The following is a 57,671-nucleotide window of genomic DNA, read 5'->3' on the forward strand; positions in this document are numbered from 1 at the left end:
GACGCGCCTCGGCAAAGCCGTGCAGCGCCGAACTCAGGCGCGCATGCGGCAAGGGATCGGGCAGGCGTCGACGCCAGTTGGGATGCACTTCGACGGTGCCCGGCAGGTTGGGTTGTTCGTCCAGGGCCAGCGCGTCTTCCACCGGCAACAAGGCCAGCGGCGAGACACTGGTGGCGGTGAAGCGCAATGCGCCCAGCAGCGGGTCGCGCGCACTGCTCAGGCCGGCAAGTTCGACAGCGGCATCCAGCCGTGCCACGTCCTTGTTGCGCGCGGCCGCATCGTCGCTGGCCTGCGCGGGCTGGATCAGTTCCAGCTTGCGCCGCCAGTCGATATCGCGGCCGGTGCGCCAGCCGGTGAGCGTGGGCAGATCGTGCGTGGTAGTGGTGGCGATCGCATCCGGCCGCCACAGCGCCGGCGAGACGAATGCGCCGTCGTCGTTGCGCGTGAACATCAACACATCGATGCCCATCACTCCACGCTGCGAGAGTTCTTCGCGGATACCCGGCGGCACCACGCCCAGGTCCTCGCCGATGACGATCGCCCGGTGCCGCCACGATTCCAGCGCCAGCAGGTTGAGCAGATCGTGCAGCGGATAAGCCAGATACGCACCTTCATTGGAGCTGGCGCCATCGGGGACCACCCATAGCCGCATCAGGCCCAGGATGTGGTCGATGCGGATGCCGCCGCGGTCGCGCAGCACCGCACGCAGCAGCGCGATATACGGCGCGTAGCCGCTGCGCCGCAGCGCCGTGGGCGAATACGCCCCGATGCCCCAATGCTGGCCATCGGCATTGAAGGCATCCGGCGGCGCGCCCAACACCAGCCCGCGCAATACGGTGTCGGCCGCCGCTGCGGCTTCGGCGCCGTTGGGGTCGAAGCCCACCGCCAGATCGGCGATCAAACCGATCTTCATGCCGCGCTCGTGCGCCTCGCGCTGCGCATCGGACCAGCTGCGCGCCGCCAGCCATTGCGTGAACACATGCAGCTGCGGATCGTTGTCGCCGAAATCCTGCGCAGCAAAGCGTGCAAAGCCCTCCAGCGCCGCGCCGCCTGCGTTGCGGAAGGCGACCAGATCGGCATGATCGGGCGAAACGCGCGTGTACAACTGGCGCAGCAATTCCCACTTGGCGTGCGCCGAGGCCTGCCAATCGATCAATGCAGCGTTATGCAAGCCATCGAAACGTTCGCGCAGGCCGGGCACCGCGTTGATCGCATCCAGCGCCAGTTCGCCCAGGATGCGCACCGGCGCGGCATGCAAGGGATCGAGAAAGCGCCGATCGCTGGGCGAATACGGGCTGTAGCCGCCGCTCACCGGGCGCGCGGCGTGCACCGGACTCAATGCCAGGGCGTCGGCGCCGGCCAAGGCCGCGTGCCGCAACCATTCCACCGTGCCGGCGGCATCGCCGATACCGCCGTCATCCAGGCTGCGTGCCGAATACACCTGCAGCGCCATGCCCCAGGCACGCGGCGATGGCTGGCCACAGGCATCGGCCACGCTGAAGCAACGTGGCGGCGCCACGGCCACCTGCTGGGTGATCGCGCCGATCTGCAGCGTCCAGTAACTGAAACGCTGCGGCGCGCGCACCTGCCCTTGCGCATCGGCACGCGCGTCTTCGCTGGCGCCGCTGTCGTCGCTCCAGCGGCCACTGGCGTGTGCCGCCACGCGCAACGGCAGCGTCTGGCCCACCTGCACCGTCAGCAGCGGCGCCGGCTCGTCGGCCTGCGCCTGGCAGCGGCGCAGGCTGTCGGCGCGCTGCGCCGCGGTGGCGGCCGGCAGTTCCAGCGCGCTGAGCACCGCATGCACCGATTGCTCGGAGACCTGCCGCGGCTGGTCGCTGGCATCCACCCAATCCACCATCACCCCGGCCGCGGCGGCCAGGGTGTTGAGATCATCCCCGCCCGGATCGCGCGTACTCATGCCTGCGCCTCGTGCCAGGCGATGAAGCCGTCGACCGGTAGTTCCCGCGCATCGGCAGCCACGTTTTCGACATGCGCCACGCGTCCGCGCAGCGGCGGCAACGGCACCGGCTGGGTGCCGACATTGAAGGCGATATGCCACAGCCCGCCCGGCAGCTCCCAGGTGGCGGCCACCGCGCCATCGGCAAGCACGCTGGCACGCACGGCGCGCGCCTGCGCCAGGCCCGGCACCAGCCACTGACGACGCACGTCCAGCAGCGCCGTGAACCAGCTTGCCCACTGCGCGCCGTCGCCATGCGCGGCATCGGCGATCGGCGCACGCGATGCCGCGAACGTGGCATGGCTGTTCGGATCGGGAATGGTGGCGCGCTGGGCCTCATCGGCAAACGCGGCGAAGTGCGCGAACTCCTTGCGGCGGCCTTCGCGCACCGCATCGTCCAACGGTGGGCCGAAGTCGGTGAAGAACAGGAACGGTTGCTTGGCGCCCCACGGTTCGCCCATGAAAAACAGCGGAATCATCGGCGTCAATGCGGTCAGCGCCAACGCCGCGCGCAAGCGTTGCGGCGACACCAGCACGCTCAGCCGCTCGCCGCGGGCGCGGTTGCCGATCTGGTCGTGATTCTGCGCAAACACCACGAATTTGTGCGGCGGCAAGGCGCCACTGGGTTCGCCCCGCACATGCCCGCGCGGGTCCGGCTCGCCCTGATAGGCGAACCCTTCGCCCAGCACGCGCGCCAGGTGCTCGGTCGGCTTGTCGGCGAACGCGGCGTAATAGCCTTCCTCTTCGCCAGTGAGCAGCACATGCAGCGCGTTATGGAAGTCGTCGTCCCACTGCGCGGTATAGCCACGCTGCAGTTGCGAGGCCTGATTGGCCTCGTTTTCCAGCACCAGATGCACATGCCGCCCGGCCGGCAGGCTGGCCTCGACGGTCTCGCGCAAGGTATCCAGGAACGCGTTGGGCGATATCGCATGCACCGCATCCAGGCGCAGGCCGTCGAAACCGTATTCGTGCAGCCACATCAGCGCGTTGTCGAGAAAATACCGCTGCACCGGCGGCTTGCGGAAATCGATCGCTGCGCCCCATGGGGTGGGCTTGTCCTCGTTGAAGAACGGCGCAGCATAGCTGTGCAGGTAATTGCCGTCCGGGCCGAAGTGGTTGTAGACCACGTCCAGCAACACCATCAGGCCATGCCCGTGCGCGGCATCGATCAGCGCCTTCAGTTCGTCCGGTGTGCCATACGCCTCCACCGGTGCATACGGCAGCACGCCGTCGTAGCCCCAGTTGTGCGCGCCGGGAAACGCGCTCAACGGCATCAGTTCGATGGCGGTGATGCCCATCGCCGCCAGCTGCGGCAGTTGCGCCTGCACACCGGCATAGCCGCCGCAGGTGCCGACATGCACTTCGTAGATCACTGCCTCGTCCCACGGCCGTCCCTGCCACTGGGCGTTTTGCCAGGCATAGCCGTCGGTTGGCTGTACCGCGCTGGGGCCGTGCACGCCTTCGGGCTGCCAGCGCGAGGCCGGGTCCGGGACCGGCTCAGCGCCGTCGACGCTATAGCGGTAACGCGCATTGGCAGCGCAGTCGATGACGGCGCTGAAAAAACCGTCCTGTCCCGCCTGCAGCGCGCGGCGCGCGCCGTCGTCGAAGACCACGTCCACGCTCTTGGCTGCTGGAGCCCAGAGCGCAAAGCGCACCTGTCCCTCACCCGCCGGCCAGGCGCCCCAGGCCGGTGTGATTGCATTGCGCTGGTTCATCGTTATTTCTCCGCTTGCAGATAGATCGTGGCCAGCGGCGGTAGGGTCAGGCGCAGACGTTGCGCATGCCCATGCATGCCCACCGGCTCGGTCGCCAGGCGACCGCTGTTACCGAGGTTGCTGCCGCCGTAATGGGCACTGTCGGTGTTGAGGATCTCGCGCCAGAGGCCAGCACGCGGCACCCCCACGTGATAGTCGTGATGCGGTTGCGGGGTGAGGTTGCTCACTGCCAGCAACGGTGCGCCGCCGGCAGGATCGTGGCGGACGAACGCCAGCACGCTGTTGCGCGCATCGTCGGCCACGCTCCAGTCGAAGCCGTCGGCGCGATGGCTGCCGCGATACAGCGCCGGCGTGCGGCGCAGTGCGGCGTTGAGATCGCCCACCAGTTGCTGCATGCCACGATGGCGCGCGCCGTCCAGCAGATGCCAGTCCAGCGACTGGTCGTGATTCCAGTCGGCCCATTGGCCGAACTCGGCGCCCATGAACAGCAGTTTGTCGCCCGGGTGCGCCCACATCAGCGCCAGGTAGGCGCGCAGGTTGGCGAAGCGGCGCCAGTCATCGCCCGGCATCTGCCCGAGCAGGCCCCCGGTGCCGTGCACCACTTCATCGTGCGAGAGCGGCAACACGAAGCGTTCGTCGAAGGCGTACACCAGCCCGAAGGTGAGCTGGCTATGGTGCTGCGCACGTTCGGCCGGATCGCGCTGCATGTAGCCCAGCGTGTCGTGCATCCAGCCCATGTTCCATTTGTGGGTGAAGCCCAGGCCGCCATCGCTGATCGCGGCGGTCACGCCCGGCCAGGCGGTGGATTCTTCGGCAATGGTGAGCACGCCGGGGAACTGGGTGGCGATTTCGCGGTTGAGCTGGCGCAGGAACGCGACCGCCTCCAGGTTCTCGCGGCCGCCATGCGCATTGGGCACCCACTCGCCTTCGGCGCGGCCGTAGTCGCGATACAGCATCGAGGCCACCGCATCCACGCGCAGGCCGTCGAGGTGGTAATGCTCGATCCATTCCAGCGCGCTGCCCAGCAGGTAAGCGGTCACTTCCGGCCGACCGTAGTTGTAGATCAGCGTATTCCAGTCGCGATGCATGCCTTCGCGCGGGTCGGCATGCTCGTACAGCGCGGCGCCGTCGAACTGGGCCAGGCCGTGCGCGTCATCGGGAAAGTGCGCGCTGACCCAATCCAGGATCACGCCGATCCCGGCGCGGTGACAGGCATCGACGAACTGCGCAAAGCCGTCCGGGCTGCCATGGCGCGCGGTGGGCGCATACAGGCCCAGCGGCTGATAGCCCCAGGAACCGCCGAACGGGTGTTCGGTGATCGGCAGCAATTCGATATGCGTGAAGCCGAGCTGCTGTACGTAAGGAATCAACTGCTCGGCCAGCGTTGGCCAGTCCAGCGGTTGGTTGTGTCCGTCGCGGCGCCAGGAGGCGGCATGCACCTCGTAGATCGACAGCGGCGCCGGCACGGCGCCGGGGTCGCGGTTGGCCATCCAGGCCGCATCGGTCCAGGCGAATGCGGCGGCGCTGGGCACCACCGAAGCGGTTGCCGGCGGCAATTCGGTTTGCCGGGCCACCGGGTCGGCCTTGAGCAGCACCCGCCCATCGGCTGCGGTGACGGCATATTTGTACCGGGCGCCGGCTTCCACGCGCGGCAGGAAGAGTTCCCAAAAGCCACCGATGCGCTGCCGCATCGGATGCCGCCGCACGTCCCAGCCGTTGAAGTCGCCAACCACCGCCACGCGTTGGGCATGGGGTGCCCACACCGCAAAGCGCACGCCCGGCACATCGCCACAGTGGACATGCTGCGCGCCCAGCGCACGACGCACGGCCTGGCCATCGCCGGCAGCGATCTGCAGCAACAGCGATTCGTCCAACGTGGCCGCGAACGCGTACGGGTCTTCGACCTCCTGCACCCTGTCTGGCCACACGATGCGCAGCCGGTACGGCCCATCGGCCGCCAGGATGCCTTCGAAGACGCCATCGATGGCGCTGGCCTGCATGCGCGCGAGCAGCTTGCCGCGCGGGTCGATCAAGCCCATCGCCTCGGCGCCCGGTGCCAACACGCGCACCTGACGGCGGCCATCGGCCAGCGGTTTCGGTCCAAGCACCGCAAAGGCATCGGCCGGCAAGCCGTTGGCCAGGGCTTGCAGGGTCTGCGACGTTTCTGAGATCCCTTCCGTGGTCATGCCGTCCGCTTCCGTGCGCTGCTCCTGCCCGCCCTGCCGTTCGCTCATGACACCGTCGCGAGCGCGGGCGCGGTTGCGGCGGTGTGTTCGTAGAGCGAGAGGTATTTCTTGCCTGCCACGTCCCAACCGCTGGGACGCAACATGGCCGCGCGCCGCATCGCAGACAGCAGGCTGGGCAGGCGGAAGGTGCGGAAGGCGCGCTCCAGGCAGCGGCGCAGCGCTTCGACGCTGGCGTGCTGGAACAGGAAGCCGGTCACGCCATCGTCCACGGTGTCGATCAGCCCGCCGGTCGCATGCGCGATTGGCAGGCAGCCGAAGCGCTGCGCATACATCTGGCTCAGGCCGCAGGGCTCGAAGCGCGAGGGCATCAGCAGGAAGTCGGCACCGGCGAACATGCGCCGCGCCAGGCCTTCCTCGAAGCCGATGAAGGCGCCCACCTGACCGGGATAGCGCCTGGTCAGCTCGGCCACCTGCCGTTCGATCTCCGGCTCGCCGCCGCCGATCACCGCGATCTGGCCGCCAGCGGCCACGATCTGCGGGGCCACCTCGCAAATCAGGTCCAGGCCTTTCTGATGCACCAGCCGCGACACCACCGCAAACAGCGGGCCGGTGCTCTCGCGCAGCCCGAATGCCTTGCGCACCTGCGCTGCATTGGCCTGCCGGCCCTGCCACTGGTTCACGCTGAAGTGCGAATCCAGGTATTCATCGGTGCGCGGATCCCAGCTGGCGTCGATGCCGTTGACGATGCCGGTGAGCGCGCCCTTGGCAGCGCGACCGGCCAACAGCCGGTCCAGGCCGCAGCCCTGTGCCGGGCCGGTGATCTGCTTGGCGTAGCTGACGCTGACCGTGTTGACGTGGTCGGCATTGACGATGCCGCCGCGCAGGAACGACATCTGCCCATAGAACTCCAGCTCGGCCACTCGCTCGGCAGGGATGCCCAGCGCGGCAGCCATCGAATACGGCACCAGGCCCTGGTAGGCCAGGTTATGGATGGTCAGCAGGCACGGCGTGGTGCCGCCGGACCAGCGCACATAGCCGGCCGCCAGCGCGCAGGGCCAGTCGTTGAGATGCAGCAGGCGCGGTTTCCAGCCCAGGCCGGCGTGGCCGGCCGCAATCTGCGCGGCGGCATGCGACAAGGTGGCAAAGCGGATCGCGTTGTCCTCGAACTCCGAACCGCTGGTGCTCACATAGGGCGAGCCGTCGCGTTCGAACAACTCCTTGGACAGCAGGATATAGATCGGCAGCCCGTCCGATTGCACGATGCGGCCGATGTCGCAGGCCGGCAGCGCGGCATGCGCCAACACGCGGCCCACGATCTCCACCTTGCCCGCACGCTCGAGCACGGCGCGGTAGCCAGGGATCAGCACACGTACGTCGTAGCGGTGGCGCAGCGCGCGCGGCAACGCGGCCGCCACATCGCCCAACCCGCCGGCCTTGATGAAGTCCGCCATTTCCGACACCACGAACAAGGCACCGCGCGTGTCTGCCAACGAGACCGGCAAGCGCTCGTGGTGACGGATGAAGCGGCCACGCGCATCGCGCGGGCGCCCGCTCTTTTTCAGAGTCGGGAGCAGCGTGCTGCGCTCTAAGCGTGCGGTAGTAGCGTGAAGCGGCATCATGGCAACCATCGAAACATCCGTCGTAATGTGGGTGGAGACGGAAAAACGGCGAAGCGAAAACCGCCGTCTGCCGATTCAGCCAGACGACTTGCTACGAGTGAGGAGCGTGGGCAACGCGCGTACTCCACGTCGCCCTTGCAGAGGAATCTACACCCCGACCAAATAAAATATGCGTGAACACGTGCTGACTTTTCTGCGACAGCCCACATTCCTTTACGCGCAGTTGCGCACGCCTCAAGGCATAAGCGCCACATTGCAGTGCGATGACATCCCCGTCTCGGTGCGTTGGCCGTGACATGCACCGAATGCGGGAACTTCCGGCCGCGTTCGCCCTCATCCGGGTAACCGGTTCATCAATGCCTTGTTTCGGGCCTGGCGACCATGCTTCGCGCCCGGCCTGCATGCCGTTGCCGCGCGCTACGGCCCGGCTTGCTCAAGCGCCCCCTCCATGGGCCGATATCGAGCGTTAGCACAAGACCTCTCGAGACCCTGGCGCATGGCAGACCAGCCCGAACACCCAAGCCGCCCCCGTGGCGGGCTGCGCCGCCTGTTGCCCTGGGGCGGCACGGACACCGCGCGCCCTGCCGCTGCCCTGCCGACGGTGATCAATGGCGAGCGCAGCGGTCATGGCCTGGCCGCGCACCAGCTGGTGCCGGCCAAGGCCAAGTCCGGCGCACACGATCCGGCCGCTGCCACTGCATTGCTGATACGGCTGTTCTCACATGCCGCGCATCCCGAAGCGCTGCTGCTCGCGTTCGCTGAAGGCATCGCCAGCCTGCATGGCGAGCTCGGCGACATGGGCGTGCGCCTGAGCGCGGCGTACGCGGCCGGCGATTGGCCCGGCTATGGCCGTGCCTTGCGCCAGCTCATCGACAAATACATCCGCACCATCGATATCGGCGATTCGCTGGCCGAAGGCCGCACGGAAGCCGAGCAGCTGCGCGATCTGCTGCGCCACGCGCTGGGCAATGCCCTGGCCACGCTGTTGCAACGCAGCCCGGAGCTGGCCGAAGAGGCGCAAACGCTGGCATCGGCGCTGCGCCACTGGCGCCCCGGACACGAGCTGATCACGCTGGAACAACGCCTGCGCGAACTCAGCCACCAGATCGGCCTGCGCGCCGAAGATGCCAGCGAACAACAGAACCTGTTACTGGGCCTGTTCGACCTATTGCTGGAGAACGTCGGCGAACTCCTGGACGATCGCAGCTGGTTGCAGGGCCAGATCTCGGTGGTGCGGCAACTGATTTCCGGCCCGCTGGATGTCAGTTCCATCGAACAGGCACGCGGCACCTTGCGCGAGGTGACCTACAAGCAGGGTCTGCTCAAGCAGGGCATCGCCGAGTCCAAGACCGCCATGCGCGAAATGATGGTGTCCTTCGTCGACCGGCTGGACGGCATGGCCACCAGCACCGGGCAATACCACGACCGCGTTGCCGGCTATTCGCAGGCGATCGGCGAGGCGCGCGGCATCCCCGACCTCAACCGGCTGCTGCAGGACCTGCTGCAGGACACCGCCGGCGTACAGGCACAGGCCCTGGCAGCGCGCGACGAACTGCTCGCGGCACGCCGGCAGGTGGAAGATTCCGAACAGCGCATCGCCTTGCTCGAACAGGAGCTCAAGGACGTCGCCGGCCTGGTGCGCGAAGACCAACTGACCGGCGCGCTCAACCGGCGCGGCTTCGAAGAATTGTTCCAGCGTGAAGCCGTGCGCACCCAGCGCAGTGGCCAGCCCCTATGCGTGGCAATGCTGGACCTGGACGACTTCCGCCGCCTCAACGAGACCCACGGCCACGCCGGCGGCGACGCCGCGCTGCGCCACACGGTGGAGGTGGCCAAGGCGGTGCTGCGCACCACCGATGCCATCGCCCGCTTCGGCGGCGAGGAATTCGTGCTGCTGCTGCCGGACTCGACCATCTTCGAAGCCAGCGCGGCAGTGATCCGCCTGCAACGCGCACTGTCGCAGCGCTCGCTGCTGCATGACGACGTGCGCGTGTTCATCAGCTTCAGCGCCGGCGTGGCGCTACGTGGGACCGACGAGACCCAGGACGAGGTCATCCGCCGCGCCGACCGCGCCATGTACGACGCCAAGGCGGCTGGCAAGAACCGGGTGATCAACGCCGATTAGCGGCGATCGTCGGCGAACGCACGGTGCACCCGGGCGATCGCTAAGCGGCGTGTACCGTGCTGGCTGGCCTGGCGCCGCGCCGTGCATCAATGCGCGGGCTTGGCTCCGCGCAGCTTCTGAAACAGCATCACCGCGCCGAGCACGAGCGCGCCGGCGACCACGCCCACCAGCATGTTGCCCAGCGCCTCGACCAGCCAGCCCATGCTGCCGGACGACTCGGCCAGATCCACCACCAGGTGATGCAGCGCCGGGATGTTGTGCACCAGGATGCCGCCGCCGACCAGGAACATCGCCAGCGTGCCGGCCACCGACAGGAACTTCATCAACCACGGCGCGGCCACCAGGATGCCGCGGCCCAGCGCCGCCAGCGCGGTGCCCTTCTTGGTCAGGTACAGGCCCAGGTCGTCCAGCTTCACGATCGCGGCGACCACGCCGTACACGCCGATGGTCATCGCCAGCGCAATGGCCACCAGCACCGCCACCTGCTGCCCGAAGGACACCTCCGAGACCACGCCCAGCGAGAGCACGATGATCTCTGCCGAAAGGATGAAATCGGTGCGGATCGCGCCCTTCACCTTGTCCTTTTCCAGCGCCACCACGTCCACGTTCTGGTCGGCCAGCGCGCGGGTGCGTTCGGCATGCCGCTGTGCTTCTTGCTCATCGTTGTGCAGAAACTTGTGCGCCAGCTTTTCCACGCCCTCGAAGCACAGGTAGGCGCCACCGATCATCATCAGCGGCATCACCAACGGGACGTTGTAGCCGCGCCCGCGCAGCCACGCTTCCAGCGCGCTGATCGCCAACGCCGCCGGCACCAGGATCATCTTGTTGACCAGCGAGCCCTTGGCTACCGCCCACACCACCGGCAATTCGCGGTCGGCCGTGACGCCGGTGACCTGCTGCGCATTGAGCGCCAGATCGTCGCCCAACACGCCTGCGGTCTTCTTGGCCGCAACCTTGGTCAGGATGGAAACGTCGTCCAGCAGTGTGGCGATGTCGTCGAGCAGGGTGAACAGGCTGGCACCGGCCATGCGCAAGGTCCTTCTGGGGTGGTCGCGAATTCTCGCCGATCCCGCACCCGCGTGGGGTGATGAGCGGCCATTGCGCGGTCGTTGCACGCTGTTGGCAGAGCGATGCAGGCACCGCAGCGCCTGCGCTTGCGGCCGTTCGTACTCGCCTTGGGCAGGTTTGCCTGCGGTGTGCGGGAGCGCGCGGATTCACTACGCGACGACCCGTCGCTGGCCACACTCGCCGCCTGCATGACGCCCCCGGAGATGGCCTTGAGTCACAACGACCCGCACCGCGCCCCGGCCGCAAGCCCGGCAGATCATGCCGTGGTTGGCGGCATGAGCCGGCGCACGCAGATCCTGCGCTTGTTGTTGCGCTATCGCGGCTCGGGCGTGTTCGCTGGCATGAACCTGGACCCGGCGGCCATCAACGAATACGAAGTGCCCGCAGAAGGCACCCCGGACCAGTTCGTCTCCGACCTGGAATCGCTCGGGCCCACCTTCGTCAAACTGGGCCAGATGCTGTCGACCCGGCCGGACATCGTGCCGCCGGAATTTGCCACCGCGCTGGAGCGCATGCAGGAGAACACCAGCTCGGTGCCGGTGGAGCGCATCCGCCAGATCATCGAGGAAGAGCTCGGGGTCTCGGTCAACAAGGCGTTCTCGTTCTTCGACCCGGTCCCGCTGGGCTGCGCCTCGCTGGCGCAGGTGCACCGCGCTGCGCTGCGCGACGGCACGCCGGTGGCGATCAAGGTGCAGAAGCCCGAAGTGGCCGCGCAGGTGCGTTCGGATCTGGACGTGCTCAAGAGCTTCGCCACTGCCGCCGACCGTCTCACCGGCATTGGCCGGCGTGTGCGCTTTGCCGACTGGCTGGGCGAATTCGGCAAGACCCTGCGCGCCGAGCTCAACTACGAAGACGAAGCCGAGACCCTGGCGCGCTTCGGCAAGCACCTCAAGCCGTTCCCCTTGCTGTGGGTGCCGCAACCGGTGTGGGACCTGAGCAGCCGCAAGGTGCTGACCATGCAGCTGGCCGAAGGCGTGCGCGTGGACAAGATCTCCGGTCTTCGCCGCACCGAACAGCCGATGGACGAGCTGGCCGCGGAACTGGTCAAGGGGTATCTGGACCAGATGTTCGTGCATGGCGAAATCCATGCCGACCCGCATCCGGGCAATTTGCGGGTGCTGCAGGACGGGCGTCTGGCCATCTTCGACCTGGGCATGGTGGCGCATGTGCCGCCGCGCCTGCGCGAGCGCCTGCTCAAGTTGCTGTTTGCCGCGGTCGATGGGCGCGGCGAGGAAGTGGCCGAAGAGACCATTGCGCTGAGCACGCGGCTGGAGGATTACGACGAAGAACGCTACCAGCGCGAAACCGGGCAGATGATCGCGCGCTACGCAGCGCACGATGCCACCTCCGAAGGCCGGGTGGTGCTGGATCTGGTGCGCATCGCCACCTCGACCGGATTGCGGACGCCGCCGGAGTTGAGCCTGCTCGGCAAGACCTTGCTGAATCTGGAAGGCGTGTGCCGCGCGTTGTCGCCCACGCTGGATACCCGCCGCATCGTCGAGCGCCATCTGCAGCACGTGATGCGCGCGCGCCTGAAGAAATCCCTGTCCGCGGCCAACCTGGCCAGCGAGGCGATGGAACTGCAGCACCTGGTGCGCGAAGGACCGCGCCGCATGTCCGAGATTCTGTCGCTGGCTGCGGAAAACCGCCTGCAGATGCGCGTCACCGGGCTGGAAGAATCGCACCTGATGGAAAGCCTGCAGAAGATCGCCAACCGCGTGGCGGCGGGCATCGTCACGGCTGCGCTGATCATGGCGTCGGCGCAGATGATGCGCATCGAAACCGGCTTGAAGCTATGGGGCTACCCGGCTATTGCGATGGTGCTGTTCCTGCTCGGGGTCGTGCTGGGGCTGGGCATCGTGGTCAGTGCGTTGCTGTTCGACCGCCGCGTGCGAGCGCGCGAAGAGCGTGGGCACCGCTAGCCGTTAGGGCTGGTTGCCGCAGGTGGGCGCCTTGGTGCCCTGCGGGCAGGCATTGGGTCTGCGTCAGTCACCAGCCTGCGAACAAGTGCCCCTGACAAGACCGCGCCGCACGCACCCGGCGGGCGCGGCCGGAACCGGCATGTGACGTGTAAGCGACGGTTGCTGCGCGCTGTCCACGTTCAGTGACGACTGCTTCTTATCGTGTCGACAGTCCGTTCAACCGCGCAGGCAGGTGTAAGCGATTGCGCGTCAGGCGTAGCGCCTGTGCTCTCCGCATTGAATGCGTGCGCGACACGCAGCGAACGGTGCAAAAAAGCGCCGGTTCCGTTCGTGCGTCTTGCATCGTGCTCGATGCAGCGGATTGCAGGCGTCCTGCGCACACCACGGTGTCCCCACCCCTGCTCGCTGCGTGCAGCAGCGCCGCAGCGAGCACAACCACTATCACGCGTGGGCGCAAGGCATCTGACGCCACCTGCGCTTCAGCATCTTCGCACTGGTTGGTGCGCACGGATGCGTCGCCGCTGTCCGGCGATGCTGGGCCGGAGGTCAGGCCGGATCTGTCTGCAACAAACATTTCAGTCAGCTTCGGCGCGGCATAGTCCGTCATCCGGGTGTCACATTGCAGGTGGCGCACAGGACATGGCGAGCAAGGCGTCCGGTACGCGCTCGCACCATTCCCCCACGGACGCTGCGCATGCATTGGATGTTGTTGGTTTCGTTGTTGCTATTGCTGTGGCTGTTGGTCGCCTCTCCGCGTCTGGCATGGCTCAAGGCTGGCCTGTTGTCGCTCTTTCTGCTGCTGCTCAGCGTCTGGGGATTGGTCGACCGGCTCAGCGGCGACGGTATCAATGCAGCCACGCTGTATCACCTGCGCGCCGACATGGATGGCGCCGGCGTCAGCGACTTTTCCGGCTATATCGCGGTTTTCGTCGGCATGCTGCTGCTCTCGCTGAGCCCGCTGTTGCTGGTGCGGGTACGCCGCTTCCAGCGTCCGCGTGGTGGCGGCGCCGTGTTCGCAGGCTTTGTGGGCATGTTGCTGGTCGGCATCGCCGCAAGCCCGCTGTATCGCGATGGCAAGCGCCTGTACTACCAGCTGCGCCCGGTCGATTACGCCACCGTGGTGCCGGAATACCAGGTGCCGCAGCAACCGCTGCACAAGCGCAAGAACATCGTCTGGATCTATGGCGAAAGCCTGGAGCGCACCTACTTCGACGAACAGGTGTTTCCGGGCCTGATGCCCAATTTGCGCGCGCTTGCGTCCGAAGCGGTGGACGTACGCAATCTCGCCTCCGCCGAAGGCAGCGGCTGGACCATCGCCGGCATGGTCGCCTCGATGTGTGGCGTGCCGCTCACCACCGCGCCGGGCGACGAGAACAGCATGGACCGCATGGGCATGTTCCTGCCCGAAGCGCGCTGCCTGGGCGATTACCTCAAGGATCAGGGCTACCGCAATCATTACGTGGGCGGTGCCGATGCCAGCTTCGCCGGCAAGGGCCGTTTCCTGTCCAGTCATGGCTTCGACGTGGTGCATGACGTGCACCATTTCCACGACCAGGGTGTCGCGCCAAAGCATTTTTCTGCATGGGGCGTGCACGACGATGTCCTGCTGGACGACGCCTGGGATACCTTCCAGACGCTGTCGCGTGCCGGCCAACCCTTCATGCTGACCACGCTGACCATGGACACCCACCATCCGGCCGGCCACCTGCCACTGGCGTGCAAGGGCCAGCAGTACGACAGCGCACTGGGCGATATCGGTCTGCTGCATGCAATCAAATGCAGCGACCGTTTGATCGGCGAACTCGTCGCACGCATCCGCAGCAGCCGGTATGGCAAAAACACCATCATCGTCATCGCCTCCGATCATCTGGCCATGCCCAACGACCTGAGCGACGTGCTGGCCAAGCAGAAACGCGAGAACCTGCTGTTGTTCCTGGGCAAGGACATCGCGCCACAACAGGTCCACACGCGCGCAGGCAGCACGCTCGATTCGGGCGCAACGCTGCTGCAGTTGCTGGAACCAGGCATGCGCACGCTGGGCTTTGGCCGCTCGTTGCTGGCCCGCGATGCCCCACCCAGTGCCAGCGCGGCCGCCAGCCGCGACAGCGGCAAGGACTATCCGCGCTACCTGGCCTACGCGCGCACGCTGTGGACCGGGCGCAGTACGCGCATGCTGCGCATCAATGGCAATGGCGATGTGGTGGTCGGCGTGCAACAGGTGCGCCCACCGGTGCTGCTGGAATACGACAAGGACACCAACCTGAAAACGGTGTACCTGGAAAACACTTCGCGTCAGTTCGACCGCACGCATTCCAAGGGCACGCTGGCCTATGTGGACCGCTGCACGGCATTCGAAGACGGCTCGGCCGATGGCCACTGGTGTGCGCTGGTGGTGGACCGCCACCAGAGCATGAAGCTGTATCGCGACCCGGACCTCACCCGCGGCATCGCCGTCGACGCGCCGCTGGAAGCCACCCAGCAGGGCCCGCGTCCGCGCGTGCGTCAGCCGATCATGCTCACCCAGGCTGCGCGCAAGACCGATGCCGGCCGCTACATGCTCGAGCTATACGCCAAGCGCCGGCCCACGCGCGCGTTCTGGGTGGAAGCGGTGTCCTCCGAACGTAAGGTCGTGCTGGCACAGCAATGGGTCGTGCCCGACGCCGCCGGGCGCATCCGCATGCCGGTGGGCCTGGAACATGCGGTGGAAGACCTGGAGATTCGTGCCTGGCTGGATTACACCGAAGACGTCAGCGTGGACGACCTGGCCTTGGTCAAGGACATCCCGGTGGCGGATCGCTCCTGATGTGCCGACATGCGTCCATCGATGGTCAGGCATGGTTGTGCAATCAGCGCAAGCCGACCGACTTGCCGCTGCGCAGCCCTCGTCGACCTCGCCAGCTCAGTCATCCGACGCAGGCGCACCATCTCCGGCCTCGCGTGCCACGGCGGCCCCTGCACGACTGAAGCGGATCTCCTGCGGCGACTGCAACGCAATGCCCACCGTCGCCATGCGCTGCAGCAGCGCGAAGAACAGCTGGCTGCGCACGCCATACGAATCGCGCGGACTGCTCACGTAGGCGAACGAGTTGAAATTGACGTGCCCGCCGGCCAGCGAATCGATGAACACCGATGGCGCCGGTTCGGCCAGCACCTTCTCGTGCTCGGCGAACAAGGCCAGCAACATGTCGCGCACCCTGGCCACGTCGGTTTCCAGCGGCACCGAGAACTGCAACTGCACACGGCCCATCGGATTGGACAGCGTCATGTTGCGCACGCTCTTGGTGATCAACTCCGAGTTGGGCACGATCAACGTGGAGCGGTCGCCCACCTGGATTTCGGTCGCTCGCACGCTGATCTTGCGCACGTCGCCTTCCTGATCGCCGATACGCACCCAATCGCCGATCTTGACCGGCCGCTCGGCCAGCAAGATCAACCCGGACACGAAGTTCTGCGTAATCGCCTGCAGACCAAAACCAATGCCCACCGACAGTGCGCTCAACACCAGCGCCAACCGCTTCAAATCCAGACCCAGCGCCGTGAGCCCCCACACCACCACGATCAACCAGCCCAGATAGCGCGCCACCGTGCTGATCGAATTCCGCGCTCCCGCGTCCAGTTCGGTCTTGGGCAGATAGGTGTTGAGCAGCCACTTCTGCACCACATGGACCAGACCCATGCCGAGCAGGAACACACACAGCGCCCTGGCCACGTCGCCGGGCGTGATGACAAGTTCCTTGCCAATTGCAATACCGTGCGAAACGTTTTCCAACCAGCCGGTCACTGCGGCGAGGTTGGCGCCGTACGGCGTCACCAGCGCGGCAATGCCTAGTAGCACCAGCAGCACGCGTACTGCCGCAGAGATCAGTAACCCTACCTGCACCAACCGCCCGCTGCCGACATTCAGTGCATGCGACAGCGCTCGGCTGAAACGGCTCTCCGGCTTGAACACCCAGGTCGTCAGGTCGTCGGCAAACATCACCAGTAGCGCGAGCACGCTGCACACCAGGGTGATCCAGATGATCTGCTGCTCGACGAACAGTGCCAGATTGATGTAGCCGAACAAGGCCGCCACTAACGCGAAGATCACCGCCAGATGGCCCAGCAGACGGATCAGCACGATGTAACCGCCGCCACGCGACACCACCGGCGGTGGTGCGCTGCTGTCCGCATCGGCCGCGCCCACGTTTGCGGCATGAGCGCGCAACGACAGGGTCAGGCCAGCCAGCGCCGACAGGATCAACCCCGCATACAACAGCGCGGCAACTGCATCGGTAGCGATGGTTAATGCGCTGCTGCTGCGCGCCACGTCGTTGATTCTGATCGCCATACCGCTAAACCAGCTCACCGCGGCCGTGGCAAGACAATGCACACGCAAACGATCGACAGTGGCATCGTCCAACGGGAACAGACGCCAGGTGGGCTGGTGCTTCATCAATAGGCTGGCGCTGAGCGAACCGACGAAGGCCGCCACGCAACTGATCACCACAAATGCACTCAGCAGCTGCTCCAGATCGGTCGGCAGCTCGCTCAGTGCGCGGACGCTCTCGGCCAACGCCCATGCCGCCATGCCCAGCGTCAGGGTGCCCACCAACAAAAACCACAGTGCAAGGCCGGAGCGCCGCAAGCGGCCACCGGGCGCGCGCGAGGCCGCATACCGCCGCCCCAGGTGACGCAGGAAGATGCGCAACGGAAATGCCAGCATCAATGCCGCCAGCGTTCCGATCATCAGACCGGCGACGCCATTGGTCGCTGTGCCGGTGCGCACCGCCTGTACGGCCTTGTCGGACAGCGCCTGCAGGCGCGCTCGGTCGTCGGGCCATTCCCGCGCGATCTCATTCCACAACGCGGGCGACAGCGGCGAGGCAGCGCGCGCGGAGAGCTTCTCGCTGAAGCGCTGGGCGCGCTCGCCTTCGAGCCGGTCGGCGAGATCCTTGGCATCCAGTGCCAGCAGGTTCGCCCGCTTGAGCTCGGCATCTAGCCCGTTGCGCTCTCGCGTGAGCGCGCGGCGTTGGTCGCGTAGATCTGGTGGGTCGGTCTTCTGCTCTTCGCCAAGCCCGGCCAGCCGGACAGACAGCTCCTTCAACGGAGGCTCCAGCGAGCGCGCCAGATCCTGGGCCTGGCGCTGTGCGCCGGTGACATCGTCAGCCAGCTTGCGCAACTGGTCGGTGTCGGACTTTTCCATCCCCGCTTCGGCTTGGGTCAGCACCTTTTGCATGCTGTCCAGTTGGGTCTGCGCGGTCTCCAGCACCGTGTCCTCGTCCTGGGCCACAGCCGTGCCAACACAGACCATCCCCAGCGCGGCAAGCAACAACAGACGCCGCAACAAGCCCTGACGGGCACCACAGGTAAATCGGAATTCGGACACAGGCAGGCATCGAACAGGCGCGGGCGACCGCGGGTGCCGGCATCTTAAGGCACCGCCCCTGATCGAGCCGATTGCCCGGGACCGGTGATTCAGCCGCGGCAGGTCTGGGTCCGCGAACCGATCGGACGATCTCGTTGCACCGCGGCGATGGCGGCAGAGGACCCTGCTAGCGCATGAATGGGCATGCCGCGTTGTCACTTTGCGACAACACGCCGCTGACGCAGAATCGAGCCACCGCTGCGGCAGACGCAGCGGATGACCGCGAAGGAGATCCTCTATGCAGATTCAGATCCAGACCGACAAGCACGTGCCACACGATCCGTCCGTTGTGGCGCATGTCGAAAAGACCTGCACCGCCCAGCTGGCCCATTTCGCCAGCGACATCACCCGTGTGGAAGTGCATTTGCGTGATGAGAACGGCCAGCGCGGCGGCGCGGCGGATCGAACCTGCAGCATCGAGGCGCACGTCGCCGGCCTGCCGCCGATCGCGGCTACCAACAGCGCCGAAACGACGGCCTCTGCCGTGACCGGAGCTGCGCGCAAACTGCGCACTGCCATCGAACATGCACGCGGCAAGCAGCACTCCAAGGCCACCGCCCCGCCGCCGGACATGCTTTGATCTGATCTGGAGGTTGGCATCTGCCTCGGCGGCTGCCAACCTTTGCGGCGATGGCATCGCGGCACGTCATCTAGCGATGCGCGAAGCGCCCCTCCAAAACCTGTGACCATTAAACGGCATTCGGCCCGTCGCACTCATCTTGCGGCGGGCCGAATGCTTTGAATCTCTTGGTGCTTACGGAAAGAGCCCAATCCCAAGCACACGGCGCCGATTTTTAGGATTGTCGAGCTGATCTCTGGCTTTTACGCCAGCAGCGTCCAGGCAACTGGGCTCATGACCAGCGACGCGGATAACCCGCGTAGCGACAGGCTGAGCCGCACCAATCGGGTGCAACGTAGCCTGGATCCTTTCGCCCATTGCACGGCATTGCTGAAGGTATACGTATGGTTTGCTTCCCACAGCAGCACGGGATTATGTCTTGAGTCCGGCAGCAAACCGATCAAACTCGCCTTGCGCAGTTCGACTTTCGATCTCCATTTCTTACCGGCAGATTCGTAAGTCAGCCCGTTCGAGTTCCCGGCAACTCCCAGGCGAGTCACCGTAATCGCAAGGCCTGGAAAAATAGCCAACCGCTGCTGCAATTTTCCATGATCGCAGCAATGCAATCGCTCGACAGCGGACTGGCCACGGACCGACGCAGCCACTCGACTCCCTCCTCCAGCCCGGCTCGCCCCGGTCCGCAGGGTTCGGCAGCGTGTGGCTGGCATGCGAATCAGGGTATGCGCAGAAACAGAAGTCGCAGTGGTGGTAGGGAAAACGCGGCTCAAACGGCCGACTGCAGCCTCGGTGCGGTTGCACCTTGTTGGCTTCGCGATCTTGGTGCTCGGAAATGCTGCCATCTGCTCTCCAAGCCACACTACGCGTCCTGGGCGATCGCTCGAACACTCCACCCCGTCATCGCGCCATCGATCCGCGCGGGCACCGACGCCCATCAACCAACGCATGTCTCCACGCTGGCGCACACACGCGCACGTCTTCGTCCCTGCAAGGACGGCCGCGGCAGCAAACATATTTGGCCAGCACAGACGAATTGATTGTTCGGATGTGGAATGATCGTTTCGCCAAGCGCGCGTCAAGATTCTGTGGATTCATGCGAACTTCAAGCTCGCCGACGACGATGACACATACCACGCAAGGTGGCCGTGGATAGCAGGGACGCCTGGGCGCATCGATTGCGAGCGAAGAAGTCACGCTCTGGTTGCACGGGCAGCTGAGCGCAGCATATGCACCTTGCCGGGTCGGCGTGCCGCACGTCACGCATGATTGTCCGGTCCACGCGTCTGGCTGCCGATCGCGATCCCCACGCTGCAATCAAGCCCCTCGCCGCCATGCCCTTCTTGATGAGGTACCCATCGTCCGGCGCTATCGATCAATCGCCCCGCAAGCCTAGGCGAGAGCATGCCGATATCCCCCCAACGCGAGGACAAGCCGTGACGAAGATCTCTTCAGCCAGTACCTCCCAGCAACCGCAAGCCACAAGCGGCGATATTGTGATCGAGATACCGGCACAACGACGCGACGATACATCGACGCCCAGGATCGATTCTCCCCTCTCCGCCCTGCCGCCCAGACCTTCGGGACGACGCAATAGCACAGGAAGCGACAGCGGATATGAAACCGCCAACGACGCAGACCTGTCCCCCTATGGAAGTCCGCAGCTGCATGCTCCGCTGCGTGGGGAAGAGAGCAGCAGCGAGCAGTTCTACGACGCTGAAGACTCCTTGGAACCATCGGCTCTGCCATCACTTCCCCAGGAACACGCTGCACAACATGGCTCCCAAGCGCATGCATCCACCTCTGCAACAGGCACTGCGCGCTTGGGCGCACTGGCGGCGTCGGTCCGCGCAGGTGCAACACATGGAGTCACCACCCTCCTTGGACCCGCCGCGACAGCGGTCGCAGCTGCGGCGCGCGGTGTCATACCGATCAGCTTCGACAAACAATACCTGGGCGCTGCGCTGGGACATCTCGTGCACCAGACCACCTCCGTGGGACCGACCACGTTCGTGCGCGAGTTGATCGGCGAAGCGCTGTTTGCCGCGTTTCGCCAGCTCCCACCCGAAGCGGTCGTTGCCATGCAGGCGGTGTCGGGCACGCTGCATCTGGCCCTGCATACGCTGCGGCGCAACCGCGAAAACCGCAACCCGGATGCCGCCGCCCGAGGTTTTCACAACCTGAATCTTGAACAGTGGGAAGCGCTGTCCGAAGACGAACGTCATCACAAGAGGAGCGAGCAGCAACATTACTCGGATCTGGTCACCCGGCTCGCGCTGACCGGCATCTTGAGCAATATCGCCATCGGCGCTGCGGGCAAGGCTTCTGGCCGACCGGAGATGGCGGCCAGGCTGCTGGCCAGTGAGCTCAAAGTCGCCCCTTATGCTGCGGCCCGCGACGCCATCCAGGCGACATTCCGCATGGTGGGAATGCGGTCACCGACCAACGGTGGCGTCAGCGATCCCCACGTCACCAGTGCAGGCAGGTTTTACGGCATGGCCAACGTCCTGACCAACCTGGCGTCGAACGAGCTGGAGGCACCAGACTTTGCATCAGCCAGGCAGCGCTGGGCAGGACTGATGTCGCCCTTCAACATGGGAGAGGCGACCAGGGTCGTCTTTCAGCAAGCGGCGGTGAATGCGGCCTTGAATGTCGGTCTGGAGACAGCCGACTGGCTCAATGTCACCCAACACGAAGCCGACGAAGCCGGGACGCAGCAGATCTGGGAACCAACCTGGAAGGCCAAGCGCGAGGATTATGAGCGGGTCATGGATCATTCTGTCGCGCGCACGGCCGCCATCAATTCCAACATCGCATTCGGTACAGCAGTCAACATGATTGGCACCTGGCTCGGTTTGTCGCCAGCACGCAGCGCATTGCTCTCCAATACGTTGGCGGGCATGGCTGCCGGCATGCAGTACAAGGTCATCGCCGGCACCTGGCAGGCTGCAGCGGCGGTGCGCGAAGCCGAGGCCGCTCGCACGCGAACTGAGTGAGCGTGGCCGCGCCTGGCGCCGGCTATCGCGCAGCCATCGGCGAGTGCAGCGCCTGGTGGTCGCACACGCACTGCCGGTTCACCGGCAGTGCGTGTGCGACAGCTGTGTGGTGGCTCCATGCGCAGCCACCAGCACTTCCTAACAAACCGACCGGCGGCGGACAGCAGGGATTGATCGAAAGCTAGGCTGCGTATGCCAGTTCTCAGCTCAGGTCGCGGCTAGCTGGTCTCTGCACCACAGGTCTCCAGCCGCGCGACGCACCTTGTCGACCCATGATGACGGATGCTGCTGTGGCGATCGCCATTTCAGTCACCGTATGCGCGACAGCACGGTCACCGCTCTATTTCTGCAGATAGTTCCGTCGCGGGGCGCCGCCGCTTTGTACGGTCCTACGCCATCACACCAGGGAATCCCCGCGCACATCGGGCTGCGCCTACGTCCTCCTGCAGTGGCACACCCGCTATTCATCAATCACACCACGCCTTAGCAGAATCGAATGAATGGCATGCGCATATTTATCGCGCTCGCCCGGCGTTTCGGAATGGTAGGCGCCTACTGCAGCCCAGGTATTTCCATATTTATTGGTCATCTCGCGCAACCGCCACGCTGCCACATACACACTGATGCATGGATGCATCAATGCGTCCCTGGAGATTCCATAGCTGGATAACCGCCGCAGATGGATGGAGTTGATCTGCATCTTCCCGTAATCAACCGTGCCGTTGTTGTTGCGATGGATGGCGTCGGCACGACCGCGCGATTCCTGCCAGGCAATGGCACGCAGCACCCAAGGGTTGACGTGCTGATAGCCGGCGGCCTCCTCGAAGCAATCCGCACGTGCGAAAGGCGCCGCGCATGCCAGTGCTGCTGCAAACAAAATACGCTGCGGACCAGCTCCTGCCCGACGACCACATTCGGATCTCTTCGCGCGCACGCGTCGCCTTGGCGAAGGCCCGGACAAGCGCCCCAACTGCCAATTGGATTGTTGATCGACATGCTGGTATGCGATCGTTGAATCGCTCATTTGCCGTTACCTCGATCTCGATTGAATACTGGTCTCCAGGTGAGTAGAGCGCCGGCACACACAACGACCCGCAACGCTCGACGGCGGCACCATAACGCCACCTGTACGTGATTTACTCAGGACCGACGAAGCACTTAGCAGGCAAGCGAAAAGACCTCCTTCAACCACGCGCCCGGGATTTTCTTATCGATCCCAAAACATTTTTTCACTTGCCTTCTTCGCCCGTACAAGCGCAATTTCGCAAAATTTATGGCGATACCGGATTGCCGCTTCTACTGTTCGTTCGGGGCGAAAACGCGCCCCACAACTGCCGTTGCGTACGCCCGGCAGTTGAGCGAAAGACAAATCCCAGTTAATCAGAGAGGAATCGTCATGATGAATTCTTTGAACACACAGCTCGACGCCAACTCGTCCTTGTTCCGGGCTGACCGGATCCAAAGCCCGCAATCCGATTCAAACCAGGGCAATCAAGGCATCTCGGAACAGCAGCTAGACCAACTACTGGCCATGTTCATCATGTTCCTGCTTAATGGAGGCAACAAAGCCAATGAGGGTAAGGGCGACCCTTCTGAAGATGGTAGCGGTGACAATGGCCCGCAAAACGGCTCCCTTTCGCCAATTACACTGGCACTCATGTGCATCATCGGAGACATTATCCAGTCGCAGAATGGTGGCGGCCTTGGTGGCGGCCTCAACACTGGCTTCAGCCTTGCGAGCAACACCGGATCGATGCAGTAACGACTGTTGGTCGCCCCTACCGGCCACGGCCTGCAGGTTCTCGCTTCATGCGCCAGCCTGCAGGCACTCTCATTGCTGTAACCGCGAACATTCGCTGCCACTTCGGGCGCGCGCTTGTCTTTTTCGCCCACAGGTGCCCGACATACAGCCATCGGCATGCGAGCAGAGCCGTTCCAGCTTCAAAGCGGCAGTCAAGGTCAGATCTTTTGTTCCGGGACATGCCTTCTCAAGTGAGCCTTCGTGGCTGGCGTGATTTTTTTCGGCGTGCAATCGCAAACCATCACGCCATCGTCGCTCGACTGGAGGCTGCTGTGCCCACGCACCGGCGATGCCGGCTCAGGCCATCGATATGCGCCCGCTCGCAATCGCGTCCAGTTCAAGACATAGACAGCCCCCCTTACCGTCTACCGCACATACCGAGCTGACTGCCAGGAACTCGCCTCCCGCAGGTGACCTGACTGCCATGTGATCGCTCAGACAGGCTCGGGCGCGCATAAAAACCAGCATGTGCAAGTGACACATATCGATTCCCAGCGCCGCCCGATTATCATCCAGGCGATGGTCTTAGGCGCTCTGGGTCACTACATATGCACACGCCGATTGCATGGCCCGTCTGATGATTTCTCGAACAATCCCGGCCTTATCCTGTCTTTGGGATCAGGCACTCGCAGCAATGCCATCATCTGCCACCGATGGCTTTTCGCAGACCATCAGGGCGACACCACATGCGGGGTCAGCAGAAACAGCCGTTGCATGCGTGACCCACTTTTTTGGCGGTGCTTGAACAGGTTGCCGAGCAACGGAATCTTTGACAGACCCGGCACCGCGTTCAGATCGGTCTCGTCCGCATCGTAGGCGTATCCTGCAATCAGCAGGCTCTGCCCTTCATTGACGAAGGCCTGGGTCGTGATCTCGCTGGAGGTAATGACCGGAATACCGTCCACGGTGTTGGATCCGAGCTGGCCATCCTCGATACGCACATCCAGACGCATCTGACCGTTCGGCGAGCCCGGCACCACGCTGGGCAGGACCCGCAACGACACCCCGGCGGAGAGGTTATAAAGATCGGCCGATGCGTATCCGCTGACCCGGACAAATGCCTGTTGCTTGTGGTCCATGACCGCTTCGACGTTGTCCAGCGTCGCAACCTGGGGCGAAGACACGATCTTGGCCTTGTTGGTCGTCTCCAACGCCGATACGCGCGTCATCAGGTAGCGTCCGGCGTCTCCCAGCACGGCCGTCAAGGTGCCCCCAGCCGGCGTGGTCGCGCCATCGGTGGCAGCGCCGCTCAATGCGCCGTTGAAGCCCAACTGACTGCCACTGCCGTTGCCGGTCTGTATGTCCGTGTGCTGGCTGTGGAAGCGCCAATCGACACCGAGATCCTGCATGGCGCCATCGCGGACCTCGATGATGGTGGCATCGATCTGCAGCAACTTGGGCCGGTTGTCCAGCTGTTGAATCAGGGTGCCATAGCTCTGCATCCGCTCCGGTCGATCGCGGATCAGGATGGCGTTGGTACGCGGATCGGCTTCGATCACCGGCGCATCGGAGGCCAGCTCTGCGCCACCACCGACGTCGATCGGATTGGACTCGTCGCGCCGTGCCTTGCTGAGCTCCGGCCATACGCTGGCCGGCGACCCCGCAGCCGCAGCAGCTCCGCTGCCGGGCAACGGCGGGCTGACCGGCACGCGATCGGACGACGATGCGCCCCCGAACCAGGACGAAGGCAGCCCGAGGATGCCGCTGGCTCCGCCACCTTGACCCTGTGCGGCATTGCCGAATGTGTTGGAGGACCCACCGCCGATGGGCTGTACCCGGCCAAAGTTGGCGCCAGGCCCGGGTATCGCCGCGACCGGCGCGCCGCGCGCGCCGTACATGCTGCGCAACAGGCTGGCCATGCCGGGAATCTGCACATCCTGGCCGCCGATGCGCGTCGTGTGGTCGGCCGCTTGCGCATAATGCAGCTGGAACACCTGCACTTCGGTGGCATCGCGCTGACGCGCGCCCTGCTCGACCTGCTTGGCAATCGCCGAAACGGTATCCACATACCCTGGCGGCCCGGAGACCACCGCCACATGCGCGGCCTCGTCGTAACGCACCGGGAAGCGCGGATCGTCCAGGCGCATGCGTGCAAGTGCGTCGCGCAGTGACTTCGTCGATGCAGTCCCCAGGCTCAAGGTCGCGCTCTTGGATTCGTTCGCACCCCAGATCCTGAGCACGGCACCGTCGTAGTACCAGACAAAGCCGTAGGTGGCCGCCAGATCGTCGAGGAATTTCTGCGGGGAGGTTTCGAATTTGCCGCTCAGGGTGCCGGTCACCTCTGGCGAGATCCAGGTGGCGATGGACTGGCTGGCGGACAAATCACGCAGCACTTCTTTGAGATCCTTGTTGTCGGCGACGTATTTGAACGTGCGCGAATGCCACGGGACCTGGGCGGCGTCGGCATGTGGCGACAACAGCGGCAGCAGGCTGAGCATCAGTACGGCGGCCAATGGAGCACGTCGGCGGTGGGCGGTGGTACAGGCAGGAGCCATGGCGTTCCCTCTGCTAGGCAAGTGAAAAAGTCGGTAGCGACCAGTGTAGGAAGTGCAAAGCCGGGAATGTCTCAATAAAGATCAGTGCGTCGCGCCTCCCTTGCCAGCCAGGTTGGCGGCATCGTGCAATTGCTGCTGGAAATGCAGGAAACCGAGTGCTTCGCCGAATTGCGCGATGAAGACGCTGGTCAGCAAGGCGAGCAGCAACAACGCCAGCACCCCACGGATTGGCTGACTCAAGTTCGACGGTTCGAGTTTGTCGGCCGCTCGCGCCACCAGGCCGATCGCAAGATCCACCAGCACAAGCACCAGCATCACCGGTGCGGACAGTTTGACGACGGCGGCCATCATGCTGTCGGATTGCTGGATCACGAACGATTCGGCAACCGCCCCCATGTTCGGCCCAAGCTGGGTCAGCGGCCACCAGCGGAACGATTCGAACAGCGCGCCGAGCAACATCAGCATGCCGCCCAATGCGTAGAACGACACGATGGCCAGTTGCAGCAGCACCGTGGACACCGGCGTGCTTTGCTGGCCGCTGAGCGGGTTGGTCATCTGCACGTTGTTGTAACCGGCAAGGTCGTCGATCAGCAGGCCAACGCTCTCGGCGATCCAGAACACCGTCGATGCGGCAAACCCGATCAGCAGACCGACGAACGCCTCCTTCAACGCCACCCCGACCAGGCCCGCCGCCTGGATCTTCGCCAGCGCATCGGCCGGCTGCCCATAGGCGATGAACGAGCTCAGGACGTAGATGACGCCATTGCGCGCGATTCCGGGAAGACTGTCCTGCGCCGTTGCCGGTAGCACGATGACCATCACGAACACGCGCACCCCGCACAGTGCCAGCAGGGTCAACAGCGACACGCCCTGCGAGGAAATGGCCAGCAAGGCATCGGTGGCGTCGTTCATCGGGCGCCCCCATGTGCGGCGCGGTGCGAACGCAGCGCGACCAGTGCCTCGATCGCGTCCTCTTCCTCCGCTGCGTCGCGTTGCGCCTGTCGGGCGCGGCGCGCACTGGCGGCCTTGTCTGCGTATACCTGCGCCTGTGCCTGCAGCTTGCTCAGTGCCTGCTGCACGGACGCGAGCTCATCGCGGGCACTTTGCAACGACTGATCCGCCGCTGCCTGCGCCTGCTCGGCAGCACGACAGGCCTCCAGCAGCACGGTGCGGAAGCGTTCGTGCTGCAGGATCGTATCGATATCGATCGACCCCCCCACGCCGGTTTTGTCCATCAGTGCGGCATCGCAGTTGGCCAAGCGTGTGGTGCAGGCCTCTGCCTCCTGTCTGCACCTGGCAAGTTCGCGGTCGCAGTGTTCCAACGCACGCCTGCACTCACTCAGGCGTTCCTGCATGCGCTCGCAGCGGCGTGCCTTGAGCTGGTGCAGCACCGACCAGGTGTGGGCAGGCTCACGCATCGTCGGTCACGCTGGTCAGCAGTTCCAGCGTACTTTCGTAGGCACTGAGCTGGTCGGTCGGTTGGCTGAGAAAGTCGCGGATCGCATCGATCCTGTCGATCGCTTCGTCGGCAACGGCATCGCTTCCCTGACGGTATTCGCCCACCTGCACCAGGGTTTCCACCTCGTTGTACTTGGCGAGCAGGCGCCGCAACCGGCCGGCGGCCTGGGAGTGGTCGGACGGGACGATCTGGCTCATCACCCGGCTCAGGCTGGCCAGCACGTCGATTGCCGGGTACTGGTTCTTGGCCGCGATCTCGCGAGAGAGAATCAGGTGCCCATCGAGGATGCCGCGCACTTCCTCGGCGATCGGATCGCTGCCGGTATCGTCCTCGGCCAGCACGGTGTAGAACGCGGTGATCGACCCGCTCTCGCCCATGCCCGCGCGTTCGAGCAGGCGCGGCAACTCGGCGAACACCGATGGCGGAAAGCCGCGGCGTGTGGGCGGCTCGCCGGCGGCCAGACCGATCTCGCGTTGCGCGCGGGCAAAGCGCGTCAGCGAGTCCATCATCAGCAGCACGCGCAGGCCCCGATCCCGGAAATACTCGGCGATGGCGGTGCCGACGTAGGCGGCCTTCGCGCGTTCGATCGATGAGCGATCGGAGGTTGCGCAGACCACGACGCTGCGTGCCAGACCATCGGCGCCGAGAATCAGCTCGATGAACTCCCGCACCTCGCGCCCGCGCTCGCCGATCAGCACGATCACGTTGACATCGCACTGCGTCCCGCGCGCGAACATTCCCATCAAGGTGCTCTTGCCGACGCCTGCTGCAGCGAAGATGCCCATGCGCTGGCCCTCGCCCAGCGTCATCAGGCCATCCACGATCCGCACGCCGGTCGGCATGGGGTGTTCGATCAGCCGCCGACGCATCGGGTCCGGTGCCTGCGCCTGGATCGGCACCCAGGTGTCGCAGGCGATGGCTCCTTGTCCGTCCGATGGCTCGCCCAGGCCGTCGAGCACGCGCCCCAGCAAGGCCGGTCCCACAGGCACCGCCAACGGGCGCCCCAATCCGATCACGCGCGTCTCGCGCGACAGCCTGATCAGCTCCCCGAACGGCGCCAGCAACGCCAGATCGCGACTGAAGCCCACCACTTCGGCCCGCTGCAACAAGCTGCCATCGCGTTGGCGCAACTCGCACACCTCGCCCAGGCTGACCTGCACGCCGGCCACCTTGAGCATGGTGCCGACGACTTCGACCACCTTGCCGTAACGGCGACCGACCGCGAGCGTGGCCAGTTCGCGTTCGAGGGTTGTCTCCAGCAGGGGCGTCTCAGCCAGCATCCGCCGGCTCCTGGGGTGCGGCCAACACGCGGCGAATGACGCGCCGCAGACTGCGCAGCTGATCGCGCAGATCGGTCTCGAACACGCCCGTATCCCATTCGCACACGCAGGCGCCCACGGCCAGGTCGGCATCGCCGCATAGCTCGACCTGCAGGGTCCAGCCCGCCTCGGTGGCGGCCGCAGCGAAGGCGCGCCGCGCAGCGTCCACCGCGTCGGGGTGCACGCTCACCCGCAGGGCCTTGGCCTCGTCCAGGGCACCTTCCAAGGCCTGCGCCGCACGCGCATACAGCGCCGCGGGATCGTGTCCGAGGATGATGTGCTCGCAGGTGCGCGCCACAATCTCGGCCAGACGCTCGCGTGACCGCTGCGCGGCCGCTTCGGCGGCAAAGGCATGGCGCAGGCCCGATTCGTTCCACTCATCGAGCTGACGTCGCAGGCCGGCTGCATATCCCAGGCGTGCGCTGCGCTCGGCCTTCTGGCGCGCATCGTGCAGGATCGCCTCGGCCTGCTGCTGGGCCTCGTCGACCAGCGTCTGTGCACGTGTCTGCGCCTGGCTCAGGGCCTGTTCGCAGCGTGCGTGTACCTCGGCAGTGGCAGCGTCCAGCGCCAACACCGAGGCCAGCGCCTCGCGCGGAATGACATCGCAATCCAGACCGATCGCATCGGGCGTTGACCTCAACCACAGACGCATGACGCCTCCGGTATCAGGGTGGGAAGCGCGGTCAGGAAGGCATCGCTCGCACCGTCTGCTGCGACGGTGGCCACCTGCGCGGCGCCCAACGGCAAGGACAGCGCCAGCAGCTTGGCAACAACCGGGTTGGACCAGACGCCATCGGCCTGCATCCGACGCCAACCATCGCCGACCCACGCCGCCTGATCGGCATCGCGTGGCAACAGGGGCACGGGGAGGCCGGCCGACGCGTTCTGGCGCACATGCTCAAGCACGGCCGGCCCCACACACTGTTCGAGCCAGTCCAGACGTTCGCGCTCGATACAACGACGCACCGCCAACCCGCGCGAGAACAACGCCCGCGCGATCAGGACCTTGGCCAATCGCGCGGGCATCAGCAGGGCAAGTTGGTTCGCATGCAGGCCGAGTGCAGACGGCGACAATTCCGACCATCCAGACCACGCCTGGATTACCCGCATACGACGGTGGACGGGCGCCGCTGCCCAGCCCGACGCTGCCACCGGGCCAAGCCAATGCGCCACCCGTGCGGCGTCCAAGGACTCTGCCAGTTGCGCCAACGCGTCCGTCCAGCGCTGAACACAGCGTGCCGCATTGTCGATCCGCGTGTCGTCCATCCCGCGCTCACCCGGCTTTGCCTTTCGTCAACTCGCGCAGGCGCTGCCAGCCGCCCCACCGGCCCGCCTGTGGGTTTGGCCACCAGTACAGCGCCGCCGCACCCGCCAGGCACAACGCCAACACACACCCAACCAGCCACGGCCATGGCGAAGGTCTCGGCGGTGCCGACGCGGTGAACTGCGCATCGCTCTCCGCTCCGCCCGGCACCAGCGTGACGCTGACGTTTTCGTAGGTGAGTCCCTCCACGCTGTGCATGACCAACGTCTTGATGTTGGGCACCAGGCTGGTCAGATCGCTACCGACGCGGAACTTGATGAACACCGCAGCGCTGGACGGCTTTACCGAGGTGGAAAGCGGGTCGTTGTTGGGCAGCACGATTTCCACATCGGCCGAGATCACCCCATCGATATTCGACAAGGTCTGCGATAGCTGCTGCGACACGCCATAGATGAAACGTACGCGCTCTTCGGTGGGTGTCGAGATCAGCCCGTCCTTCTTGAACATCTCGCCGAGATTGGCGTGCCGCTCATGCGGCAAACCATGCGCGCGCAGTACCTCCAGCGAATAGGACACCTGATCGTGCGGTGCGTTCACCGCCCAGGTCTTGCCGTCGTCTGGCGTGACCTTGGACGCATCCACGCCCGCATGCAGCAACACCTCGAGCATGTCGTTGGCATCATTTTCGGTGAGCCCGGAGTACAGCTGCTGACTGCACGCAGACAGCAGCAGCGCCACCAGCAGCACCACCAGGCATCTCGGCGCGCGCATGCTACTGGTTCTTCACCAGCGTCTGCACGGCGTTCTTTCCCGATTGCGCCACGCCCACGCTGACATTGAGGTTGAAGCCGACCATGGTCAGCTCGTGCATCAACTTGATCTGCTGCGCTGCCATTTCCTGCAGCCCCATGGTCGGTGCCTGCATGCTGAAGGCATCGATATGCTCGGCGATGGTACGCACGCCATCGTTCTGCACATCGACCACCCGGCTCATCATGCTCGGGTTGCCTACGCGCTGCATGGCGGGCGGCAAGGGGCTGGAGGATTGCATCAGCGCTTGAAAGCGATTCACCAGCGCTTGGTTGGGCGTCGCTACCGGCGACAGCGCTTGGGTCGCGGCAGCACTGGTGCCGGCAATCGCTTGGACAGGAGGAATGAGCGTCATCGCATACTCCTATGGGGTCGGGACTGGCGTCACTCAGGCGCGCAGGTACTGCGAATTCGGAACTTCCATCGGTGCTGAAGATTCGACCGGTACTTCCGCCGGCGCGGACGTTGGGGTGCTTCGCCCGGACAGCGCCTTGACCAGGGCCACCGCATCGGCATCGGCGTCTTCTTCGATCAGCCCGTCTGCAACGCCATGCCACGACGGGTCCCCCATCGCGAACAGGCAGCAGGCGTACAAGGCCCTGCACAGCGGCTTGTAGCCGGCGTCGCTCTCCAGTTCGCGCAACAGGCGCGCACCTTCCACGTAATTGCCGCGCTTGATCGAAATCCATGCATCGAAGGTGTCCAGCGCTTTCAGCTCCGGCCGCAGGACGCGGACTGCGGCCAGCACAGCGGCAGCGTCCTGAATCTTTTCATGGGTGAGTCCGACCGTGATCAGTTCGATGAGCCCACTCACGACCGACCCGGGACATTGAATCTTCTCCACACTGCACCTCGTTTTTAATGGCATGCGGACCGTACACGTGGGGAACGCTACGCGCGCCACGCCGGCCGGATCCTTTCGGAAGCGAATATCGGAATTCGCTGGCGAACAAATCATTCCGGCTTCGCCAGCCCATCCACACATTCGCCTGGAAAACGGATCGCTCCACCACAGCTGCCCACAATCGGGGGCGCAGCGATCGCGGAAGGAGAAGGCAATGTCGGAAGAAAAAACCGAGAAGCCGACCGAGAAGAAACTGCGGGATGCGCGCAAGGACGGGGAAGTTCCGGTCAGCCCGGACGTCACTGCAGCGGCGGTGCTCTTCGGCGCGTTATTGGTGATGAAATCGGCCGGCGATTACTTCTCCGATCACATGCGCGCATTGATGACGATCGGCTTCGATTTCTCGGAACATACACGCGATGCAGCGGCCATCAACCGCGCACTCGGCCATATCGGCATCCAGGGATTGCTGTTGATGCTGCCGTTCCTGGCTGCCTGCCTGTTGGCTGGTATGGCGGGCGGTGCGTTCCAGACTGGCCTGAATGCCTCGCTCAAGCCGGTGGCGCCCAAGTTCGATTCCCTCAATCCCGCAACCGGGGTCAAGAAACTCTTTTCGTTGCGAAGCCTCATCAACTTGCTGAAGTTGATCATCAAGGCCATCTTGATCGGCGTAGTGCTGTGGGTCGGTATCCGCGCCCTCATGCCGATGATCATTGGGCTTGCCTACGAGACACCGCTTGATGTTGCGCAAATTGCCTGGCGCACCCTGGGCATGCTCTTCGCACTGGGCGTGCTGCTGTTCGTCCTGGTCGGCGCTGCAGACTGGAGCGTGCAGCGCTGGCTGTTCATCCGCGACAAGCGAATGAGCAAGGACGAGCAGAAGCGCGAATTCAAGGAAAGCGAGGGCGACCCCGAAATCAAGGGCAAGCGCAAGGAATTCGCCAAGGAGCTGGTCTTCGGCGACCCGCGCGAGCGCGTGGCCAAGGCCAAGGTGATGGTGGTCAACCCGACCCATTACGCAGTGGCGCTGGCCTACGAGCCCGACGACTTCGGCTTGCCGCAGGTCGTTGCCAAGGGCGTGGACGACGGCGCACTGGAACTGCGCGCCTTCGCGCATAACCAGGGCATTCCGATCGTTGCCAATCCGCCACTGGCGCGTGCGCTGTATCAGGTTGAATTGGGCGATGCAATCCCCGAGCCACTGTTCGAAACGGTTGCGGTGGTGTTGCGCTGGGTCGATGAACTCGGTCGCGACCACGGCGACGGCGATGGAGCCCTGCCATGCTAGGAGACCGCGTGCGAGCGACAAGGTATTTCGCTTATAGCGGCGAAGTGGCGATCGCCGCCCTGGTGGTGGCGGTCATCGGGCTGATGATCCTGCCGCTGCCAACGCCCATGATCGATACGTTGCTGGGCATCAACATCACCCTGAGCGTGGTGCTGTTGATGGTCACGATGTATGTGCCCGACTCGATCTCGCTCTCGTCGTTTCCTTCCCTGCTGCTGTTCACCACGCTACTGCGGCTGTCCTTGAATATCGCCTCGACGAAGTCGATCCTGCTGCATGCCGAAGCGGGCCATATCATCGAGAGCTTCGGCGAGCTGGTGGTCGGCGGCAATCTGGTGGTGGGCCTGGTGGTTTTCTTGATCATCACCACCGTGCAGTTCATCGTGATCGCAAAGGGTTCCGAACGCGTTGCCGAGGTCGGTGCGCGGTTCACGTTGGACGCAATGCCCGGCAAGCAGATGAGTATCGATGCCGACCTGCGTGGCGGCAACCTGACCGCAGATGAGGCACGCCGCAAACGCGCGCGGCTGGCCATGGAAAGCCAACTGCACGGCGGCATGGATGGCGCCATGAAATTCGTCAAGGGTGATGCGATCGCCGGCCTGGTGATTACCATGGTCAACATCCTGGCCGGTATCGTGGTCGGCGTGACGTACCACGGCATGACGGCCGGCGACGCCGCCAACCGCTTTGCGATCCTGTCGGTAGGCGATGCGATGGTGTCGCAGATCGCCTCACTGCTGATATCGGTGGCCGCCGGCGTCATGATCACCCGCGTGGCCAACGAGAACGAGACCAGGCTCAGCTCGCTCGGGCTCGATATCGGCCGTCAGCTCACCAGCAATGCGCGGGCCCTGATGGCAGCGAGCGTGCTGCTGGCCTGCTTTGCGTTCGTCCCCGGCTTTCCCGCCGTGCTGTTCCTGCTGCTGGCAGCGGCCGTCGGCGCCGGCGGCTATACGATCTGGCGCAAGCAACGCGACATCAGCGGCACCGATCAGCGCAAGTTGCCTTCGGCGAGCCGTAAAGGTGCCAAAGGCGAGGCGCCACATATCCGCAAAAACGCCCCGGATTTCGCCTCCCCTTTGTCGATGCGGCTGTCGCCGCAGCTGGCCGCTCTGCTCGACCCTGCGCGGCTGGATCAGGCGATCGAAAGCGAGCGGCGGCAATTGGTCGAACTGCTGGGCTTGCCGTTTCCCGGGATCGCGATATGGCAGACCGAGTCGCTGCAAGGCATGCAATACGAAGTGTTGATCCACGATGTCCCCGAGACACGCGCCGAACTGGAGAACACCGACGACATGCAGGCCGCACTGGCCCGGCAGGCCATCGCACCCCTGCATGCACGGGCGCACTTGTTCGTCGGCATCCAGGAGACGCAGTGGATGCTGGAGCAGGTGGCCGTGGACTATCCCGGGCTGGTTGCGGAGGTCAACAAGGCGATGCCCGCCCAGCGCATAGCCGATGTGTTGCGGCGTCTTCTGGAAGAAAGGATTCCGGTGCGCAATATCAAGAGCATCCTGGAGAGTCTGGTGGTCTGGGGGCCGAAGGAAAAGGATCTTCTGATGTTGACCGAATATGTGCGCTGCGATCTGGGCCGTTATCTGGCGCATACCGCAACCGCAGGCACCGGGCAGCTGCCCGCGGTAATGCTCGACCATGCTGTCGAACAACTGATCAGGCAATCGATTCGCGCGACCGCGGCCGGCAATTTCCTGGCACTTCCGCCCGAGCAGGCGAACCAGCTTGTCGAACAGGTGGAACGCATCGTCGGCGACCATGCGCAGCATCCGCTGGCGGTGGTCGCGTCGATGGACGTGCGCAGATATGTGCGCCGCATGATCGAAGCACGGCTGACCTGGCTGCAGGTCTATTCGTTCCAGGAGCTGGGTTCGGAGGTGCAGCTGCAGCCGATCGGTAGAGTGGTGGTGTGATGCGCAAGCCGCCCCTCCGCCATGTGCGCATCCTGCCGGTCAGCGGCGCACTGCAGCGGCCGGCGGCTCCAGCCACGCCGGCCCGGTCGGCGCTGCGCTCCAGCTTCCTGCAACTGCGCCAGCGCTTGCGCAGCGCACAGCTCGCGCTTCCCTGCATGGTGTTGCCACCGCAGTGCGACGAGGATCGGCCCCAGCCTGATGCCGAGGAGGGCTTCACCGAGGCGCATGACAGCGTGCCCGTGCAAACCGACCCGCCCTTACGTATCGAGGTGACGAAACACCAAGAGCCGTCCCAAGGCAACGACGATGGCGCAGTGGGGCGACAGATTGCGACCGAGTGGATACGCACGCAACGCGCCCAAATGGCGATCGACCGTATCGCGCTGCGGGTGGCCGAGTTCTGCAATGCCCAACCGGTGCGCAGCGCAGGGAGCTGGGAAGCGTGGCTGGATATCGACCAAGAGGTCGTCGCACAAACGACGTTGTTTTTGCGGCTTTCGCCGGACCAGCTATCGCTTCGCTTCAATACCAGTTCGCCAGATGCGCGCGAGGTACTTTGGTGCGGAAGGCAGCGCCTGGAGGCTGCACTGACGTCCACGCTGAGTAGCACGCTCCAGATCAGCATCGAGGTTGTCTAACGCGGCACTGGCGACAGAAAGCCATTTGGAGGAACTCCATCTTGCTAACCGAGCAGAGCCAGACTCCACCGGCACGTGCACTCTCTCAGGCGTTGACGCGCGTTGCTGCCGAGCGCGCCCAGCTGGGCAGAGTGTTCGGCGACCCACGCGCAGCACGCCAATGCGGCTTTGCCACGCATTGCCGTCGCATCTCGCCCAACGATGCGGCCCGCCTGCGCCTGCAGCTGGATGCCGGCCAGATGGATTTGCGGATTGCCGCGCGCGACCGCCTGGCGCTGCTATTGAACGAGGACGACGACGCACTACGCGTTTCGATCGCGGGAATGCTGCTAGCCGATCGCCTGGGCGCATTTGCGCCGCTCGGCCTGGGCGCTGCCGAGGTGATCGCCTTCGAGCGCGATGCAGAGCCAGACGACTGCCACGGCATCGGCATGACACTGGGCGATCTCGATGCCGTTGCGCTGACGGCGAGCGCGTCGCTGCTGGCCACGTTGCAGGCCGAAGTCGGCGGACTTACGCCGCCCACGCAGCTGCCAGCCTGGCTGGCTGCACTGCGCGTCAACACGCGCCTGCGCATCGGAGGGCGCACCGCATCGGCGGCATTGCTTCAGTCGCTGCGGCCTGGCGATGTCTTGCTGCATTGCACGGACTCGGCTGCGGTGACCAGCGGCGATGTGCTCTGGGGTATCGCCGGAGGCGCGGTATTGCGCGCGCCGGTGCGCTTGAACCTGCAACAGATGATTCTGGAGGCCAGCCCCACCATGCAGCACGATACGTTTGAGCCGGAAGTCGCGCCGTCCACCAGCAACGTGGCAGAACTGGAACTGCCGGTGCAGCTGGAAGTGGATCAACTTGCGCTGTCTCTATCGACCTTGTCGGGTTTACAGCCCGGGCAGATCCTGGAGTTGTCGGTGCCGGTCGATCAAGCCGACATCCGCCTGGTCGTTTACGGCCAGACCATCGGCACCGGCAGGCTGCTGGCAGTTGGCGAACATCTGGGTGTGCAGATCCTCAGCATGTCGGAGAGCACGCATGCAGATGCCTGACGTCGGCTCGCTGCTGCTGGTGGTCATCATGCTGGGCTTGCTGCCCTTCGCAGCGATGGTGGTCACCTCCTACACCAAGATCGTGGTCGTGCTCGGCCTGCTGCGCAATGCGATCGGGGTACAGCAGGTGCCGCCCAACATGGTCCTCAATGGCGTTGCATTGCTGGTGTCGTGCTTTGTGATGGCCCCGGTGGGCATGGAGGCGTTCAAGGCCGCACAGAACTACGGCGCCGGGTCGGATAACAGCCGCGTGGTGGTGCTGCTCGACGCCTGCCGCGAGCCGTTTCGGCAGTTCCTCCTCAAACACACACGCGAGCGCGAAAAGGCGTTTTTCATGCGTTCTGCACAGCAGATCTGGCCCAAGGACAAAGCCGCCACGCTCAAGTCGGACGACTTGCTGGTCTTGGCACCAGCATTCACGCTCAGCGAATTGACCGAAGCCTTCCGTATCGGCTTTCTGTTGTATCTGGTGTTTATCGTCATCGACCTGGTGGTGGCCAACGCGCTGATGGCGATGGGCCTTTCACAGGTCACCCCGACCAATGTGGCGATCCCGTTCAAGCTGCTGTTGTTTGTCGCCATGGACGGCTGGTCGATGCTGATTCACGGCCTGGTTCTGAGCTATCGGTGACGCCATGGACCATGACGATCTAGTGCGATTCACCTCCGAAGCCTTGCTGCTCTGCCTCAAGGTGTCCTTGCCGGTGGTCGGTGTCGCTGCGTTGGCCGGGCTGCTGATCGCCTTCGTCCAGGCGGTGATGTCGCTGCAGGATGCATCGATCTCGTTCGCGCTCAAGCTGGTGGTGGTGGTGGCCGCCATTGCCGTGACGGCGCCGTGGGGTGCCTCGGCCATCATGCAGTTCGGCCAGGCATTGATGCAGGCGGCGTTCCCATGATCCGTCGCATCTCGCCCGGCACCTTGCGGCCCTCGGTTTCCATCGAGCATGGCGGCTCGCATCACCATGGCGACCATCATGCCGATGCGGCAGGCACCAGCGCGGGATCGCCTACCGACATTGCGGCACGGGCACCGCGTCTGCGCCCTGCTCCACCGCGCAGGCGACGCCGCGGGATCCGGTCGCTGGACGGCCAGGAGGATGAATTCGACGCCAACGAGCAGGAAGAGATCGAAGCCAAGCGCGAGTGCGCACTGCGCGGACGGGTGAGCGTGGCGATCACGCCGGCCCAGAGCCGGGAGCATGGCCAGGGCGACCAGCACGGCGGTGACCGCAGCACGCATACCGACGATCCGAAGGCCGGTCCATGGCACAGCGCCGCTCCAGCGCAATTGAGCGACAGCATCCGCACGTGCATCGACGCGATTGTCGATCGCTACGTGACCAGGCGCGACGCCGATCCAGTGGCCAAGCGCCACGCGCTGGCTGCTGCGCTTGTCGAGCTGCGCGCCGTCGGCGTTTCGCATCCTGCCGTCGCCCCCTTGACCGCAACGATCTGGAGGTTGATGCGCGAGCATCTACGCGCGTACGACAAGGCCAACGCGGCGGAAAACCTGCTGGCCTTGCGGACCCGATTACTGGAGTTGATGCCATCGGAGTTGGAGCCGGTGCCAGCGCTACGCAATTTTCATCTCCTGCTTCCACTGATCCTGCTGAATGCGGAAAAACCGCGCAGACGCATCGACCGTACACATGCCATCACACGTCTGAACACACTGCTGATTGAGCAACCACAACCGGCGGCTCAGGAGGTTCGCCCATGACCATGCAGCTTCGCGTACTGACAGGAACCCACGCAGGCGCACGATTAGATTTGGCGCAAGGTCGCTACACCCTGGGGAGCGATCCACAAACCGATATCCGAATAGACGATTGGCCTGGTTGCTCACTCATTATCGAGGTAGACCAAGATGGTCAGATCCGCTATAGCAGCGACACGGTGCCAGAAACGTCCTTTGTTGCGTTTCAGCCGGTCCGCTTCGGCCCCCTGGTACTGTGTATTGGCGATGCTGGTGCCGATTGGCCAGACGATGTGGCGCTGCTGGAGCAGCTGCTTTCCCCAGCCGCCGCGTCGGCACCGCGCGCGTCCAAGCGCAAAGTTTTGCGTACTGCGGTGGGTGCCGTGCTAGCGCTTGCCGCGGCAGCGTTGCTCCCGCCCTTGCAGCCGGCGTTTCTGTCCGATGCTGCCACCCGGCAGCATCCGGAAAATGCCCTCAATCAGGCCAAAGCCTTATTGAAGCAGCTGGGCTTTCACGAAGCGCACGTAGAACAGGTTGGCACGCGCGTACTGATCGAAGGCCTGGTCCCCAGCAGCGCCGACGCCGCACGCCTGCGCACGCAGGTGCATCGGTACCACCCAGCCGTCGCCGTGAATGTCGCCGTTGTGGACGAAGTACTGGCGACGCTGCGCGACACCCTGGCTGACCCCGCGCTCAGCGTACGTTACGAGGGCAATGGCGTTTTCTCGGTTTCCGGCAGCAGCGACAACGCCGAACGTGCAAGCCGCCGGATTGCCGACGTGCGTAGCGACCTGGGCCCTGAAGTCCGTTCGTTACACGTCGAGATCAGTCAGCAAGATCCGTCCGTAAAACTTCCGGAAAATTACGACGCGGCATTGCTCGCCGACGGCCTGCACTATGTCGAAACGCCGGATGGCACCAAGCACATGACATCCCTGCCGCAGCAAGCGGCGCAATGAGAGCCCCCCATGTTCGATGCCATGACCGATACGGTCACCCAGGATATGAGCAAGATTTTGCAGACCAAGGTGCTGGATGTCTCCGGCGAGCGACTGCGCAACATCGAGGCAGCCCTGCACGCGACAGCGCAACAGCTTCGTGTGCACTGGTCCGCCGCGAGCGATCAGGTTGCGCGCAACGACTTCACTGTCTTGCACGACGGCATCAACGCTGCGCGAGAAATCGTCGCGCACATCTCCAGCATGCCTTGATCATCGAGTTACTTGGCCATGATGGTCAAGCAAAACGCGCCAACAGGCGCACCACGTTACGTCTACTTATCTAAGGAGTATTGATATGCCGAATTTACAATCGTTAGGGCCGATGTTAGGTCAGGGCACGGACCTGTTTTCATCAGACCTTTCAAACAGATGGAGCAATCACTCGACCACTAGTATGTCGGGCAATCAGATCACCAGGCTGATGAATGGCGTTGGTGATTCAGCCGCGGAGCAGGAGCGTTTGAACAATTACCTCACTGCGAAGAAGAACGAACTTGACTTCAACGTGGCGCTCAACAAGTTCATCGGCAAGGCGGGCGACAACGCGAAGACGCTGGTTGGCCAGTAATCGGCGCCGGCATGCGCAGGGCTTGTAGGGGGCCCTGTGCATGCCTCACCCAAGATGAGCAGTGCGCGATTCGAAACCATCGTTCGACAGATGTGCGAGGCACTGGACTTGCCGGATGTGGAGTCGGTGCTCAGCCGGCGTGTGCTTTGGGTGGAGGGCTTTGAGGTCTATCTGCACCTGCCGACCCCACAGCCCGAAGACGACGTAAAGGAAGAAGCACTGTATCTGCGCATCGCCTACGGGTTACCACCTGCCGGGCGGACATTGACCGTTTTCAGGCTTCTGCTCGAAGCCAATCTCTCGGTGTATGCGCAGGACCAGGCACAGCTTGGACTGAACGATGACGGCGTTATCGTGCTGATTGTGCGGGTACCGCTGGACGACGACGTGGATGGGGCGTGGATCTGCGATCTGCTTGCCCACTACGCCGAGCATGGCCGCTACTGGAACAACAATATCTTCGTGGCGCACGACGAGATGTTCGAAGGAATCGCGACGGGCAACTATCTGTGGTTACGCGCCTGATACAGGCTTGTTGGCAGCTTGCCGAAGCCTCAATCACGGCCGCAGCGGCGCCCATTCGCCATGGCACAGCAACCTAGCTTGCCGGCCAACTCCACCGGCCTGGCACTCCTCTGCCCGATGGCGCCGGTGGCGCTGAGTGAAACCCACTTGCCATGTCGAAGCCTGACACGCCTGCATCTGCGCTGGCTTGCTCCCCGATATAGGTTTGGCGGGAGATCGCAGGTCTGTCGTGCCGGCTCACCGCGATGGCCGACACTGCACAGAACAAAGGCAGGCGCAGACGCATGGTCTACACCGTGCACATCCGCGACGGCAGCTGATGCACCGGTGCTGTTGGCGCTGACGAGGGACACGACCACTTTGCCGGCGAGTTCTTTCCGGTGTTTGACGTGCGCGTCAAGTTCGACGCGTTCCGGAGCGACGGCGCCATCGAGACGCAGATGCAATGCCTGCCTCATGCCTCGACCTGCGCAGGTCGAGGCATGAGGCCGTGGTGTTCCATCATTGCTGGTAATGGCTAAGCTGCCAGACACCACCAAGCCACAGACGCGACGACAGCGACGTCTGTGGCGGCGGTGTACAACACTCCTGAGTATCAACGCGGCAGCTGAGCGCTCATGCTCGCCCGCTCTGCCACTGGCGAAGTGCTTCGCTGTCATGCAGTGCACGCTTGAGCGTTTGCAGCTGGCCATCCAGCGCCTGCGTGGCCGCGTCGCGGGGGACGCCGCTAAAGGTTTGACTCCACCCCTCGCGCAGTGCAGTGCGTACCGCATCGATGGTCGCGATCGAAACGGACTGCGTGCCGATCTCCGTACGCAATGTCTGCAGCGCAGTACGCAGTGTCTGGCCAAGCGGCCCAGGGCCAGGCGCGGCGCGCATCCCCTCCTCCATGGCACGCTCTGCCTCGGCAGGTGTCGGCCCCGAGAGCCTGGCGATCGCCTGGTCCACGGGCTCGGCCAGGGCCTCGAGGGTTCGTTCGATGGTGCGTTGATGCTCGGCTGCAAGCGCGGCACGCTCGTTGTCCAGGCGCGCCGCCTGGGAGGTATTGGCGCCGTTCTTGGCCTTGAGCGCATTCCAGAACGTATCGTTGAACACGGTTTGCACGGCCTGCTGCACGACCACAGCCGTGGAATTGACGGCTTCGCCAGCAACACGGATGTGGCTCCCCCCACGCAACGGCGCTGTGATGATGCGCCCGGCCCCCATCGAGCCGAAGCTGGCCATGACGTTGCTCAGCATGTGGCGGGTCAACAGGTCGCGTGCCGTGGTGGCGACGGCGTTTGCGCTGTTGAAGCCCTGCCTTGCCAACGCCAACGCTTCCTTTCCGGTGTCCAGCAAATAGCTAGGCGGGAAATGCACGGCGTCGGACCATTGTGCAGGCCGGCGCGCTTTGTCGGGCAACGCCAACGCAAACAGGTTCAGCCGTTGCTCTCCGCCAACCAGATCCGGGACACGCATTTGGCCGGTCCGTGCCACGGCTTTGCCTGTTTCCAGCAGTGCCTTCTGCACGACCCCGGCGCCGCCAATGGCCAGCGCGCTCAACCCCCACTGGCCGACAGGCGTCAGTAAGCCCGGTTCACCACCAGTCCGGCGCGCGGCGTTGAACCCTGCGTTGATCACTGGCTTGAGCAACAAGGTATCCAGTGACTTGTCGTCCAGGGTCGATTGGCGCTGCGTGATGCCCAGGCGGCGGTCGTAGGTCTGCGCCTTGAGGTCGGCAAGCGTCGGCGCATTGTTCTCGCCTGGACGCGTGAAGCGCTTGCCCTCGGCAGTGATTTCCAGAATGACCGGTGGTGGATCGGGCACCAGGATTTTGGGGTCGATGGCCTGAAACCTCGGCAGGTTGGAAACGCGCGCGCGCCGGTCCATTGCCGGGATCAACAACGTATCGCTGGTATAGGACGCAGACCCCGCCGCGACACCTGCAACCATCGCCGTACTCAGCTCCTCCGCGTCGGCCGGGCGCCGGGACGCATAGGCCGCACCCGTGGCCAGACCGACCGGATTACGCATCGCACCGATAATGAACGACCGTAGGCATTCGTAGGCAATCGGCAATGCCGCTTTCGTGCCCGCTGTCTTCATGTCACCGACAGCCTGGTACCCGGCATCCGGCCCAAAGGCAGTGATGCGTTCCTGCACGCGCGCGTCAGCCCATTCCAGATAGCTGGCCTGCAGGGCCGTCTGCTCTTCCGAGGGCGCAGCAAATGGCAGAGCGTCCAGGCGGGCACGTAGCTGCGCTTTCACCTCGGCGGCCGCCGCCGTGCTGCGTTCGGCATAGGTCGCCGCGGCGGCAGGCACATCCGGTGTGTCGATTTCCCGGGCAGGGGACACGACCTGCGCGGTGTAAAACGTTGCGTCCGACGACTGCGACGAGTCGGACCGATGCGAGCCGCCGAGCATGGCCCCTTCTTCATCTGCATGAGGACTGGCGCGACCGGCCAGTGATGCGCGACGACCACGCAGCACCGCGCTGGAAGAGGCCAGGCCCGCAAGCGGGCCAGTGGGTGCGCGTTCTTCCCGCGGGGCAGCAACGTCTTCGGCCTGCGTTGGTTGGACGGGAGGATGCGAGGCTGCGCCGCGACTGGCAGCGGTGCCGATATCGCTGGAGAGTTTCATGAGGCCACCTCCTTGGCCGTATCGACCTGCGTCGCCAGCGCGTCCAGCACAACACGGGCAACCACCTGCCCACGGTCCAGTGCAGCGGCCACCTCTTCAGGCGTGCGCACCAGCAACAGCGGGCAGACGCAGAGCAGGCCGAGATCCGACAGCGTGAGCCGCCAGCCATACTCGGTCAGCAGTTGCTCCTGCAGCGACAGCAGCATCACCACCTCCTCGCCTCCAAGCTCGCGTGCCGCCAGAGGCAAGATCACTTCCGGGAAGGCCATCAATGCGTCTGGCTGCCCCTGCGTGTGGACGCGGCACAGCATGCCGGCAGGGCCCAGAATGGTCTCGCCTTCGCCGAGCCGCTGCGCAAGCTCACCAGGTAACCCAAGGCATGCGCTCAGGCCGATAAAAAAAGCGGTATTCGCTGTTTGTTGATTGTGCGATTCCAACGTCATCTGAAGTACTCCGTGAGGAAATTCGATGGGTTGCGGCGCGCCAGCAGCGCGCGGCACATTGTCTTGCCCATAAATGCGCGCCCAAGCGAAGCGGGGCGAACCACCTGCGCCATACACGAAGTGGGGTGCCGGTAAATTGCCCAACCAAAACCTGCGCCACACCTTAATAAAACGGACACAATCAGAAGGACAGCGCCCCTGACCTGGCGAAGGAACCAAGACTGATAAATACGCCTGCAGGCACCGCCGGCAATTTCGCGTCCAGGCGGTCTACTGACGCAAGCGAATTACCGAGATATTAACTAACTGCGCACTTCATCCTGCGCACTTCATCCGTGTCAGCTCCAGCGTTGGCCAGCGCGGTGATTCGGTGCAAGCCCCATCTGGCAACCCAGATGATCCCAACACGTTTCATGGCCGTGATTCTAGGCTCCAGCCGGGCAATAAAAGAAATGTCATGCAACCAGGTTCCATGACATTCCCTGGTTTCTCAGCAAATCCAGGGCTGCAGTCAGAACAGCCCTCACAATTCCAAAACTGAGGGGTTCGGCCGCCGCGTGACGGAACGCTGGTGATCGCTGCACACGCCGCCGGAACACCGCGATGATCTGCATCTCCAAGCACGTATCGTAGCGATGTACATGAGTGCGCCGGCCCACAGCAGGAACGATCGCCGCTCAACTATCGGCGCCAAGCAGCACCGGCAGGCAACGCATCGACGGGCCGATTTTTGCGCTTTTTTCGCCAAAATAGTTCGTCGGCCAGGGTGCACCTTGCGCAGATTGGCAACATACGTCTACACCGCATGGGCGCATCCGTGCGGCCGTATAAGAATCAACTTATACGAAGGTGCTCTGCCAATTCTGTCATTCGCGAGGCCGCCTCTATGTCGCTCAACACGCTTTCTACCGGGAGCAACCCCAGCCAACTGCTGGGCACCTCTTTCAACGAGTCGTCTTCATCGGAGCTGCTTGGGTCCGATTCGTCCAAGGACGGCTCGGATCTGCCATCGACGATGGACGACATCTTCCTGCTGATCTACCAGTTGCTGGCAGCCCTCCAAACCAACACGCCAACGAGTACAGCAAGCAATACGTCGGCCGATGCACCGGCAAACACGCCAAGCGGCGATGCCAGCACCCCGTCCTCCGCATCGGACGATCAAGCCACCCAGCCGATCGAAAAGCGCACCTCCTGGCCATCGCTGGGCTACGACTTCGACCCCAAGCACATCAAGGGGAAGGATGCGCCGCCGGCGCTGGAAGGTTCGACGGTGACCTGGAACGATGGGACGCTGACCAAGTCGGAGCTTCAGATCGTTTCGACGCTGAATGCGCACAAGGACCAGATGCCGCTCGAGTACAAGAATCTCGACGACAAGATCAACGACCCTTCCACGCCCGCCGACCTGAAGGCTGCATTGCAGGGCCTGAAACAGGACCCGCGCTTGTTCTTTGCGATCGGTTCCCAGGGAGACGGCAAGTGCGGCGGCAAGATCAGCGCGCAGGATCTTTGGGATTTCTCTGATTCACATCCGCAGGTCAAGGAACTGGGCGGGAAGAACGACGAGTTCAACCCCAAGAACATCAAGGGATCCAACCCGCCGCCGCCGGCGGAGGGCTCGACGGTCACCTGGAACGAGGGCCAGCTCAATCAATCCGAACTGGAGATTGTTTCGGTTCTGGATCGGCACAAGGACCAGGTCGACTCGCTGTCCTTCGATCAGCTGGACGCCAAGATCAACGACCCGTCGACGCAGCCTGACTTGAAGAAAGCGCTGCAAGGATTGCAGAAGGATCCGCGGTTGTTCTTTGCCATCGGCTCGCAGAAGGACGGCAAGTGCGGCGGCAAGATCAAGGCGCAGGACCTCACAGACTTCTCGTACTACCATCCGCAGATTGCCGAATACAACGACAAGCAGGCAAAGAGCTACACGCAGAACTACATCGCATCCGATAGCCCCGACAAAACCAAGGCGTCGGTCATGACCAAAAGCGATGCCCTGCGCGAGTTGTATCGCTATTCCGACTATCTGCCCGGCAACCTGAGCGAGGACGAATTCGCCAAGATCGTCGATGGCGACAGCAAGACCGGCAAGTGCCCGCCGCAGGTGATCGCGGCTGCTCAATATTTTCGCGATCATCCGGACGAGTGGAAGGAATTTGCAGGGGATTCGGGCTCGATGAGCACGCCGGATTTCCTGCAGAAATCCACCTCCGAGATGCACCTGACCGCGGACGAGCAGAAGACGCTGGACACCATCAACAGTCATCAGGACGCGTTCTACGGCGACGGCAAGGAAATCACGCGCGACAAGCTCGACGCGATCTCCAAGGACGACAAGGCCGACCCGGCCGTCAAGCAGGCCGCGACGCAGTTGTTGGCCGACCCGCTGCTATTCGGCTTGTTGAACAACTCCATCACCGGCTACAAGAAGCCCCATCACTTCTTCGGCGGCGGCCATGTCGTCGATTCGGGCAAGATCAGCCAGGACGATTTCCGGCAGTTCTATGACCACATGAGTGCAGCCAACAAGACCGTAGACACGCCGGCCACGCACGAGGCGAGCTCGCCCGATCAGCAAAAGGCTGTCGCGGACATGCTGGTGGGCAAGGACGATCCGCCGGCGATCAAGAAGCCCAAAAAGGATGTCGGCACGTTCCAACAGGGCCTGCACGAGTTCCTCAAGTGGGACAGCAAGATCCTGGACTGGATGTCCGTGGGGCTCAGCGCATTGAACGGGATCCCCATCATCGGCGAAATTGCCGATGCGGCGTCGATTGCATTGGAGAGCGAGGCGCAGGCGGCGCAGGTGGTCGACACCGCGATTCAAGGTGGCGACATGTCGCTGGCCTTGAAGCTGGCCGGCATCAATATGGCCGGGGCGGTGGTTGGAGCAGTCGGCGGACCCACGGCTAGAATCGGAGCCAAGGGCGTGGCCGAAGCCGCGGCCAAGGGAGCAGCCGAGGGCGCGGCCAAGGGAGCTGCAAAGGGAACTGCCAAGAGCGTGGCCAAAGGTGGCGGTAAAACCGCGGCCGAACGGCCGAGCGCCTCTGAGTTCGCAAAAGGCTACGTGGGTGGCACCGCCATCAGTAAATCGACTGAAATTCTCAAGACGCCCGTCTTGGCGGGCTTGCATTACGAAGAATATCAACTGGACAAGCAGAAGGACGGAGAAATCCACCAGAAGATGGAAAATGCCGGCGGCGTCCCAGTGGGCAAGCAGATTATCCCCAAAGGCATCGCCGACAACTTCGAGGGCGACCTGCGGCAGAATCTGCGCAATATCCGGATCCGTCGCAGATAATGCGCATGCCACAGCGAGGTTTCGTTTCGGCGTCTTGCCGCCGGCGTTGGTGCTCGAAGGCAAGCGTTGAGGCAACGCCGGTCGATGGGCCACGACGTGCGGCAGCATCGCGCTGATGCGTTGCGGTATCGCTCGGCGACCTTCGTATGAACGTGCCTCCAGGTGCCTGGAGGCACGTTCCGGCGCCGCTGCGCCATGCGCCTTGGCGAACAGGTGGCGGGATACCGGAAGCTCTCCCGCGAGCATCGACATCCTGGCAATGAAGACCGGCGATACACGTGGAGACTGCGTCGCGAACGATGCGGCGCGTCACCAGATCGATCGCCGGTTGCCATCGTGTGCATCGCGCCGACAGCCGATGACATCGAATGCCGAACAATCACCGCTGTCGGTGAGCAGGGATGCAGCACCGGCGCGCTTCTACAAAAACCGATTCGCCAGGCGATGCAGCCTCTTCGCGTTGATGCGGCGATGGCAGTCGCATCGCAGTAGCCTGCACGCTTGAACGCCGCAGCCAGCCGACCAAGCAGGGTGTATCTCCATGTTCAATGTCAATCGCCTACTCCGCTCTCGCCCGCGAACGGACAACGCCGATCAAGCGCCCGCGCAAGACAGTCCTTCACGGCAACCTTCGAACGCAGAGGGCTTGTTGAGCCCCCTGCTCGCGCGGCCGCGACGGCGCGAAAGCACGTCAGCGGCCGGCACGTCGACGCCTGGAAACCCAGTGCACGGGAGCCCTTTCCGTTCACCTCTGCGTCCGTCGGGCCAGCCGGCTGCACTTGCGGGTGCCTCTTCTGCGCCACCGCGCAGCATCGAGCACGACATCGATGATTGGCTTGCGCAAAGCCTACCGATGGCAGAGCGGGTTCGAACGGGCTACAACCTGCACGACGGGTCGAGAGATATGTCGCCGGAAGTACTGCAAAACGCCGCAGACGCCATCCGCCGTGCAGCGAGCCGCCGCAGCACCGAACTTGTCGTCGATTGCCTGCCTGCCACGACGCTACCTGACGCGATCGGCCGGCTCGACGCGCTACAGAAATTGACGCTGCTCCATACCGGGCTTCAGTCGCTGCCAGACAGCCTGGGGCAGCTGCGCCAGCTCCGCCATTTGCAGATCACTGGCGCGCCGGACCTGAAGACGCTGCCGCCCTCGTTGACGCGCCTGTCCAATCTCAGAACCCTTCAATTGGCGATGGTCCCGTTAGACGAATTACCCGCAGACCTTGGGCGCATGCAGGGTCTGCGCGGCCTCGCGCTAGGCCGCGGGCACTATGCGCGCCTGCCGGACAGCATCGTCGAACTGAGCCGGTTGAGCGAGTTGCGCGTGTCGCACTCGTCGCATTTTCGCCAGTTGCCTGAAAACATCGGCCTCATGCAGGGGCTCAGGTCACTGGAGGTGGCATCGAATTCCAAGCTGGAGCAGCTGCCAGGCAGCCTCACGCAGCTGCATCTGCTGGAAAAACTCGACCTCTCATCCAACCGCCGGCTGGCACACTTGCCTGAGGACATCGGGCAACTGCGCGGCTTGACGGAGCTGTCGCTGAGAAGTTGCGCTGCGCTGCAGCAGCTGCCCGACAGCGTGGGGGATCTGGCCCAGCTGCAACTGCTGGACCTGCGCGACACGGGCCTGCAGACTCTTCCACAGTCGCTGGCACGACTGCCCGCTCAATGCGATATCAAGGTGCCGGATCATCTGGCAGACCGATTGCTGCAGATCCGCGACCCGGAGCGCGCGCAGCGCCAGGCACAGCGCGCGGCACAGCGGCTGGCCGAGCGGAGACGACGCGCGCCCGTGCCGGCGGCGCAACAGGCCGGGTCGTCGTGGAACCGCGTCCCCGAGTTCACGCGCGTGTTGCGCAGTGTCGATGCCGACCTGGGCGAGCGTTTCGAGAAATGGACGCAAGGCCTGATGCAAAATGCCAGGATCTTCGGCGCATCCATCACATCGGCCGACATGCCCCTGCTGGACCAGGTGGTAGCCGAGGCCATTCGGTCACCCGAATTCCGCAGCAGCTTCGGCCAATTCTTGAGCGACCACACCATCAAGACGCTCAACCTGGATGGCATGACGCAAGTGGGTGGGCGCGGGCCCGCCGTGCGAGGAGACGCCAAAACCGCGTTTGCCGAGATGCTCAAGCACAAGCTCATGCACACGCAGGACCACCAGACCGCACTGGGCCTGCTGCTGGAAGCCCTGAGGAATTCCGACCTGGGGCTGTCCAGGGAGACGCTGCTGCGCAGCAGGAATGAACTCACCGGGCGTGTGGAAATGTGGCCGCCACTGAAGGCCTACATCTCCATGCACGATGTGGAAGGAAAAGCGGCGCAGGATGCGGCGATCACGTGGGCGATGGCTCAGTTTGACGAAGCGCATGAGGGTGTCATCGGGGAAGCGGAGGCCAAGCAGGAGTCCGAGCAGGCGCAGGCCAACGCGAACCACTTCATCGAGCGGCGGGCGCGTGTACTGCTCCAGGAATGGCACATCCATTAGACCCTGGCGCCCGGCGATGCCACTCCCGCAGTTGAGAATGGACAGGCATGCTGATGATGTTGATCGCAGAACCCGGCGGGTGTTTGCCCGCCGCGTCCATGCAGTCGTTATCGGCTGTGTGCAACCAGCCAAGCGGCAGCGGTCTGTTTGCTCGCGTCGCTCAAACTGCGGAAGCCACGCATATCCAGGACGCCGCGTTGGTCGCTGCCGTTGCAGCGTTCCATGAAGCCGCTTGACTGCATGGGGCATCCATCTTCTGCGTTGAGGGCAGGTGCGCCCATCTATGCCCGATCAGTGTGGATGCCAATGGCTCCGGGTGGACCGTTCGCTGTACAGGCAACAAAAAACCCCCGATCTCTCGAGGGTTTTTTTAAATCCCAGCACAAGCTCTGGAACTGAACTGGTGCGCCCGGAGGGATTCGAACCCCCGACCAATGGCTTCGGAAGCCACTACTCTATCCGGCTGAGCTACGAGCGCCTGGCCGCGCATTATGCCAGAACAGCCGGCGTGCGCGTGATGGGGCCGGGCGACACGCGACCTGGCCAGCCACGGCGTCACTCCAGATGCAACGACACCGGCCTCTCGGCCCGGGCAGTCGTCGGGCGACACCGGACGCCCAGGTTCAAGCGCACAGGGTCCAGACGTGCAGCGGTGTGGCCATCTCAAGCGGCCGTCGCCAGAGGCAGCCTGCTCAACGTCCCCACCTGACCGTCAGCTTGGGCACGCGCCTGAGCGCGGTCACTGCCGAGCCTGCGTGGCAACCGCACCACCTGCCGCAGCCCACCCGCGCCAACGCCCGGCCCTGGCCGCTCGCAACCTTGATCGCTGCGGCCAGCCGCACCCCATGACAGCCGGCCATCATGGATGGCAGGGCATTGCCAGGATTGCCGCCCGCACAGCGCCCACCCCGCGCCCACATGACCACGGCCGAGCCGCGCTGCTACCCTTTGCCGCATGAGCAAGCATGGTGTCGAACAACTGCCCGCAGCGCGCGCGCTGACGTGGCCGCAGCGATTGGGCCAGTACTGGAAGCTGGTCCGTGGCGACCGCCCGATCGGGAGCCTGCTGCTGCTCTGGCCCACCTGGTGGGCGTTGTGGCTGGCTGCCGATGGCCTGCCGCCGCTGTGGACGCTGTTGGTGTTCACCGCCGGGGTGTGGCTGACCCGCTCGGCCGGCTGCGTGATCAACGATTACGCCGACCGCTGGCTGGATCCGCACGTGGAGCGCACCAAATCGCGTCCGCTGGCCACCGGCGCGGTCTCCGGGCACGAGGCGCTGTGGGTCTTCGTGGTGCTGATGCTGGTGGCCTTCGCGCTGGTGCTCACGCTCAACTGGCTCACCGTGGCGCTGAGCGTGCCCGGCGTGTTTCTGGCCGCCAGCTACCCCTATCTCAAGCGCCATACCCACCTGCCGCAGGTCTATCTGGGCATGGCGTTCGGCTGGGGCATCCCGATGGCCTTCGCCGCCGTGCAAGGCCGCGTGCCGTTGCTGGGCTGGCTGCTGTATGCCGCCAACATCCTGTGGGCCACCGCCTACGACACCTGGTACGCCATGGTCGACCGCGACGACGATATCCGCATGGGCAGCAAATCCACCGCCATCCTGTTCGGCAGATTCGATCTGATCGCACAAGGCATCTTGTATGCGCTGATGGCCGCGACGCTGGTGCTGGTCGGCCTGCGCGCCGATCTCGGTGTGGCGTACTGGGCCGGTCTGGCCGTTGCGGCGCTGCTGGTCGCCTACGAATTCCGCATCGCCCGCCACCGCGAGCGTAGCCCCTGCTTCCGCGCCTTCCTGCACAACAACTGGGTCGGCCTGGCGATCTTCGTCGGCATCGCCGTGGCGGTGGCGGGGCGTTAGATTCGGGATTCGGGATTCGGGAATCGGGAATCGGGAATCCGTCGATTACAGACCAGATGTTGGGATGACGGGTGAGGGTTCGAAGCATGCGCGCATCTTTGACGGCTCTACTCCTCTTTGACGGCTCTACTCCTCGTCTCGTCCTCCGCCGTCCACCCACCGAAGCCGCATCGCCATCCACCGCGCTGTCCTGTCAGGCAGCGAGCCCCTCTCCTGCGGGGCGAAAAGAGACGGCTTGCGCGCCACTGGCGCGCGTGTCTTGGAGCGCCCGCGCCGCAAGCGTGGGCCGGGGCGCAGAGCGGGGGTTGGGGTGAGGGTAAGGGCGAAGCCTCGCGCACCTGACGCCGGCAGGCCAGATCACGGCACCCGCGCGCAGACCCACGCATCCACCCGTTGAACACCCGCCTTGCGCAAGGCCTTCGCCGCGGCGTGGAGTGTCGCGCCGGTCGTCATCACGTCGTCCACCAAGGCCACATGCGCCGGCAAGGCGCCGCGGGCCTCGAAGGCATCGCGCAGATTGCGCTGCCGCTCGACCGCGTCCAGTTCGGATTGCGGTGCGGTTGCGCGAACGCGTCGCAGCAACGGCAGGCACGGCAGCTGCAGCGCGCGGCCCAGCGGTCGGGCCAGCTCCAGCGCCTGGTCGTAACCGCGCTGGCGCAGACGCTGCCGGTGCAGGCTTACCGGCACCAACGCCTGCGGGCGCGGCAGCCCCACGCAGCGCCGGGCCATCAGTTCGCTGAGCAGGCGGCCTGCCGCCAGGTCCTGATGGAACTTGAACCGCCGCAGCAGCCCATCCACCGGCCAGCGATAGGTAAAACAGGCATGCACCCGCTGCAGCGGTGATGGGTGCTGCAGGCACTGCCCGCATAGCGCCACCGCGTCGGAGACGAACAGTTGCGTGGCGCAGCACAGGCAGGCATGGCCGTGATCGGGCAAGGCGGCGCGGCATGCGGGGCATAGATCGCCATCGGGCGTGCCGGCCTCCGCGCAGACCAGGCACAGGCTCGGCAGCAACAGCCGCAGCACCCGCTGCGGCCATCTGTAAACCGATCGAACCTGATTGAAGTTGACAGCCTCTTCCATGCTCACCAGACTGCCTGGCTTCCAAGCCGCTGACTGTCAGGAAACTCCGATGTCTGTTGTCGTCCGCCATGACTGGGATCGCAAAGAGCTGCAGGCGCTGTTCGATTTGCCGTTCCCGGAGCTGCTGCACCGCGCGGCCAGCGTGCATCGCGCGCACTTCGACCCGGCGCAAGTGCAGGTGTCCACCCTGCTCTCGGTCAAGACCGGCGGTTGCCCGGAAGACTGCGCGTACTGCCCGCAGGCCCAGCGTTACGACACCGGCGTGAGCGCGCAGAAGCTCATGGAGACCGAAGAGGTCGTGGCCAAGGCGCGCCAGGCCAAGGCCGCCGGCGCCTCGCGCTTCTGCATGGGCGCGGCCTGGCGCTCGCCCAAGGAGCGCGACATCCCCAAGGTCGCGGCGATGATCCGCGAGGTCAAGGCCATGGGCCTGGAAACCTGCGCCACGCTCGGCATGCTCGACGCCGGCCAGGCGCGTGCGCTCAAGGATGCCGGGCTGGACTACTACAACCACAATCTGGACACCGCGCCGGATTATTACGACTCGATCATCCACACCCGCCAGTACCAGGACCGCCTGAACACGCTGGAGCATGTGCGCGATGTCGGCCTGAAGACCTGCTGCGGCGGCATCGTCGGCATGGGCGAAACCCGCGAACACCGCATCGGCCTGCTGCTGGCGCTGGCCACGCTGCCGGCGCATCCGGATTCGGTGCCGATCAACCAACTGGTGCAGGTACCCGGTACGCCGCTGCACGGCACCCAGCAGCTGGATCCGTTCGAGTTCGTGCGCATGATCGCCGTCGCCCGGATCGCCATGCCGAAATCGATGGTGCGCCTGTCCGCCGGCCGCGAGGCGATGAGCGACGAACTGCAGGCACTGTGCTTCCTGGCCGGTGCCAACTCGATTTTCTACGGCGAAAAACTGCTCACCACCGGCAACCCGGACACCGAGCGCGACCAGGCCCTGTTCCAGCGCCTGGGCCTGCGCCCGATGCAGATCACCGTGGATGCGGCCGAGCACGATCATCCCGGCACCATCCATGCGGAGATCACCCGCAGCGCGGCCTGCGAGCACGCCGCCTGACCCGGCGCCGGGCGCCGGTCGTCGGTGGCGGCTGGGCGCCCCGAGCCCGGCACGCTACGCTAGCGGGCCTTCCCTGCCGTTGAACGCCCCCATGGCTCGCCCCGATCTGCACGAACGGATTTCGTCGCTGCGTAAATTGCGTGTGGCCCAGGAACGGGTGCGGGTGCGGCGACAGGTGGGGCGGCGCGATGGCGTGCGGCTGGAGATCGATGGCCGTTGGCTGACCGGTTTCTGTTCCAACGACTACCTGGGTCTGTCGCAACAGTTCGAAGTGGTCGCCGCGCTGCAGGATGCCGCTGCCCGCGATGGTGCCGGCGCCACTGCCTCGCATCTGATCTGCGGCCACCACACCGCGCACGAAACGCTCGAACGCGAAATCGCCGACTGGCTGGGCTATCCGTCGGCGTTGCTGTTCGGCAGCGGCTTCATCGCCAATCTGGCCGTGCAGCAAGCGTTACTCAGCGAAGAAGACGACGTCTGCGTGCAGGATCGGCTCAATCACGCCAGCCTGCTCGATGCCACGCGGCTGGCCGGTTGCCGGCTGCGGCGCTATCCGCACCTGGACGTGGAAGGCGCGATGCGCCAGCTCAAGGGCGCGCCCGAAGGCGCGGCGATGCTGGCCACCGACGGCGTTTTCAGCATGGATGGCGATGTCGCGCCGCTGCGCGCCTTGAGCCTGGTGGCACGCATGCAGCACGCGCTGTTCTATGTGGACGACGCGCACGGTGTCGGCGTGCTCGGTCCGCAGGGGCGCGGTTGCGTGGCCGATGCCGGGTTGGGCGTGGCCGAAGTGCCGTTGCAGTTGGTCACCCTGGGCAAGGCGCTCGGTGGCTACGGCGCGGTGGTGGTGGGCGAAGAGGCGTTGGTGCGCCATCTGGCCGAAACTGCGCGCCCCTACATCTACACCACTGCACTGCCGCCGGCGCAAGTGGCGGCCACCCTGGCGGCCGTGCGCCTGGCGCGTCGCGACGATTGGCGGCGTACGCGCCTGGTCGAATTGATCGGTGCGTTCCGCGATGGCGCGCGCAAGCACGGCTTCGAACTGATGGCCTCCGACACGCCGATCCAGCCGCTGCTATGCGGCGAGGAAGCAACCGTGATGGCGATGTCGGCTGCGCTCGAACACGCAGGTTTCATGGTTGGCGCCATTCGTCCGCCCACCGTGCCCGAAGGCAAGGCGCGCTTGCGCGTCACCTTGTCTGCGCTGCATACGCCGCAGCAGGTGCAGGCATTGATCGAGGCCATCGTGCAGGCGCGCGACGTGGTCAGTCGGCAGCCGCTGCGTGCCTCTGCCTGAGACACGCGGCAGTGCGTGGCTGGCCTGCATGCGAGCACGCGTTGGCCACTCAGCCAATGCAGCGATTGCACGACGCAGCTGCATGGCAGGCGACAACGGCGCGCTGACCGTGCATTGCGGGATGGATCGCCTGAATTGGACCCGCTGTGCAACCGGTGCGCGCCTGCATCCAATCGCACCCGGCCACTGACATGCCACTGGCGACACCTGGCACGGATACGGTGGCGCAACGTCGCGTGTGGGAAGCGTTGTCGCGGCTGTACCTGGACAGCGACAGTTGCGACGACGACGGCATCGCGCGCGTCCTGGCTGCCTCGCCCTTCACCCTGGACCAGTTGCGCACGATGTTGTTGTACGAAGTGCACCCGGTGCTGATCGGCAATCTGCGCAGCGTGGCCGGCGTCTGGGACGGCTTCGATCCCGACTGGCTGGCTGCGGCGATCCAGGCGCGGCGCGCACGGCGCCGACACTGGCCGGCGCGCTGGCACTGGTGCGGCCATGCGCGCGCGCAATGGGCACTGCTGGCTCCAAAGATCGTCGCACTGCGTGCAGCCGCCACGCATTGACGCCTGGGCGCTGCACCCACCATCGGATCTGCGTGCCTCCAATGACCAGCGCGCATCCCACCATGCGTGCCGGCACGCCACAATCGGCGACAATGCGCGCATGCATATCGATGTCATCGGCCACGGGCCTGCGCTGGTTCTCCTGCACGGTTGGGCACTGCACGGCGGCGTGTTCGCACCGCTGGTGGAGCGCCTGGCGCCGCACTATCAATTGCATCTGGTCGACCTGCCCGGGCACGGCTTCAGTCGCGACGACAGCACGCCGCTGGCATTGCCCTATGTGGTTGCAGAAATTGCGGCCGCCACACCGCCGGCGGTCTGGCTCGGCTGGTCGCTGGGCGGGCTGTTTGCGCTGCATGCGGCCGCCACCCTGCCGCAGGTGCGTGGGTTGGCGATGATTGCCGCCACGCCGCGTTTCGTGCGTGGCAACGATTGGCCGAGTGCCGTCCAGCGCGAGGTGTTCGTGCAATTCGGGATCGAGTTGTCGCGCGACTACCGCGGCACGCTGGAGCGTTTTCTTGCGCTGGACACACTGGGCTCGGCGCATGCACGCAGCGAACTGCGCAGCCTGCGCGAGACGCTCACCGCGCGTGGCGAACCGGCACCGGAGGCGTTGCAGCAAGGGCTCGCCCTGCTCGAACGCACCGATCTGCGCCGCGCCGTGCCGCAACTCGCACGCCCCAGCCTGTGGATCGCCGGGCAACGCGATCGCCTGGTGCCTGCCGCCGGCATGCATGCCGCCGCCGCGCTCAGCCCACACGCGCAGGCGCTCACCATTGCCGGCGGTGGTCACGCGCCGTTTCTGGGTCATGCAGATCAGGTGAGCGAGGCACTGCAACGCTTCGTTGCGTCCGTGCCATGAGCCGATCGTCGATCATGCGACATCGCTGATCGAGGGACATCTCGCATGGATCTGGGAATCGCTGGCCGCTGGGCGTTGGTCTGCGCCGCAAGCAAAGGGCTGGGTTTGGGCTGCGCACGTGCATTGGCCGGCGAAGGCGCCAATGTGGTGATCGCCGCGCGCGGCCGTGAGGCACTGGAGCACGCCGCCGACGCCTTGCGCGCACTGCCCGGCGCTGGCCAGGTGCGCAGCGTGGTTGCCGATATCGCCACGCCGGAAGGACGCAGCGCCGCACTTGCGGCCTGTCCGCAGGTCGACATCCTGATCAACAACGCGGGCGGCCCGCCGCCGGGCGATTTCCGCCAGTGGGAACGCGCCGACTGGTTGCGCGCGCTGGACGCCAACATGCTGGCGCCGATCGAACTGATCCGCGCCACCGTCGATGGCATGCGCGCACGCCGCTTCGGCCGCATCGTCAACATCACCTCCAGCGCGGTGAAGGCGCCGATCGACATCCTCGGCCTGTCCAATGGCGCGCGCGCCGGCCTGACCGGTTTCGTCGCCGGGCTCGCGCGCAGCACCGTGGCCGACAACGTCACCATCAACAACCTGCTGCCTGGGCAGTTCGTCACCGACCGCTTGCGCGGCAACTTCGCCGCCATCGCGCAGCAACAGGGCAGCAGCGCCGACGAGGTCGCCGAACGCAAGCGTGCGGGCATTCCGGCGGCGCGTTTTGGCGAGCCGGACGAGTTCGGCGCGGCCTGCGCCTTTCTGTGCAGCGCGCAGGCCGGCTATATCACCGGACAGAATCTGTTGATCGATGGCGGCAGCTATCCCGGCACGTTCTAGCGCGGCGCCTTGCACGCCCGATCGATTCCCTCCGCCCCTGCCAGGGGCGACAATAGCCTTGCCATGACCAGTACTTTCGATCCCCGCCACGTCCGGCGCGCCTTTGCGCGTGCCGCCAGCACCTATACCGCCGCCGCCGCGCTTCAAAGCGAAGCGGAAGCCCGCCTGCTCGAATCGCTCGACTACCTGGGCGAGCAGGTGCCCAAGGTGGTGCTGGATGTCGGCGCCGGCCCCGGCCATGCCAGCGCTGCAATCAAGAAGCGCTGGCCCAAGGCACAGGTGATCGCGCTGGATCAGGCCATGCCGATGCTTCGCCAGGCGCGCAAGGCCGCAGGCTGGTGGAAGCCGTTCACGCAGGTGTGTGCCGATGCGCGCGCGCTACCGGTTGCCGACGGCAGCGTGGATGTGATCTTCAGCAATCTGTGCCTGCAGTGGGTGGAAGACCTGCCGGCCGTGTTCGCCGGTTTCCGTCGCGCGCTGCGCCCGGGCGGGTTGCTGCTGTGTTCCACCTTCGGCCCGGAAACGCTGATCGAATTGCGCGAGGCCTTTGCGCAGACCGACCCGGCCCCGCACGTCAGCCGCTTTCCGCCGATCGCCCAATTCGGCGATGCCCTGCTGATGTCCGGGTTCCGCGACCCGGTGCTGGACCGCGACCTGTTCACCCTGACCTACAACGACCTGCCCGCACTGATGCGTGAGCTGCGTGCGATGGGGGCAACCAATGCACTCAGCAACCGCCGCGCCACCTTGACCGGACGCGGTCGCTTCGCGGCCGCCAGCGCGGCCTACGAACCGCTGCGGCGACCGGACGGCACCCTGCCCAGCTCCTGGGAAGTGATCTACGCCCATGCCTGGGCACCGGCGCCGGGCGCGCCCATCCGCGAACACGGGCATGAGGTCGCCAGCGTGCCGGTCAACGCCATCCCGATCCGCCGCCGCATCGACTGAGCGGCGGTACAGAACGCCGGTCCGCGCG

The 57,671-nt window shown here is 64.8% G+C and carries 47 protein-coding genes and 1 tRNA gene (1 of these 48 cut by a window edge); 27 read left to right on the plus strand and 21 right to left on the minus strand.

Annotated features, from left to right (window positions below; genetic code table 11):
- The 4 genes in view from AC1POX_RS19910 to glgA are tightly spaced (at most 2 nt apart) and all read right to left on the minus strand, a layout consistent with a single transcriptional unit that may run on beyond the window.
- Nucleotides 1-1,918, minus strand: partial view of a 4-alpha-glucanotransferase gene (locus tag AC1POX_RS19910; RefSeq protein WP_372356515.1) — the 5' portion only. It extends 32 nt beyond the left edge of the window; only the first 1,918 of its 1,950 coding nucleotides appear in the window; it begins with the start codon at nt 1,916-1,918; its stop codon lies off the left edge, out of view.
- Nucleotides 1,915-3,672 (minus strand): malto-oligosyltrehalose trehalohydrolase, encoded by a 1,758-nt coding sequence (treZ, locus tag AC1POX_RS19915; protein ID WP_218489135.1) that lies wholly within the window; start codon nt 3,670-3,672, stop codon nt 1,915-1,917. Before treZ ends, AC1POX_RS19910 begins: the two co-directional genes overlap by 4 nt.
- Nucleotides 3,673-3,674: 2 nt before the next feature.
- Nucleotides 3,675-5,906 carry a 1,4-alpha-glucan branching enzyme gene (locus AC1POX_RS19920; RefSeq protein WP_031420814.1) on the minus strand — a complete coding sequence of 744 codons (2,232 nt, stop codon included), beginning with the start codon at nt 5,904-5,906 and terminating at the stop codon, nt 3,675-3,677.
- On the minus strand, nt 5,903-7,486 hold the full coding sequence (glgA, locus tag AC1POX_RS19925) for a glycogen synthase GlgA (protein WP_008575489.1): 1,584 nt from the start codon (nt 7,484-7,486) through the stop codon (nt 5,903-5,905). Before glgA ends, AC1POX_RS19920 begins: the two co-directional genes overlap by 4 nt.
- 487 nt (nt 7,487-7,973) lie before the next feature.
- On the opposite strand from glgA, the gene AC1POX_RS19930 reads away from it, so the two are divergent.
- Entirely contained in the window at nt 7,974-9,602 is a 1,629-nt protein-coding gene (locus AC1POX_RS19930) for a GGDEF domain-containing protein (RefSeq protein WP_014089156.1), read from the plus strand.
- 86 nt (nt 9,603-9,688) lie between these two features.
- Here AC1POX_RS19930 and AC1POX_RS19935 read toward each other — a convergent pair whose 3' ends face one another.
- Nucleotides 9,689-10,630: a DUF808 domain-containing protein gene (locus AC1POX_RS19935; protein ID WP_303400290.1), complete on the minus strand. Its 942-nt coding sequence runs from the start codon at nt 10,628-10,630 to the stop codon at nt 9,689-9,691.
- Between the two features lie 243 nt (nt 10,631-10,873).
- On the opposite strand from AC1POX_RS19935, the gene AC1POX_RS19940 reads away from it, so the two are divergent.
- Both AC1POX_RS19940 and AC1POX_RS19945 read left to right on the plus strand, forming a co-directional pair.
- Complete coding sequence (locus AC1POX_RS19940; protein ID WP_033478989.1) at nt 10,874-12,592, plus strand: ABC1 kinase family protein; 1,719 nt, start codon at nt 10,874-10,876, stop codon at nt 12,590-12,592.
- Nucleotides 12,593-13,286: 694 nt separating this feature from the next.
- Nucleotides 13,287-15,395, plus strand: coding sequence for a phosphoglycerol transferase I (locus AC1POX_RS19945; protein WP_372356516.1), 2,109 nt, complete (start codon nt 13,287-13,289; stop codon nt 15,393-15,395).
- A gap of 96 nt (nt 15,396-15,491) precedes the next feature.
- Here AC1POX_RS19945 and AC1POX_RS19950 read toward each other — a convergent pair whose 3' ends face one another.
- Nucleotides 15,492-17,882 (minus strand): DUF3772 domain-containing protein, encoded by a 2,391-nt coding sequence (locus AC1POX_RS19950; RefSeq protein ID WP_228735371.1) that lies wholly within the window; start codon nt 17,880-17,882, stop codon nt 15,492-15,494.
- A gap of 352 nt (nt 17,883-18,234) precedes the next feature.
- Between AC1POX_RS19950 and AC1POX_RS19955 the strand changes: the two genes are divergently transcribed.
- On the plus strand, nt 18,235-18,576 hold the full coding sequence (locus tag AC1POX_RS19955; protein WP_007974834.1) for an HPF/RaiA family ribosome-associated protein: 342 nt from the start codon (nt 18,235-18,237) through the stop codon (nt 18,574-18,576).
- Between the two features lie 242 nt (nt 18,577-18,818).
- Here the strand turns inward: AC1POX_RS19955 and AC1POX_RS19960 are convergent, their stop codons facing one another.
- Nucleotides 18,819-19,220: a hypothetical protein gene (locus AC1POX_RS19960; protein WP_372356517.1), complete on the minus strand. Its 402-nt coding sequence runs from the start codon at nt 19,218-19,220 to the stop codon at nt 18,819-18,821.
- A 786-nt stretch (nt 19,221-20,006) separates the two neighbouring features.
- Between AC1POX_RS19960 and AC1POX_RS19965 the strand changes: the two genes are divergently transcribed.
- Entirely contained in the window at nt 20,007-21,566 is a 1,560-nt protein-coding gene (locus AC1POX_RS19965) for a hypothetical protein (RefSeq protein ID WP_372356518.1), read from the plus strand.
- A 460-nt stretch (nt 21,567-22,026) separates the two neighbouring features.
- Here the strand turns inward: AC1POX_RS19965 and AC1POX_RS19970 are convergent, their stop codons facing one another.
- Complete coding sequence (locus AC1POX_RS19970; protein ID WP_372356519.1) at nt 22,027-22,590, minus strand: lytic transglycosylase domain-containing protein; 564 nt, start codon at nt 22,588-22,590, stop codon at nt 22,027-22,029.
- Nucleotides 22,591-22,965: 375 nt separating this feature from the next.
- On the opposite strand from AC1POX_RS19970, the gene xopA reads away from it, so the two are divergent.
- The gene (gene xopA, locus AC1POX_RS19975; RefSeq protein ID WP_372357197.1) at nt 22,966-23,328 is read left to right on the plus strand and encodes a XopA/Hpa1 family type III secretion system protein; all 363 of its coding nucleotides are present in this window, start codon (nt 22,966-22,968) and stop codon (nt 23,326-23,328) included.
- A gap of 710 nt (nt 23,329-24,038) precedes the next feature.
- On the opposite strand, the gene sctC is transcribed toward xopA, so the two are convergent.
- The 9 genes from sctC to AC1POX_RS20020 form a co-directional block, all read right to left on the minus strand.
- Nucleotides 24,039-25,862: a type III secretion system outer membrane ring subunit SctC gene (gene sctC, locus AC1POX_RS19980; protein ID WP_372356520.1), complete on the minus strand. Its 1,824-nt coding sequence runs from the start codon at nt 25,860-25,862 to the stop codon at nt 24,039-24,041.
- A gap of 81 nt (nt 25,863-25,943) precedes the next feature.
- Nucleotides 25,944-26,774, minus strand: coding sequence for a type III secretion system export apparatus subunit SctT (sctT, locus tag AC1POX_RS19985; protein ID WP_372356521.1), 831 nt, complete (start codon nt 26,772-26,774; stop codon nt 25,944-25,946).
- Nucleotides 26,771-27,280: a type III secretion protein HrpB7 gene (locus AC1POX_RS19990; protein ID WP_372356522.1), complete on the minus strand. Its 510-nt coding sequence runs from the start codon at nt 27,278-27,280 to the stop codon at nt 26,771-26,773. Before AC1POX_RS19990 ends, sctT begins: the two co-directional genes overlap by 4 nt.
- Complete coding sequence (gene sctN / locus AC1POX_RS19995; RefSeq protein ID WP_372356523.1) at nt 27,273-28,601, minus strand: type III secretion system ATPase SctN; 1,329 nt, start codon at nt 28,599-28,601, stop codon at nt 27,273-27,275. Before sctN ends, AC1POX_RS19990 begins: the two co-directional genes overlap by 8 nt.
- On the minus strand, nt 28,591-29,292 hold the full coding sequence (sctL, locus tag AC1POX_RS20000) for a type III secretion system stator protein SctL (protein WP_029818424.1): 702 nt from the start codon (nt 29,290-29,292) through the stop codon (nt 28,591-28,593). The genes sctN and sctL overlap by 11 nt, the downstream gene beginning before the upstream one ends.
- On the minus strand, nt 29,277-29,906 hold the full coding sequence (locus tag AC1POX_RS20005; RefSeq protein WP_031420806.1) for a type III secretion protein HrpB4: 630 nt from the start codon (nt 29,904-29,906) through the stop codon (nt 29,277-29,279). The genes sctL and AC1POX_RS20005 overlap by 16 nt, the downstream gene beginning before the upstream one ends.
- 7 nt (nt 29,907-29,913) lie before the next feature.
- Entirely contained in the window at nt 29,914-30,675 is a 762-nt protein-coding gene (gene sctJ / locus AC1POX_RS20010; RefSeq protein WP_014089141.1) for a type III secretion system inner membrane ring lipoprotein SctJ, read from the minus strand.
- Nucleotide 30,676: 1 nt separating this feature from the next.
- On the minus strand, nt 30,677-31,069 hold the full coding sequence (locus AC1POX_RS20015; RefSeq protein ID WP_008575450.1) for a type III secretion protein HrpB2: 393 nt from the start codon (nt 31,067-31,069) through the stop codon (nt 30,677-30,679).
- A 33-nt stretch (nt 31,070-31,102) separates the two neighbouring features.
- Nucleotides 31,103-31,558 carry an HrpB1 family type III secretion system apparatus protein gene (locus tag AC1POX_RS20020; protein ID WP_372356524.1) on the minus strand — a complete coding sequence of 152 codons (456 nt, stop codon included), beginning with the start codon at nt 31,556-31,558 and terminating at the stop codon, nt 31,103-31,105.
- Nucleotides 31,559-31,772: 214 nt separating this feature from the next.
- Between AC1POX_RS20020 and sctU the strand changes: the two genes are divergently transcribed.
- The 11 genes from sctU to AC1POX_RS20075 all read left to right on the plus strand — a co-directional run bounded on the left by sctU (nt 31,773) and on the right by AC1POX_RS20075 (nt 40,251).
- Entirely contained in the window at nt 31,773-32,846 is a 1,074-nt protein-coding gene (sctU, locus tag AC1POX_RS20025; RefSeq protein WP_031420803.1) for a type III secretion system export apparatus subunit SctU, read from the plus strand.
- Entirely contained in the window at nt 32,840-34,777 is a 1,938-nt protein-coding gene (locus AC1POX_RS20030; protein ID WP_052836253.1) for an FHIPEP family type III secretion protein, read from the plus strand. The genes sctU and AC1POX_RS20030 overlap by 7 nt, the downstream gene beginning before the upstream one ends.
- Nucleotides 34,777-35,415, plus strand: coding sequence for a type III secretion system protein SctP (gene sctP, locus AC1POX_RS20035; protein ID WP_014089137.1), 639 nt, complete (start codon nt 34,777-34,779; stop codon nt 35,413-35,415). Before AC1POX_RS20030 ends, sctP begins: the two co-directional genes overlap by 1 nt.
- A 92-nt stretch (nt 35,416-35,507) precedes the next feature.
- Nucleotides 35,508-36,461 (plus strand): type III secretion system cytoplasmic ring protein SctQ, encoded by a 954-nt coding sequence (gene sctQ / locus AC1POX_RS20040; protein WP_372357198.1) that lies wholly within the window; start codon nt 35,508-35,510, stop codon nt 36,459-36,461.
- The gene (gene sctR, locus AC1POX_RS20045) at nt 36,448-37,092 is read left to right on the plus strand and encodes a type III secretion system export apparatus subunit SctR (protein ID WP_003485742.1); all 645 of its coding nucleotides are present in this window, start codon (nt 36,448-36,450) and stop codon (nt 37,090-37,092) included. Before sctQ ends, sctR begins: the two co-directional genes overlap by 14 nt.
- Before the next feature lie 4 nt (nt 37,093-37,096).
- On the plus strand, nt 37,097-37,357 hold the full coding sequence (sctS, locus tag AC1POX_RS20050) for a type III secretion system export apparatus subunit SctS (protein WP_008575435.1): 261 nt from the start codon (nt 37,097-37,099) through the stop codon (nt 37,355-37,357).
- Entirely contained in the window at nt 37,354-38,181 is an 828-nt protein-coding gene (locus AC1POX_RS20055; protein WP_372356525.1) for a 4-hydroxyphenylacetate catabolism regulator HpaA, read from the plus strand. The genes sctS and AC1POX_RS20055 overlap by 4 nt, the downstream gene beginning before the upstream one ends.
- Nucleotides 38,178-39,116 carry an HrpD5 family protein gene (gene hrpD5 / locus AC1POX_RS20060; RefSeq protein ID WP_372356526.1) on the plus strand — a complete coding sequence of 313 codons (939 nt, stop codon included), beginning with the start codon at nt 38,178-38,180 and terminating at the stop codon, nt 39,114-39,116. Before AC1POX_RS20055 ends, hrpD5 begins: the two co-directional genes overlap by 4 nt.
- A 9-nt stretch (nt 39,117-39,125) precedes the next feature.
- On the plus strand, nt 39,126-39,368 hold the full coding sequence (gene hrpD6 / locus AC1POX_RS20065) for an Hrp regulator HrpD6 (protein ID WP_218490898.1): 243 nt from the start codon (nt 39,126-39,128) through the stop codon (nt 39,366-39,368).
- A gap of 85 nt (nt 39,369-39,453) precedes the next feature.
- Entirely contained in the window at nt 39,454-39,726 is a 273-nt protein-coding gene (gene hrpE / locus AC1POX_RS20070; protein WP_372356527.1) for an HrpE family protein, read from the plus strand.
- Nucleotides 39,727-39,780: 54 nt separating this feature from the next.
- The gene (locus AC1POX_RS20075) at nt 39,781-40,251 is read left to right on the plus strand and encodes a CesT family type III secretion system chaperone (protein WP_372357199.1); all 471 of its coding nucleotides are present in this window, start codon (nt 39,781-39,783) and stop codon (nt 40,249-40,251) included.
- Between the two features lie 615 nt (nt 40,252-40,866).
- Here the strand turns inward: AC1POX_RS20075 and xopF1 are convergent.
- Together xopF1 and hap3 are read right to left on the minus strand one after the other, a co-directional pair.
- Nucleotides 40,867-42,870, minus strand: coding sequence for a type III secretion system effector XopF1 (gene xopF1 / locus AC1POX_RS20080; RefSeq protein WP_372356528.1), 2,004 nt, complete (start codon nt 42,868-42,870; stop codon nt 40,867-40,869).
- The gene (hap3, locus tag AC1POX_RS20085) at nt 42,867-43,313 is read right to left on the minus strand and encodes an Hpa3 family type III secretion system protein (protein ID WP_081711028.1); all 447 of its coding nucleotides are present in this window, start codon (nt 43,311-43,313) and stop codon (nt 42,867-42,869) included. The genes xopF1 and hap3 overlap by 4 nt, the downstream gene beginning before the upstream one ends.
- An 886-nt stretch (nt 43,314-44,199) precedes the next feature.
- Between hap3 and AC1POX_RS20090 the strand changes: the two genes are divergently transcribed.
- The 3 genes from AC1POX_RS20090 to AC1POX_RS20100 all read left to right on the plus strand — a co-directional run bounded on the left by AC1POX_RS20090 (nt 44,200) and on the right by AC1POX_RS20100 (nt 49,350).
- A complete protein-coding gene (locus tag AC1POX_RS20090; RefSeq protein ID WP_372356529.1) occupies nt 44,200-46,620 on the plus strand; it encodes an HrpF/NolX family T3SS translocon protein in 2,421 nt (806 codons plus the stop codon).
- A 1,042-nt stretch (nt 46,621-47,662) separates the two neighbouring features.
- A complete protein-coding gene (gene xopAE / locus AC1POX_RS20095) occupies nt 47,663-49,114 on the plus strand; it encodes a type III secretion system effector XopAE (RefSeq protein WP_372357200.1) in 1,452 nt (483 codons plus the stop codon).
- A gap of 47 nt (nt 49,115-49,161) precedes the next feature.
- Nucleotides 49,162-49,350, plus strand: a complete 189-nt coding sequence (locus AC1POX_RS20100) for a hypothetical protein (protein ID WP_011346088.1) — start codon at nt 49,162-49,164, stop codon at nt 49,348-49,350.
- A gap of 165 nt (nt 49,351-49,515) precedes the next feature.
- Here AC1POX_RS20100 and AC1POX_RS20105 read toward each other — a convergent pair.
- Nucleotides 49,516-49,592 (minus strand) — tRNA-Arg (locus tag AC1POX_RS20105).
- Between the two features lie 477 nt (nt 49,593-50,069).
- Between AC1POX_RS20105 and ubiA the strand changes: the two genes are divergently transcribed.
- Entirely contained in the window at nt 50,070-50,975 is a 906-nt protein-coding gene (ubiA, locus tag AC1POX_RS20110) for a 4-hydroxybenzoate octaprenyltransferase (protein ID WP_372356530.1), read from the plus strand.
- A gap of 357 nt (nt 50,976-51,332) precedes the next feature.
- On the opposite strand, the gene AC1POX_RS20115 is transcribed toward ubiA, so the two are convergent.
- A complete protein-coding gene (locus AC1POX_RS20115; RefSeq protein WP_011346085.1) occupies nt 51,333-52,058 on the minus strand; it encodes a ComF family protein in 726 nt (241 codons plus the stop codon).
- A 49-nt stretch (nt 52,059-52,107) separates the two neighbouring features.
- Here AC1POX_RS20115 and bioB point away from each other — a divergent pair, with 49 nt between their 5' ends.
- The 6 genes from bioB to bioC all read left to right on the plus strand — a co-directional run bounded on the left by bioB (nt 52,108) and on the right by bioC (nt 57,643).
- Complete coding sequence (gene bioB / locus AC1POX_RS20120; protein ID WP_218507227.1) at nt 52,108-53,142, plus strand: biotin synthase BioB; 1,035 nt, start codon at nt 52,108-52,110, stop codon at nt 53,140-53,142.
- Complete coding sequence (gene bioF, locus AC1POX_RS20125) at nt 53,066-54,439, plus strand: 8-amino-7-oxononanoate synthase (RefSeq protein ID WP_031420792.1); 1,374 nt, start codon at nt 53,066-53,068, stop codon at nt 54,437-54,439. The genes bioB and bioF overlap by 77 nt, the downstream gene beginning before the upstream one ends.
- Nucleotides 54,440-54,630: 191 nt before the next feature.
- The gene (locus AC1POX_RS20130) at nt 54,631-55,005 is read left to right on the plus strand and encodes a DUF7079 family protein (protein WP_008578119.1); all 375 of its coding nucleotides are present in this window, start codon (nt 54,631-54,633) and stop codon (nt 55,003-55,005) included.
- Between the two features lie 100 nt (nt 55,006-55,105).
- Complete coding sequence (gene bioH, locus AC1POX_RS20135) at nt 55,106-55,867, plus strand: pimeloyl-ACP methyl ester esterase BioH (RefSeq protein WP_014089124.1); 762 nt, start codon at nt 55,106-55,108, stop codon at nt 55,865-55,867.
- Between the two features lie 45 nt (nt 55,868-55,912).
- On the plus strand, nt 55,913-56,695 hold the full coding sequence (locus AC1POX_RS20140; RefSeq protein ID WP_005912735.1) for an SDR family oxidoreductase: 783 nt from the start codon (nt 55,913-55,915) through the stop codon (nt 56,693-56,695).
- 63 nt (nt 56,696-56,758) lie between these two features.
- Nucleotides 56,759-57,643, plus strand: coding sequence for a malonyl-ACP O-methyltransferase BioC (gene bioC / locus AC1POX_RS20145; protein ID WP_372356531.1), 885 nt, complete (start codon nt 56,759-56,761; stop codon nt 57,641-57,643).
- The last annotated feature ends 28 nt before the right edge of the window (nt 57,644-57,671 follow it).

The organism is Xanthomonas sp. NCPPB 3442 (assembly GCF_056725145.1).

What these genes read in the sequence shown, in the direction of transcription:
- treZ (WP_218489135.1), bottom strand. Translation starts at nt 3,672, where the DNA reads ATGAACCAGCGCAATGCAATCACACCGGCCTGGGGCGCCTGGCCGGCG.
- AC1POX_RS19920 (WP_031420814.1), bottom strand. Translation starts at nt 5,906, where the DNA reads ATGAGCGAACGGCAGGGCGGGCAGGAGCAGCGCACGGAAGCGGACGGC.
- glgA (WP_008575489.1), bottom strand. Translation starts at nt 7,486, where the DNA reads ATGGTTGCCATGATGCCGCTTCACGCTACTACCGCACGCTTAGAGCGC.
- AC1POX_RS19930 (WP_014089156.1), top strand. Translation starts at nt 7,974, where the DNA reads ATGGCAGACCAGCCCGAACACCCAAGCCGCCCCCGTGGCGGGCTGCGC.
- AC1POX_RS19935 (WP_303400290.1), bottom strand. Translation starts at nt 10,630, where the DNA reads ATGGCCGGTGCCAGCCTGTTCACCCTGCTCGACGACATCGCCACACTG.
- AC1POX_RS19940 (WP_033478989.1), top strand. Translation starts at nt 10,874, where the DNA reads ATGGCCTTGAGTCACAACGACCCGCACCGCGCCCCGGCCGCAAGCCCG.
- AC1POX_RS19945 (WP_372356516.1), top strand. Translation starts at nt 13,287, where the DNA reads ATGCATTGGATGTTGTTGGTTTCGTTGTTGCTATTGCTGTGGCTGTTG.
- AC1POX_RS19950 (WP_228735371.1), bottom strand. Translation starts at nt 17,882, where the DNA reads ATGGTCTGTGTTGGCACGGCTGTGGCCCAGGACGAGGACACGGTGCTG.
- AC1POX_RS19955 (WP_007974834.1), top strand. Translation starts at nt 18,235, where the DNA reads ATGCAGATTCAGATCCAGACCGACAAGCACGTGCCACACGATCCGTCC.
- AC1POX_RS19970 (WP_372356519.1), bottom strand. Translation starts at nt 22,590, where the DNA reads ATGAGCGATTCAACGATCGCATACCAGCATGTCGATCAACAATCCAAT.
- xopA (WP_372357197.1), top strand. Translation starts at nt 22,966, where the DNA reads ATGAATTCTTTGAACACACAGCTCGACGCCAACTCGTCCTTGTTCCGG.
- sctC (WP_372356520.1), bottom strand. Translation starts at nt 25,862, where the DNA reads ATGGCTCCTGCCTGTACCACCGCCCACCGCCGACGTGCTCCATTGGCC.
- sctT (WP_372356521.1), bottom strand. Translation starts at nt 26,774, where the DNA reads ATGAACGACGCCACCGATGCCTTGCTGGCCATTTCCTCGCAGGGCGTG.
- AC1POX_RS19990 (WP_372356522.1), bottom strand. Translation starts at nt 27,280, where the DNA reads ATGCGTGAGCCTGCCCACACCTGGTCGGTGCTGCACCAGCTCAAGGCA.
- sctN (WP_372356523.1), bottom strand. Translation starts at nt 28,601, where the DNA reads ATGCTGGCTGAGACGCCCCTGCTGGAGACAACCCTCGAACGCGAACTG.
- sctL (WP_029818424.1), bottom strand. Translation starts at nt 29,292, where the DNA reads ATGCGTCTGTGGTTGAGGTCAACGCCCGATGCGATCGGTCTGGATTGC.
- AC1POX_RS20005 (WP_031420806.1), bottom strand. Translation starts at nt 29,906, where the DNA reads ATGGACGACACGCGGATCGACAATGCGGCACGCTGTGTTCAGCGCTGG.
- sctJ (WP_014089141.1), bottom strand. Translation starts at nt 30,675, where the DNA reads ATGCGCGCGCCGAGATGCCTGGTGGTGCTGCTGGTGGCGCTGCTGCTG.
- AC1POX_RS20015 (WP_008575450.1), bottom strand. Translation starts at nt 31,069, where the DNA reads ATGACGCTCATTCCTCCTGTCCAAGCGATTGCCGGCACCAGTGCTGCC.
- sctU (WP_031420803.1), top strand. Translation starts at nt 31,773, where the DNA reads ATGTCGGAAGAAAAAACCGAGAAGCCGACCGAGAAGAAACTGCGGGAT.
- AC1POX_RS20030 (WP_052836253.1), top strand. Translation starts at nt 32,840, where the DNA reads ATGCTAGGAGACCGCGTGCGAGCGACAAGGTATTTCGCTTATAGCGGC.
- sctP (WP_014089137.1), top strand. Translation starts at nt 34,777, where the DNA reads ATGCGCAAGCCGCCCCTCCGCCATGTGCGCATCCTGCCGGTCAGCGGC.
- sctR (WP_003485742.1), top strand. Translation starts at nt 36,448, where the DNA reads ATGCAGATGCCTGACGTCGGCTCGCTGCTGCTGGTGGTCATCATGCTG.
- sctS (WP_008575435.1), top strand. Translation starts at nt 37,097, where the DNA reads ATGGACCATGACGATCTAGTGCGATTCACCTCCGAAGCCTTGCTGCTC.
- AC1POX_RS20055 (WP_372356525.1), top strand. Translation starts at nt 37,354, where the DNA reads ATGATCCGTCGCATCTCGCCCGGCACCTTGCGGCCCTCGGTTTCCATC.
- hrpD5 (WP_372356526.1), top strand. Translation starts at nt 38,178, where the DNA reads ATGACCATGCAGCTTCGCGTACTGACAGGAACCCACGCAGGCGCACGA.
- hrpD6 (WP_218490898.1), top strand. Translation starts at nt 39,126, where the DNA reads ATGTTCGATGCCATGACCGATACGGTCACCCAGGATATGAGCAAGATT.
- hrpE (WP_372356527.1), top strand. Translation starts at nt 39,454, where the DNA reads ATGCCGAATTTACAATCGTTAGGGCCGATGTTAGGTCAGGGCACGGAC.
- AC1POX_RS20075 (WP_372357199.1), top strand. Translation starts at nt 39,781, where the DNA reads ATGAGCAGTGCGCGATTCGAAACCATCGTTCGACAGATGTGCGAGGCA.
- xopF1 (WP_372356528.1), bottom strand. Translation starts at nt 42,870, where the DNA reads ATGAAACTCTCCAGCGATATCGGCACCGCTGCCAGTCGCGGCGCAGCC.
- hap3 (WP_081711028.1), bottom strand. Translation starts at nt 43,313, where the DNA reads ATGACGTTGGAATCGCACAATCAACAAACAGCGAATACCGCTTTTTTT.
- AC1POX_RS20090 (WP_372356529.1), top strand. Translation starts at nt 44,200, where the DNA reads ATGTCGCTCAACACGCTTTCTACCGGGAGCAACCCCAGCCAACTGCTG.
- AC1POX_RS20100 (WP_011346088.1), top strand. Translation starts at nt 49,162, where the DNA reads ATGCTGATGATGTTGATCGCAGAACCCGGCGGGTGTTTGCCCGCCGCG.
- ubiA (WP_372356530.1), top strand. Translation starts at nt 50,070, where the DNA reads ATGAGCAAGCATGGTGTCGAACAACTGCCCGCAGCGCGCGCGCTGACG.
- AC1POX_RS20115 (WP_011346085.1), bottom strand. Translation starts at nt 52,058, where the DNA reads ATGGAAGAGGCTGTCAACTTCAATCAGGTTCGATCGGTTTACAGATGG.
- bioB (WP_218507227.1), top strand. Translation starts at nt 52,108, where the DNA reads ATGTCTGTTGTCGTCCGCCATGACTGGGATCGCAAAGAGCTGCAGGCG.
- bioF (WP_031420792.1), top strand. Translation starts at nt 53,066, where the DNA reads ATGCGGCCGAGCACGATCATCCCGGCACCATCCATGCGGAGATCACCC.
- AC1POX_RS20130 (WP_008578119.1), top strand. Translation starts at nt 54,631, where the DNA reads ATGCCACTGGCGACACCTGGCACGGATACGGTGGCGCAACGTCGCGTG.
- bioH (WP_014089124.1), top strand. Translation starts at nt 55,106, where the DNA reads ATGCATATCGATGTCATCGGCCACGGGCCTGCGCTGGTTCTCCTGCAC.
- AC1POX_RS20140 (WP_005912735.1), top strand. Translation starts at nt 55,913, where the DNA reads ATGGATCTGGGAATCGCTGGCCGCTGGGCGTTGGTCTGCGCCGCAAGC.
- bioC (WP_372356531.1), top strand. Translation starts at nt 56,759, where the DNA reads ATGACCAGTACTTTCGATCCCCGCCACGTCCGGCGCGCCTTTGCGCGT.